Annotated in this window: 40 protein-coding genes and 1 pseudogene; 31 read left to right on the forward strand and 10 right to left on the reverse strand. The window is 63.3% G+C overall.

Annotation, left to right across the window (positions count from 1 at the left end; genetic code table 11):
- Window positions 1-68: 68 nt before the first annotated feature.
- Window positions 69-389: a hypothetical protein gene (locus tag AAFX91_RS12150; protein ID WP_130583517.1), complete on the reverse strand. Its 321-nt coding sequence runs from the start codon at window positions 387-389 to the stop codon at window positions 69-71.
- A 305-nt stretch (window positions 390-694) separates the two neighbouring features.
- On the opposite strand from AAFX91_RS12150, the gene AAFX91_RS12155 reads away from it, so the two are divergent.
- Window positions 695-1888, forward strand: coding sequence for a serine hydrolase (locus AAFX91_RS12155; RefSeq protein WP_130583514.1), 1194 nt, complete (start codon window positions 695-697; stop codon window positions 1886-1888).
- 129 nt (window positions 1889-2017) lie between these two features.
- Here the strand turns inward: AAFX91_RS12155 and AAFX91_RS12160 are convergent.
- Window positions 2018-2726 (reverse strand): annotated as a pseudogene (locus AAFX91_RS12160) (glutathione S-transferase family protein).
- 163 nt (window positions 2727-2889) lie between these two features.
- Window positions 2890-3528, reverse strand: coding sequence for an HD domain-containing protein (locus AAFX91_RS12165; protein WP_394566603.1), 639 nt, complete (start codon window positions 3526-3528; stop codon window positions 2890-2892).
- Window positions 3529-3965: 437 nt separating this feature from the next.
- Here AAFX91_RS12165 and AAFX91_RS12170 point away from each other — a divergent pair, with 437 nt between their 5' ends.
- Complete coding sequence (locus tag AAFX91_RS12170; protein ID WP_394566633.1) at window positions 3966-4904, forward strand: NADP-dependent oxidoreductase; 939 nt, start codon at window positions 3966-3968, stop codon at window positions 4902-4904.
- Between the two features lie 884 nt (window positions 4905-5788).
- Here AAFX91_RS12170 and AAFX91_RS12175 read toward each other — a convergent pair.
- A complete protein-coding gene (locus AAFX91_RS12175; protein WP_394566605.1) occupies window positions 5789-6790 on the reverse strand; it encodes an adenosine kinase in 1002 nt (333 codons plus the stop codon).
- Window positions 6791-6877: 87 nt separating this feature from the next.
- On the opposite strand from AAFX91_RS12175, the gene murJ reads away from it, so the two are divergent.
- From murJ to AAFX91_RS12255, 16 genes are all read left to right on the forward strand, one after another.
- Window positions 6878-8419, forward strand: a complete 1542-nt coding sequence (murJ, locus tag AAFX91_RS12180) for a murein biosynthesis integral membrane protein MurJ (RefSeq protein ID WP_394566607.1) — start codon at window positions 6878-6880, stop codon at window positions 8417-8419.
- A 66-nt stretch (window positions 8420-8485) separates the two neighbouring features.
- Window positions 8486-9538, forward strand: a complete 1053-nt coding sequence (trpS, locus tag AAFX91_RS12185) for a tryptophan--tRNA ligase (protein WP_130580830.1) — start codon at window positions 8486-8488, stop codon at window positions 9536-9538.
- Between the two features lie 92 nt (window positions 9539-9630).
- Window positions 9631-10125, forward strand: coding sequence for a universal stress protein (locus tag AAFX91_RS12190; protein ID WP_028168417.1), 495 nt, complete (start codon window positions 9631-9633; stop codon window positions 10123-10125).
- Window positions 10126-10241: 116 nt separating this feature from the next.
- Complete coding sequence (locus tag AAFX91_RS12195; protein ID WP_394566609.1) at window positions 10242-10811, forward strand: NifU family protein; 570 nt, start codon at window positions 10242-10244, stop codon at window positions 10809-10811.
- Between the two features lie 83 nt (window positions 10812-10894).
- The gene (tsaB, locus tag AAFX91_RS12200; RefSeq protein WP_394566611.1) at window positions 10895-11593 is read left to right on the forward strand and encodes a tRNA (adenosine(37)-N6)-threonylcarbamoyltransferase complex dimerization subunit type 1 TsaB; all 699 of its coding nucleotides are present in this window, start codon (window positions 10895-10897) and stop codon (window positions 11591-11593) included.
- Complete coding sequence (gene rimI / locus AAFX91_RS12205; RefSeq protein ID WP_394566613.1) at window positions 11590-12075, forward strand: ribosomal protein S18-alanine N-acetyltransferase; 486 nt, start codon at window positions 11590-11592, stop codon at window positions 12073-12075. The genes tsaB and rimI overlap by 4 nt, the downstream gene beginning before the upstream one ends.
- Before the next feature lie 52 nt (window positions 12076-12127).
- Complete coding sequence (locus AAFX91_RS12210; RefSeq protein ID WP_028168421.1) at window positions 12128-12577, forward strand: Fur family transcriptional regulator; 450 nt, start codon at window positions 12128-12130, stop codon at window positions 12575-12577.
- A 35-nt stretch (window positions 12578-12612) separates the two neighbouring features.
- A complete protein-coding gene (locus tag AAFX91_RS12215; RefSeq protein ID WP_394566615.1) occupies window positions 12613-13311 on the forward strand; it encodes an HAD family hydrolase in 699 nt (232 codons plus the stop codon).
- Between the two features lie 169 nt (window positions 13312-13480).
- Window positions 13481-14881: a tRNA (N6-isopentenyl adenosine(37)-C2)-methylthiotransferase MiaB gene (gene miaB / locus AAFX91_RS12220; protein WP_394566616.1), complete on the forward strand. Its 1401-nt coding sequence runs from the start codon at window positions 13481-13483 to the stop codon at window positions 14879-14881.
- 4 nt (window positions 14882-14885) lie between these two features.
- Complete coding sequence (locus AAFX91_RS12225; RefSeq protein WP_394566617.1) at window positions 14886-15941, forward strand: PhoH family protein; 1056 nt, start codon at window positions 14886-14888, stop codon at window positions 15939-15941.
- 85 nt (window positions 15942-16026) lie between these two features.
- On the forward strand, window positions 16027-16533 hold the full coding sequence (gene ybeY / locus AAFX91_RS12230) for an rRNA maturation RNase YbeY (RefSeq protein WP_282528690.1): 507 nt from the start codon (window positions 16027-16029) through the stop codon (window positions 16531-16533).
- A 1-nt stretch (window position 16534) separates the two neighbouring features.
- Window positions 16535-17668: a hemolysin family protein gene (locus AAFX91_RS12235; protein WP_394566618.1), complete on the forward strand. Its 1134-nt coding sequence runs from the start codon at window positions 16535-16537 to the stop codon at window positions 17666-17668.
- Entirely contained in the window at window positions 17665-19278 is a 1614-nt protein-coding gene (gene lnt, locus AAFX91_RS12240; RefSeq protein ID WP_394566619.1) for an apolipoprotein N-acyltransferase, read from the forward strand. The genes AAFX91_RS12235 and lnt overlap by 4 nt, the downstream gene beginning before the upstream one ends.
- A gap of 256 nt (window positions 19279-19534) precedes the next feature.
- The gene (locus tag AAFX91_RS12245; protein ID WP_130580839.1) at window positions 19535-19951 is read left to right on the forward strand and encodes a helix-turn-helix domain-containing protein; all 417 of its coding nucleotides are present in this window, start codon (window positions 19535-19537) and stop codon (window positions 19949-19951) included.
- Window positions 19952-20170: 219 nt separating this feature from the next.
- On the forward strand, window positions 20171-21295 hold the full coding sequence (locus tag AAFX91_RS12250) for a M20 family metallopeptidase (RefSeq protein WP_394566620.1): 1125 nt from the start codon (window positions 20171-20173) through the stop codon (window positions 21293-21295).
- Window positions 21292-22005 carry a tRNA (guanine(46)-N(7))-methyltransferase TrmB gene (locus AAFX91_RS12255; RefSeq protein ID WP_394566621.1) on the forward strand — a complete coding sequence of 238 codons (714 nt, stop codon included), beginning with the start codon at window positions 21292-21294 and terminating at the stop codon, window positions 22003-22005. The genes AAFX91_RS12250 and AAFX91_RS12255 overlap by 4 nt, the downstream gene beginning before the upstream one ends.
- A 200-nt stretch (window positions 22006-22205) precedes the next feature.
- Here the strand turns inward: AAFX91_RS12255 and AAFX91_RS12260 are convergent, their stop codons facing one another.
- The gene (locus AAFX91_RS12260; RefSeq protein WP_394566622.1) at window positions 22206-23282 is read right to left on the reverse strand and encodes a DUF2336 domain-containing protein; all 1077 of its coding nucleotides are present in this window, start codon (window positions 23280-23282) and stop codon (window positions 22206-22208) included.
- Window positions 23283-23723: 441 nt separating this feature from the next.
- On the opposite strand from AAFX91_RS12260, the gene rimP reads away from it, so the two are divergent.
- From rimP to infB, 4 genes are all read left to right on the forward strand, one after another.
- Complete coding sequence (gene rimP, locus AAFX91_RS12265; RefSeq protein ID WP_394566623.1) at window positions 23724-24509, forward strand: ribosome maturation factor RimP; 786 nt, start codon at window positions 23724-23726, stop codon at window positions 24507-24509.
- 2 nt (window positions 24510-24511) lie between these two features.
- Window positions 24512-26122, forward strand: coding sequence for a transcription termination factor NusA (gene nusA / locus AAFX91_RS12270; protein WP_394566624.1), 1611 nt, complete (start codon window positions 24512-24514; stop codon window positions 26120-26122).
- Between the two features lie 15 nt (window positions 26123-26137).
- Complete coding sequence (locus AAFX91_RS12275) at window positions 26138-26824, forward strand: RNA-binding protein (protein ID WP_282528695.1); 687 nt, start codon at window positions 26138-26140, stop codon at window positions 26822-26824.
- 161 nt (window positions 26825-26985) lie between these two features.
- Window positions 26986-29709 (forward strand): translation initiation factor IF-2, encoded by a 2724-nt coding sequence (gene infB, locus AAFX91_RS12280; RefSeq protein ID WP_394566626.1) that lies wholly within the window; start codon window positions 26986-26988, stop codon window positions 29707-29709.
- A 101-nt stretch (window positions 29710-29810) separates the two neighbouring features.
- Here infB and AAFX91_RS12285 read toward each other — a convergent pair whose 3' ends face one another.
- Window positions 29811-29984: a hypothetical protein gene (locus AAFX91_RS12285; RefSeq protein WP_245476645.1), complete on the reverse strand. Its 174-nt coding sequence runs from the start codon at window positions 29982-29984 to the stop codon at window positions 29811-29813.
- On the opposite strand from AAFX91_RS12285, the gene rbfA reads away from it, so the two are divergent.
- The 6 genes from rbfA to AAFX91_RS12315 all read left to right on the forward strand — a co-directional run bounded on the left by rbfA (window position 29907) and on the right by AAFX91_RS12315 (window position 35893).
- Entirely contained in the window at window positions 29907-30269 is a 363-nt protein-coding gene (gene rbfA / locus AAFX91_RS12290; protein ID WP_245476643.1) for a 30S ribosome-binding factor RbfA, read from the forward strand. The genes AAFX91_RS12285 and rbfA overlap by 78 nt on opposite strands.
- A gap of 1 nt (window position 30270) precedes the next feature.
- Window positions 30271-31380, forward strand: coding sequence for a tRNA pseudouridine(55) synthase TruB (gene truB / locus AAFX91_RS12295; RefSeq protein WP_130582126.1), 1110 nt, complete (start codon window positions 30271-30273; stop codon window positions 31378-31380).
- A gap of 2 nt (window positions 31381-31382) precedes the next feature.
- A complete protein-coding gene (rpsO, locus tag AAFX91_RS12300; protein WP_028168438.1) occupies window positions 31383-31652 on the forward strand; it encodes a 30S ribosomal protein S15 in 270 nt (89 codons plus the stop codon).
- 380 nt (window positions 31653-32032) lie between these two features.
- The gene (pnp, locus tag AAFX91_RS12305) at window positions 32033-34189 is read left to right on the forward strand and encodes a polyribonucleotide nucleotidyltransferase (RefSeq protein WP_282528698.1); all 2157 of its coding nucleotides are present in this window, start codon (window positions 32033-32035) and stop codon (window positions 34187-34189) included.
- Window positions 34190-34387: 198 nt separating this feature from the next.
- Window positions 34388-35122 carry a superoxide dismutase gene (locus AAFX91_RS12310; RefSeq protein ID WP_130582127.1) on the forward strand — a complete coding sequence of 245 codons (735 nt, stop codon included), beginning with the start codon at window positions 34388-34390 and terminating at the stop codon, window positions 35120-35122.
- A gap of 174 nt (window positions 35123-35296) precedes the next feature.
- Entirely contained in the window at window positions 35297-35893 is a 597-nt protein-coding gene (locus AAFX91_RS12315) for a glutathione S-transferase family protein (protein ID WP_130582128.1), read from the forward strand.
- A 94-nt stretch (window positions 35894-35987) separates the two neighbouring features.
- On the opposite strand, the gene fabI is transcribed toward AAFX91_RS12315, so the two are convergent.
- From fabI to fabA, 3 genes are all read right to left on the reverse strand, one after another.
- Window positions 35988-36788, reverse strand: coding sequence for an enoyl-ACP reductase FabI (fabI, locus tag AAFX91_RS12320; protein WP_130582129.1), 801 nt, complete (start codon window positions 36786-36788; stop codon window positions 35988-35990).
- Window positions 36789-36927: 139 nt separating this feature from the next.
- Complete coding sequence (gene fabB, locus AAFX91_RS12325; protein WP_394566629.1) at window positions 36928-38151, reverse strand: beta-ketoacyl-ACP synthase I; 1224 nt, start codon at window positions 38149-38151, stop codon at window positions 36928-36930.
- A 43-nt stretch (window positions 38152-38194) separates the two neighbouring features.
- On the reverse strand, window positions 38195-38716 hold the full coding sequence (gene fabA, locus AAFX91_RS12330; RefSeq protein WP_130582131.1) for a 3-hydroxyacyl-[acyl-carrier-protein] dehydratase FabA: 522 nt from the start codon (window positions 38714-38716) through the stop codon (window positions 38195-38197).
- A 320-nt stretch (window positions 38717-39036) separates the two neighbouring features.
- Here fabA and irrA point away from each other — a divergent pair, with 320 nt between their 5' ends.
- Complete coding sequence (gene irrA / locus AAFX91_RS12335; RefSeq protein ID WP_130582132.1) at window positions 39037-39525, forward strand: iron response transcriptional regulator IrrA; 489 nt, start codon at window positions 39037-39039, stop codon at window positions 39523-39525.
- Window positions 39526-39665: 140 nt separating this feature from the next.
- On the opposite strand, the gene AAFX91_RS12340 is transcribed toward irrA, so the two are convergent.
- On the reverse strand, window positions 39666-40193 hold the full coding sequence (locus AAFX91_RS12340) for an SH3 domain-containing protein (protein WP_130582133.1): 528 nt from the start codon (window positions 40191-40193) through the stop codon (window positions 39666-39668).
- Window positions 40194-40522: 329 nt separating this feature from the next.
- Between AAFX91_RS12340 and AAFX91_RS12345 the strand changes: the two genes are divergently transcribed.
- The gene (locus AAFX91_RS12345; protein ID WP_130582134.1) at window positions 40523-41524 is read left to right on the forward strand and encodes a D-glycerate dehydrogenase; all 1002 of its coding nucleotides are present in this window, start codon (window positions 40523-40525) and stop codon (window positions 41522-41524) included.
- A gap of 122 nt (window positions 41525-41646) precedes the next feature.
- Window positions 41647-42054 carry a transposase gene (locus AAFX91_RS12350; protein ID WP_394566631.1) on the forward strand — a complete coding sequence of 136 codons (408 nt, stop codon included), beginning with the start codon at window positions 41647-41649 and terminating at the stop codon, window positions 42052-42054.
- The last annotated feature ends 4 nt before the right edge of the window (window positions 42055-42058 follow it).

Here is a 42058-nt window from a genome sequence, read left to right on the forward strand (position 1 = left end):
GCGAAACTACTTCGCCGTCGTCGCCATTGCCGCCACTCTGCTCTGGATAAGGTAACTGTCCACACGGCCTAGGCCGCGCCGTGCAGATAGGTTTCGCGACGCCCGATCATGCGCTCCGCCGCCGCCTTGGCATCGGCCTTCGACGACGTCGCGCAGGTGCGGTATTCGAGATCCGGCAACTTGGCCGGGTCACGGCGACCGAACCACGACCTGGGCGCGACCTGCAGCAGCGCCAGCGCCTGCGCGACATTGTCAACCGCCTCGAAGGAATGCAACGCGCCGGTTCCGGCGTAGCGGACCTCGTAAAGGCCGGGGCTGATCGGGGCTTCGATGTTCTCGCTACGTCCGGGCCGGGGATATCGTTTCCACTCACTCCACGTCGAGATCATCGCCACATCCTTAAGCCAATTCAAAAGCAACCATTTGCTTCAAAACATTCAGTCCAGAAGCATGGTTTGCCTTGGGATTAGAATGCGTTAGATCACGAAATCATCGACGGGAAGCAATACCAAATCACGTTATCGTGGATGGCTCCCACAAGCGGCGGGATCGGCAGCCGTTCACGGTTAAATCTGTGTGACATGCCACCGTCGCGGTGTTGCCCTTAGCCGCATCCCCTGAGGAGGCCGCTTGCGGGACGCGGCGCGCGGGAGGAAGATCATCGTCTTCACAACAACAATCAGGAGGCGCCCCCATGCAGAGCAAAGCTCAGATCGATCAGCTTCTCCGTCAGAAATGCGACGCGAAGGAAATCCCCGGCGTGGTCGCGATTGCCGCGACCGGCAACGAGATCATCTACGAGAACGCGTTCGGCAAGCGCGACCTCGGCAAAGACGATGCGATGACGACGGACAGCGTGTTCTGGATCGCCTCGATGACCAAGGCGGTGACGGGCGCGGGCGCGATGCAATTGGTCGAGCAGGGCAAGCTCTCGCTGGACGAGCCGATCGGCAAGGTGCTGCCTGATCTCGCTTCACCGCAAGTGCTGGAAGGCTTCGGCGCCGATGGCGAGCCCAAGCTGCGGCCGGCCAGGACGCCGATCACGCTGCGCCATCTGATGACGCACACCGCGGGCTTCTGCTACCACATGTGGAACGGTGACATGGGGAAGTATGTCGCGAAAACCGAGATGCCGACCATCACCACCTGCAAGAACGACGCGCTGAAAGTGCCGCTGGTGTCCGATCCCGGCACGCGCTGGGAGTACGGCATCAATATCGATTTCATCGGCAAGGCCGTTGAAGCTGCGAGCGGCAAGCGGCTCGACGCTTACTTGCGCGATCACCTGTTCGCGCCGCTCGGCATGAACGACACCGGATTCAAGATCAGCGATGCCATGCGCCAGCGCCTGGTCGGCATGCATGCGAGAGCCCCCGACGGATCGCTCGCGCCGATCCCGTTCGAGCTCGAGCAGGAGCCGGAATTCCACATGGGCGGCGGCGGCCTCTACGCGACCGCGGGCGACTACATCAAGTTCACGCGGATGATCCTCAACAAGGGCCGCGGCAACGGCAACCAGGTGCTGAAGCCCGAAACCGTGGCGCTGATGGGCCAGAACCACATGGGCGATCTCAACGTCACCAAGATGGTCTCGGCCGATCTCACTCTGTCCAACGACGTCGATCTCTATCCGGACATGGACAAGAAGTGGGGCCTGAGCTTCCTCATCAACACCGCGAAAACGGCGGAGGGACGCAGCGCCGGCAGCCTCGCCTGGGCGGGCCTGGCCAACACCTATTACTGGATCGATCCGACGCGCGACGTCGCCGGCGTGATCCTGATGCAGCTATTGCCGTTCGGCGACGGCAAATGCCTGGAAGCTTTTGCGGGCTTCGAACGTGGCATCTATGCCGGCCTCGATGCCGGCAGCGGCCAGAAGGCGGCGTGATGGCGTAGGGCGGATTAGCTTTTCGCCTTCGCCAAGCGCGAAGGCGAAAAGCATAATTTCCCGCCCGCTCGCCACATGTGCCTTAAAGCGAACTACGCGTCTGGCGGGGCAAGAAGACCGGCTGCCGTCTCACGGCCTTTGCGGGATACTCAATCCACGCTGCACTGCGGGCCGTGCTAGTCCCCGTTCGAGCCAAGCGGGCACTTCTTTCTTGAAGACTGTCGAAGTCAACGAGTTCGCGCGCCTCATAGAACCCGATCAGGTTGCGCACCCAGCCAAGCATCGAAATGTCGGCGATGGTATATTCATCGTCCATGATCCACTCCCGCGCGGCGAGATGCGTTTCCATGACGCCCAGCAGGCGTTTTGACTCATTGACGTACCGCTGAAGTGGGCGCTTGTCCTCGTATTCGCGGCCTGCGAATTTGTTGAAGAAGCCGAGCTGGCCAAACATCGGTCCGATCCCACCCATCTGGAAATGCACCCACTGGATAGTCTTGTATCGGCGAGCCGCGTTGGCCGGCAAAAGCTTGCCCGTCTTCTCCGCGAGATATTGCAGGATGGCACCGGATTCGAACAAGGGCAGTGGCTGACCCTCCGGGCCGTTCGGATCGAGAATCGCGGGAATCTTGCCGTTGGGGTTGAGCGAAAGAAATTCGGGCGTGTGCTGGTCGTCCTTGTTGAAGTCGACCAGATGCACCTCGTAAGGTAGCCCGATCTCCTCCAGCATAATCGAGACCTTTACGCCGTTGGGTGTCGGCAGTGAGTAGAGTTGCAAGCGATCTGGGTATTTCGCAGGCCAGCGCTGTATGATCGGGAAATCAGCAAATTTTGGCATCTCTCAACTCGCTCTTACGGCTCGATTACGCTTTTAGAGGGGTAAACATCACGGCGGGTGAACGTCTGTGGCTACGTGTGTTTGCCAAAGCGGTACACCTTCGTGGCAGCTACGGCTGTATGGATACGCAACTATTGATCGTCCGAATTCATGGCATGACGGTTCAGCTTAGCCACGGAGTATTGCGTATCCGAACGCACGCGTTTGGCCTACGAAATGTGGGATCGTGATCTTCGATATAATCGACATTGACTGTGCCGAACGTGGTCTGGGGCTTCTTCAAGGCGGAGCACGTCTGAACCTGGATGAACTCATTCTTGAAATCACCACGAGGAAACGCGGCAATGACCTGGTCGCGCTGCTCTCGCGTATAGTCGTCATATCCAATGCCGACGACGTCCACTAGAACACCTGCATTCGTGAGAGCTATTTCTGGCCGCATGTATTGGGGAATGCCTGGCGTGGTATGTAAGGCGATTGCTTCCCACACCAGATCCGCTTTCGGATCCGGGATGCCATGGCTCTTGAGGAATTCGCGGGCTGCATCGGCGCCGTCGACTTCAAACCGCTTCGTATCGGTATGGTAAGGGTGGACAAGACCCAGATCGTGAAACAGCGCCGCGACGTAAAGCAGTTCAGAATCGAATTTTAGGTTCTGACGGATTCCCTTCATCGCACCGAACACAAACACGCGAACCGAGTGGTTGAACAACAACTCGGTTTCATGTTGCCGCACGAGTTCGGCGGCTTCGCGTGCGATCTTGCTATCGGGGATCTTAACGCCAGAAATAACGTCGGCCATTGTCGAACTCCCGTCTCCGTATCTGTGCCGCTGGTTACAAGAAATAGATCGGTCCGCACGGATCATAAAACAGTACCAAGATTGCCAATTTTGACTGTACCATCGCGCGGTGGCCGTCCTCCCCATCCGACTTGATCGTGCCAGAAGGACACCACTGGCTGCCCAGATCTATTGCGCGATCCGAGAGAGCATCGAGAACGGGCGGCTCGCCTCCGGCCCACGGTTGAACTATCGATGGTGCATTGCGAGTTGCCAATCTTGGTACTGTTCCCGATCAGACGGCCCCCTACCTCTGATCAGTATCACCGGTTGACGCAAGCCGGCTGTTGGGTCAATGGCCGACGCTCGTTTTTCAAGCTGACCCGCGTCTTAGTAGGGAGTCCAGAATGGCAAGCACCCCCGTCGACGATGCGTCCCAAGGTCCTGCTCGCTGCCCCATGTTGGCATGGCGAGTACACGAATTCGGATCGCCGGAAGTGATAATTTTGGATCGGGTTCCGCGGCCAGTTCCTGGTCCGGGCGAGGTCCTCGTCGATGTTCACGCAGCAGGAGTCGGTCCCTGGGACGGCTGGATCAGGGCCGGCAAAAGCGCCTTGCCGCAGCCTCTTCCTCTTACGCTCGGCTCTGATCTGTCCGGAACAGTCGCGGCCGTGGGACCGGGCACTTCCGGCATCGCTGTCGGAGATCAGGTTTTCGGAGTGACCAACAGCCAGTTCCTTGGTGCTTACGCAGAATACGCCGTGGCCTCTGCTGGGATGCTCGCGAAGAAACCAAGCTCGCTGAGCTATGCCGAAGCGGCCTCCGTTCCCGTCGTTGCGGTCACGGCGTGGCAAGGTCTGTTCGACCACGCTCGCCTCGAAGCCGGGCAGACGGTCGTCATCCACGGAGCGGCGGGAAATGTCGGAGCCTACGCGGTTCAGCTCGCTCGTCGCGCTCGCCTGCGTTCAATCGCCACCGCGGGGACCAAAGACATCGAGTACGTGCAGTCCCTCGGTGCCGACAGAGTATTGGACTATCATACGCGACACTTCGAGGAAGAGGTGAAGGATGCGGACGCGATACTGGATCTCGTCGGAGGCGAAACGCAAATACGTTCTTTTCAGGTTCTTCGCCCGGGCGGCAGGCTGATCTCCGCTGTGTCCCAGCCTGATCAAGACCGCGCAAAGCACCACGGGGTCACCGCGGCCTTCTTCTTGGTGGAGGTGACCACCGAGCGTCTTCGCGAAATTGCCGATCTCATTGATCGCGGTGAACTGAAAACCCGCGTCGGCGCAGTTCTTCCTTTTGCCGCTGCGCGAGAAGCCCATATGATGTTGGAAGGCCAACGGCCGCCGCCGAAAGGGAAGATCATTCTCGATGTGGGGGGCTCGGGCTAAGTCACCGCGCCCGCTTGAATTGGGGCTAACCATGGGTGTGGCGGCGAGCAGCTGTGAAGGCCGACGGCTCCCGCGCGAGTCGGAACACACGGCGATGCCTTGGAATGAAGGAGGAGAAAAATTCGCGAGCAATTCCAATGTGATTTGCTCTGTCCAGCCGTCGCGCGAAAAACATTCCGCTTCCGCCGTCGGGCAAATCAGTGATTTAACTCCGCGCGTCTCACGGCGGATGAGGGGCGGCTCGCGATCGTCACGAACGTTGCGGTGAGATGCGGTGGACGCGATGCGTGCGACTGACGAGCGCATGTAACGCGGACGGCGAAGTCGTGTGGTCCTGGCGCCCCGACGCTGGCGCTAAGTTCTGTGGATCAACTATCTGCAGAGTGACGGTGGCAAAAGAGCCCGGTCACCGGGGAGAGCACGAAGTAAGCCGTAACACCATCGCGCAGGGAAAGCCGGAATGCTTCGGTTGAACCTGTGGTCCTACCCCCGTGCTTTTTGTTGCACGGGACCCACGGGTGCAACCAGCACCCGGCTTTCCCTGCGCCCTCTGTTCAATAAGAGGGTGGAAAGTGACGCAAAGCTCGGACGCAACGCGCCGCGAGAATGCGGACGTACATCCCTTACCATTCACCGTCATGCCCCGCGCAGGCGGGGCATCCAGCATCCGGCGGCCTCTCGGCTCAAACACGACTGCCTCTGGAATACTGGATCGTCCGGTCAAGCCGGACGATGACAGCGGAGAAGCTGTTTGACATTTGAGTGAGAACTCACCCCGTCATTGCGAGCGTAGCGAAGCAATCCATCTCGCCACGTGCGGAGGCGTGGATTGCTTCGCTCCGCTCGCAATGACGATGGAGAGAGCAGTGGCCCGCAATGCGGAGCTACACCGGCAATCGGTTCTGCTGCGCCAGTTCCTTCAACGACGCCTGGGGGCGCGCGCCGATATGCTGGATCACCTCCGCAGCCGCGAGCGCGCCAAGCCGACCAGCATTCTCATAGCCGGCATCGCGGACAAGGCCGAACATGAAGCCGGCGGCGAAGAGGTCGCCGGCGCCGGTCGTATCCACCAACTGCTCGATCGGGAACGCCGGCACGGCGGTGACGCCGTCCTTCGCTGCCACCACGCAGCCTTTCTCGCTGCGGGTGACGACGCCAAGTTTTGCATCGACGCGGAACTGCTTCAGCGCGCTGTCGAAATCGGCGATCTGGTACAACGAGCGCAACTCGGCTTCATTGGCGAAAACCAGATCGACCGTGCCTTTGCGCATCAATTCGAGAAATTCGTCGCGATAGCGATCGACGCAAAACGAATCGGACAAGGTCAGCGCAACCTGGCGGCCCGCGCCATGCGCGATTCCTGCCGCCTTGACGAAGGCCTCCTTGGCGCTCGCGGGATCCCAGAGATAGCCTTCGAGATAGACGATGCGGGACGCCGCGATCTGCGCTTCATCGATATCGGCCGGCGTCAGATCCTGCGCGGCGCCGAGATAGGTGTTCATGGTGCGCTCGCCGTCCGGCGTCACCAGGATATAGGAGCAGCCGGTGGCGGGACCATCGGCGGCGGGCCTGGTCTCGAACGCGACGCCCGCGGCGCGGATGTCATGGGCATAGAGGCGACCGATCTGATCGTCCTTGATCTTGCCGACATAGGCCGCGCGGGCACCGAAATTGGCGACGCCGACGATGGTATTGGCTGCGGAGCCCCCGGACATCTCGGTCGCGGGCCCCATGTCCTGGTAGATCGCGCCGGCGCGGGCCTCGTCGATCAGGGCCATGCTGCCCTTGGCCATGCCGTGACGGCTGAGAAACGCCTCGTCGGTCCTCACCAAAACGTCGAAAATCGCGTTGCCGATCCCGAGAACGTCATATTTTGCGGCGGCCATTATCCATCCTTCGAGCGATTGCGAAGGCTGCGCCCTACCAGATCAACATGGCGCCAGCAAGCCAGGTGGCTGTTATATAGAAGTCATATGATCCGCTCCTTCCTCACCGTCTCCTCGGGAACGCTGGCGTCACGGCTGCTCGGCTTTGCCCGCGATTCGATCATCGCTGCGCTGCTCGGCGCCGGCGCGGTCGCCGACGCGTTCCTGGTTGCCTTTCAAATGGTCAATGTGGTCAGGCGGCTCCTGACCGAAGGCGCGCTGAATGCCGCGCTGATACCGGCCTGGTTGCGCTTGCGCGAGACCGAAGGCGCTGCGGCCGCCGCGGCCTTCGCCGGCCGCGTGCTCGGCACCCTCGGCGCCGCGCTGATCGTGGCTTCCGTCTTGATCGGCTTCCTGATGCCGCTGGTGATCGCGGCGCTCGCGCCGGGATTTGTCGGCCGCGAAACGCTGGAGCTCGCCGTCAACAATGCGCGGCTGATGCTGCCTTATCTTGCCTTCGCAGGACCAGTCACGGTCATGATGGGGCTAATGAACGCGCAAGCACGTTTTGCGCTCACCGCATTCTCGCCGCTCCTGTTCAACATCGCGCTGATCGCGGTGATGGCGATGCTGCTGGTATGCCGGGGGGACGCGGCGCATGCCGCGATGGTCGTAGCTGCGACCGTTGGCATTGCGGGACTTCTGCAATTGTCGATCCTCGTGCTGCGCGGCGGCCGCGCGGCGACCCCGCTCCGCATCTCCTTCGACAAGGACATGCGCGGCTTTCTCGGCAAGGCCGTCCCCGGCATGATCGCAAGCAGCGCGCCGCAATGGCTGATGGTGGCGGGCGCCGTGATCGCTTCCGAATCGCCATCGGCGGTCTCCTGGCTATATTTCGCCAATCGCCTGATCGAACTGCCGCTCGGCATCGGCGGCGTCGCCATGGGCACGGTGCTGATCCCGGAAATGACCCGCGCGCTGCACAGCGATGACCGAAGCGCCATCGCGCGAGTGGAATCGCGCGGCCTAGAATTGGCGGTCGGACTCGCCTTGCCGGCGACGCTTGGCCTCATCGTCTTGAGCGAGCCGGTCGTGCGGATCCTGTTCGAGCACGGCGCGTTTGCCGCGCACGATGCCACGGCCACCGCGCACGCGCTGACCTGGCTTGCGCTCGGCCTGCCCGCGCATGTGCTGGTGAAAGCGCTGTCGCCGGCCTTCTTCGCCCGCGAGGATACCCGCACGCCGCTTTTCGGGGCGCTGACCGCCATCGTGGTGGCGATCGTCGCAGCGTTCCTGCTTCGCCACTCTTTCGGCACGCGCGGCATCGCCGCCGGCATCACGCTCGGAGCCTGGAGCAACGCGTTCTATTTGATCCGGAAGGGGGGCGCGACGTTCGGCTTCTCGATCGATCCCGAGGCCCGCGATCGGCTGCCGCGCATCTGCCTGGCGGCGCTCGCCATGGGCGCGCTGCTGTGGCTTGTCGAGGAGCTGGCGCCGCTGGCCGCCGGATCGCGCGGACTGGGGCAGGCCGTGCTGCTGTTCGCGGTGATTTTAGCTGCGATGGCGAGCTACGGCCTGTTCCTGAAGCTGTTCGGCGTGTTCGGCTGGTGCCAGGCGGTCGCCGCGATCAGGCAAAACCGTGCCGCCTGACTTGCGCGGATAGCCCCAAAATGGCAAACGACCCCGCCAAAGCGGCATTTTCCGGGAATTGAGACCATGGCGTTCGTGGAACGGGTTTTTTCAGGCGTCCAGCCGACGGGCAATCTGCACCTCGGCAATTACCTCGGCGCCATCGTCAACTTCGTCAAGCTGCAGGAGACGCACAACTGCATCTACTGTGTCGTCGACATGCACGCGATCACGCAGGGCGTGGACGTCTGGGGCGGCCCGGCGGAGCTGACGCGCAACACCCGCGAGGTGACCGCGGCGTTCATCGCCAGCGGCATCGACCCGAAAAAGCACATCGTCTTCAACCAAAGCCAGATCGCAGAGCATGCCGAGCTTGCCTGGATCTTCAATTGCATCGCGCGCATCGGCTGGCTGAACCGGATGACGCAGTTCAAGGAGAAGGCCGGCAAGGACCGCGAGAACGCGTCGGTCGGTCTCTACGACTATCCGGTGCTGATGGCCGCCGACATCCTGCTCTATCGCGCGACCCATGTGCCTGTGGGCGAGGACCAGAAGCAGCATCTGGAACTGTCACGCGACATCGCGCAGAAGTTCAACAACGACTTCGGCGACTCGATCCGCGGCCACGGCTTTGCCGACGGCCTGTTCTTCCCGCTGCCCGAGCCGCTGATCACCGGCCCGGCAACGCGCGTGATGAGCCTGCGCGACGGCACCAAGAAGATGTCGAAGTCGGAGCCCTCGGACAATTCGCGCATCAACCTCACCGACGATGCCGATACCATCGCGCAGAAGATCCGCAAGGCAAAGACCGATCCGGAGCCGTTGCCATCAGAGGAAAAGGGACTGGAGGCGCGGCCCGAAGCGGACAATCTCGTCGGCATCTACGCCGCGCTCGCCGGCGTCAGCAAGCAGGCCGTGCTGAAGGATTTCGGCGGCGGCCAGTTCTCCAGCTTCAAGAACGCACTGGTGGACGTTTGCGTTGCGAAACTGTCGCCAATCGCGGCCGAAATGAAGCGGCTGGTCGCCGATCCCGGCCATGTCGATCAGATCCTGGTCGACGGCGCCAACCGGGCCCGCGCGATCGCCGATGAAACCATGCGCGCCGCGAAAGACGTCGTCGGCTTCATCCGGCAGCGATAGGCGATCAACATCGATTGCTCTCACACCCTCTCCCAAAAGCAGAGGGGGTGTGGCAGCATGGGTCTGCTTGGCAATAATGCACCGGGACATGCATGACCACCCAGCGACGAAGCTACGAATCTGGTCACAAGCCAAAATGCCTTGTCATCGTTGACGACAGCGCCGAATGGGACCGCGCCGTCTACTACGCCAGCCGCTGGGCGATCCGGGTCGGCGGCGGCGTCGTGATGCTGCGCGTCATCGAGACCGAGGACCAGAACCAGCAATGGCTCGGGGTTGCCGACATCATGCGTGCCGAGGCCGAGGAAGCGGCGAACGAGGCGCTCGACCGCGCCGCCGGGCGGGCCAACGGCATTGCCGCGATCACACCCGAGCGGGTGATTCGCGAGGGCGACCCCACCGAGCAGGTCCTCGACGTCATCGACAAGGACGAGGACATCTCGATCCTGGTGCTGGCAGCCAATCCGGGGCCGGAGGGCCCGGGTCCGATCATCACCACCATGGCCAAGATCATGGGCGAGTTCCCGATCCCCGTCACCATCGTGCCCGGCGGCCTGACCGACGAAGAGATCGATTCGCTATCGTAACCCCTTGATTACTCGCCGGAGCCGGCGGTTCCTGCCTTGATCCGTGCGTTCGCCGTCGCCATCTGCTAAGGGAACCCCACGCGCCGGCCTTGAACCGGCGACGCCGGAGAAAACAAATGTTCATCCAGACCGAAGCTACCCCCAATCCCGCCACCCTCAAGTTCATTCCAGGCCGCACCGTGCTCGCGAGCGGCACCATGGAATTTGCGACACCTGAAGCTGCCACCCGCTCCCCGCTCGCCGAACGACTGTTCGCCGTGCCCGGCGTCACCGGCGTGTTCTATGGCTCCGACTTCGTCACAGTGACCAAGGTCGACGGCGACTGGCAGCATCTGAAGCCCGCGATCCTCGGCGCGATCATGGAGCACTACATGTCCGGCGCGCCGCTACTCGCCGACGGCAGTGTCGATGGCGACGATTCGCTCGATGAGGAAGACGAATTCTTCAATGACGAAGACGCCGACACCGTCGCGCAGATCAAGGACCTGATCGAGACGCGGGTGCGGCCGGCGGTCGCCAATGACGGCGGCGACATCACCTTCCGCGGCTTCAAGGATGGCGTCGTCTATCTCAACATGAAGGGCGCCTGCTCCGGCTGCCCGTCATCGACGGCTACGCTGCAGCACGGCATCCAGAACCTGCTGCGGCACTTCGTCCCCGATGTGGTCGAAGTCCGCCCGATGTAAGGAGAGCGAATCGTGAGTGGCGAATGGCGAATAGGGATCGCGCCTGACCATCCATTCGCCATTCGCCATTTGCCATTCGCTCCATGATCATTCTCGCCATCGATACGGCGCTCGACGCCTGCTCCGCCGCCGTGCTCGACACTGCCGCGAGCAAGACGATTGCGCTGGAATCGCAACCGATGAAGCGGGGGCATGCCGAAGCGCTGATGCCGCTGATCGTGCGGGTGATGAAGGAGAGCGGCATCGCCTTCACCGCGCTTGATCGCATCGCCGTCACCACCGGTCCCGGCAGCTTCACCGGACTGCGCGTCGGCCTGTCGGCGGCGCGCGGCATCGCGTTGGCGGCCAACAAGCCCGTCGTCGGCGTCACCACGCTGACCGCTTATGCCGCGCCTATCGTCGCCGAGAACGGCGAGCATCCAATCATCTCCGCGATCGATGCGCGGCATGACCATGTCTATTTCCAGGTGGTGAGCGGCGACGGCAGCCCGCTGGTCAAGCCGAAGGTGGCGCCGATCGCCGAGGCGATCGAGGCGGCGCAGCTTGGCACACCGCATCTGGTCGGCAACGCCGCAAAAATCCTCGCCGACCGCTGGCCGGCGGAGACGGCGCCACCGTTCAAGGCCGATACCCAGGCCTCGCCTGACATCACCTGGGTCGCCTGGGTCGGCGCGGCCGTCAGCCCCGAAGCGGCGCCGGCACGGCCGTTCTATCTGCGCGCGCCGGACGCAAAGCCGCCGGCCAATCCGCTGCTCGACGTCGCGCAACCGACAGCGTCATGATGGCCTGGCTTTCCGAATGGTTTGGCCGCGGCACGCCGGCGGTCGAAGCCGCGACTGTGCGCGACGCACCGCGTCTGGCGCAGTTGCATGGCGCCTCGTTTCGTCGCGGCTGGGGCGAAGGCGAATTCGAGGCGATGCTCGCCGAGCGCAATACGCTGGTGCATCGGCTGCGGCTCGGGCACAAGATCATCGGCTTTGCGGTGTCGCGGATGGGAGCAGATGAAGCGGAGATCCTGTCGATCGCGATCGATTCCAGCCAGCGCGGCCGCGGCCTGTCGCGCAATTTGTTGCTGACGCATCTAGGCCATCTTGCCGGCCGCGGCGTGCGCACCGTTTTCCTCGAGGTGGAGGAAAATAACCAGCCGGCGCGACGGCTCTATGAACGGGCCGGATTTGCCGTCGTCGGTCGCCGTGAACGCTATTACAAGCAGCCCGGTGGGGAACATTTGAATGCGCTTCTGATGCGCCGTGACTTGTCGTAACATGCGGGCAGTGGCAGAACAGTCCTGCCCTGCCCCTCCAGGCTGAAGAAACATGGCTCCGCTGAAAACCTCGTCTGCGATGAAGAACACTGGAATCGAGGCGCGCTGCGCCGCGACCGGCATGCGCATGACCGAGCAGCGCCGCGTCATCGCGCGCGTGCTGGCCGAATCCGTGGATCATCCTGACGTCGAGGAACTCTACCGGCGCTGCGTCGCGGTCGACGACAAGATCTCGATCTCGACCGTCTACCGCACCGTAAAACTGTTCGAGGACGCCGGCATCATCGAGCGCCACGACTTTCGCGAGGGCCGCGCGCGCTATGAGCAGATGCCCGACAGCCATCACGACCACCTGATCAATTTGCGCGACGGCAAGGTGATCGAATTCACGTCCGAAGAGATCGAGAAACTGCAGGCGGAGATCGCCCGCAAGCTCGGCTACAAGCTGGTCGACCACCGGCTCGAACTGTATTGCGTCCCGCTGGACGAAGATAAGTCCTGACATAGCGTTTTCGAGCGAAGTGGATACCGGTTCGCGTGAAGCAAACGCGTCAACAAGAGATTCCCGATCTCATCATCTTCGACTGCGACCGCGTGCTGGTCGACAGCGAAGTCATTTCATGCCGCGCGCATGCCGAGGTCCTGACGCGTCACGGCTATCCGATCACGTCGGAACAGGTGTTCGATCGTTTCCTCGGTCGCTCGACACGACAGGCGAATCTCGAAATCGAGGCCGAACTCGGCCGCAGCCTTCCAGATGATTTTCATACGCAATTGCAGGACGAGCTGTTCCGTTCCTTTGAGGCCGATCTGCAAGCGGTGCCGCACATTCACACCGCGCTCGACCGGATCGCGCAGCCCGTTTGCGTGGCGTCCAGCGGCTCACCGCAACGCATGCGCGTCAGCCTTGGCCGCACTGCCCTCCACGAACGATTTGCGCCGAACATCTTTTCGGCCCTGCAGGTCAAGAACGGCAAGCCGGCGCCCGATCTCTTCCTGTTCGCGGCTGGGCAGATGAAGGTGGCGCCCGAACGCTGTCTCGTGGTCGAGGACAGCCTCCCCGGCATCACAGCCGCCCGCGCCGCCGGAATGACGGTGCTCGGCTTCTGCGGCGGCAGCCATTGCGGACCCGGCCATGCCGAGACGCTACGCGCCGCCGGCGCCACGATGACGTTTGCCGACATGCGGGAACTGCCCGGGCTGATTGAAAACGGCGCAATTGTCGCAACAACCTGAGCCGTCATTCCGGGATGGTCCGAAGGACCAGACCCGGAATCTCGAGATTCCGGGTTCGATGCTGACGCATCGCCCCGGAATGACGCCCTCCAACGCTGGATTTTGCTCCCTTTAGGCTATATTTGAGCCCTGCGCCTTGAAGGCGCTCCTTTCCACCCAAGCAGGTTCCATGACGCCGCCGCGCAAGCTGCACATCAAATCCTATGGCTGCCAGATGAATGTCTATGATGCGCAGCGCATGGTGGATACGCTGGCCGGCGAGGGCTTTGTCGAGACGGCAAACGCCGATGAAGCGGATCTGGTGATCCTCAACACCTGCCATATCCGCGAGAAGGCCTCGGAAAAGGTCTATTCCGAGCTCGGGCGGCTGCGCGTAATGAAGGACGACGCCGCGCGGCAGGGGCGCGACGTGAAAATTGCGGTCGCAGGCTGCGTTGCGCAAGCCGAAGGCGAGGAGATCATTCGCCGCGCGCCGACTGTCGGCGTTGTGGTCGGTCCGCAGAGCTACCACCATCTGCCGCAACTGCTGAAGCAGGCGAAAGCGGAAGGCCGCGCACTGGAAACCGAATTCCCCATCGAGGACAAGTTCGGATTCTTAGCCCCGCCGAAGCCCGATGCGATCCGCTCGCGCGGCATTTCCGCCTTTGTCACCGTGCAGGAAGGCTGCGACAAGTTCTGCACCTTCTGCGTCGTGCCTTACACGCGTGGCGCGGAAGTCTCGCGTCCCGTGACAAGGATCATCGAGGATGTGACGCGGCTTGCCGACAACGGCGTGCGCGAGATCACCCTGATCGGGCAGAACGTCAACGCCTATCACGGCGAAGGGCCGGATGGACGGAACTGGCCGCTCGGCAAATTGCTTGAGCGGCTCGCCGCAATCCCCGGCGTGCTACGTCTGCGCTATTCGACCAGCCATCCCCGCGACTTCGAGGACAGCCTGATCGAGGCGCATCGGGACCTGCCGGCGCTGATGCCGTTCGTGCACCTGCCGGTGCAGTCCGGTTCGGACCGAATCTTGGCAGCCATGAACCGCAAACATACCGCCGGTGATTACCGCCGCGTCATCGACCGATTTCGCACGGCGCGCCAAGACATTGCTTTTTCTTCGGATTTCATTGTCGGCTTCCCCGGCGAAACAGAGGAAGATTTTTCTGCGACCCTCGCGCTTGTCACGCAAATAGGGTACGCTGCAGCTTATTCGTTCAAATATTCGCCGCGGCCCGGCACGCCGGCGGCGGACATGCGGGAGATGGTGCCAGCGGTAGCGATGGACGAGCGATTGGAGCGCCTCCAGAACTTGATCGACAGCCAGCAATCGGCCTTCAATAAGGCTATGATCGGCACCACGGTCGATGTGCTGTTCGAACGCGCCGGGCGCAATCCCGGCCAGATCGTCGGCCGCACTGCCTATCTGCAGCCCGCGCATGTGATGGCATCATTGGACATCGTCGGAAAAGTCCTGCCGGTCAGGATCGACAGCCTCGAGCGCTACAGCCTGCTCGGCGAGCTGGCCCCGCGTCATGCGCGGCCTCAGTCATCAGCTCTTTCGCAGACGACCATTGGAGCCTGAACCCTTGCCAAAAAGCGCATCGGATTCACCATCGCTTGCTCCCAGCCGCAAACCTGACCGCGACATGCAGATACCGCCAGAGACCCAGGTCGTCATCGACTTCGACGACAACCGCGCCGCTTCCGCGCTGGTAGGCCCTTATGGGCAGAATCTGGCGCAGGTCGAACGCCGGCTCGGCGTCGTTGTCGATTCCCGCGGCAACCAGATCACCATCGCCGGCTCCCGCGACGGCTGCGACGCCGCACGACGCGTGCTGGAGACGCTTTATGGCCAGGCAACGCAGGGACATGACCTTTCACAGGGCGACGTCGAAGGCGCGATCCGCGCCGTGATCGCGCAGGGCTCGCTGTTCGAGTTCGACGCCAAGACCGCAAAGCCCTCGTTCGAGACCATCAATCTGCGCAAGCGCCCGGTGCGGGCACGCACCGCCGCGCAGGATTCCTACATCCGCGCGCTGAAGCGGCACGAGTTGGTGTTCGGCATCGGGCCTGCCGGTACCGGCAAGACCTGGCTTGCGGTCGCCTATGCCGCGCAATTGTTCGAGCGCAAGGAAGTCGATCGCATCATCCTGTCGCGGCCCGCGGTGGAGGCCGGCGAACGGCTCGGCTTTCTGCCCGGCGATCTCCGCGAGAAGGTCGACCCCTATCTGCGGCCGATCTATGACGCGCTCTATGACCTGATGGATGCGCGCGTCGTGGAGCGCGCACTGCAGGGCGGCGAGATCGAGATCGCGCCGCTTGCCTTCATGCGCGGCCGCACGCTGACCAATGCCGTTGTCATCCTGGATGAAGCGCAAAACACCACCTCGATGCAGATGAAGATGTTCCTGACGCGGCTCGGCGAGAACAGCCGCATGATCGTCACCGGCGACCCCTCGCAGGTCGACTTGCCACACGGCCAGACCTCCGGGCTGGCAGAGGCAGTGAGCCTGCTGGAAGGCGTCGAGGGCATCGCGCAGGTGCGCTTCACCGCGGAGGACGTGATCCGTCACGAATTGGTGGCACGGATCGTCGCGGCCTATGAGGGATTGCCACAACGGCAAGTCGCCGCCAAATCTTGATGTCATCAGCCGGCCTCACGGACCTGCCGCAAGCGGGTTCCGGCCGCAACCCGAACGCCTAGAAACAACAACTTTTGGAACGACAGTGTCTTCCGCTCTCCCCGCTACCGAGGTTCTGGTCACAGCCGATTGCTGGCAGACCGAGCCTGATGCTGAAGCGGCGATCCATCGCGCCATCGAGGCCGCCGCCGAGATCACTGAGGCCGATGTCGGCGAGGCCGAACTGGCAGTGATGCTGACGGATGATTCCGGAATCCGGACGCTGAACAACAATTGGCGCGGCATCGACAAGCCGACCAACGTGCTGTCGTTTCCGGCGTTGCAGCCAAAGGGCGCTCAGGAGCCGGACGACGCCCCGCGCATGCTCGGCGATATCGCGATCGCCTATGAGACGACGCGCAGGGAGGCGGACGAGGAGCAGAAGCCGTTCGACCATCATTTAAGCCACCTCGCGGTGCACGGTTTCCTGCATCTGATCGGCTACGACCACGAAAACGACGACGACGCCGAGCAAATGGAAAATCTCGAGCGCGAAATCCTCGCGCAACTCGGCATTCCCGATCCGTATGCGGACCGGGAGCGGATGGACTGAAATGGCGGACTCCGAACCTACCCACGACAATCCGCGCGATGTGCGTAACCTGCCGGCCGTGGTGCCGGAGGAGGCACAGCGTCCCGCGGCGGAGAGCTGGCTGCTGCGCGCGATCCGCACCTTGTTCGGCTGGAAGGCAGGATCGGTTCGCGACGACCTGCAGGTGGTGCTCGATGCGTCGACGCCCGATGACGTGAACTTTTCCGCCGTCGAGCGCACCATGCTGCGCAACATCCTCAATCTGCATGAGCGGCGTATCGCCGACGTGATGGTGCATCGCGCCGACATCGTCGCCGTAAAACGCGACATCCCGCTCGGCGAATTGATGAGCCAGTTCGAAAGCGCCGCGCATTCGCGCCTCGTGGTCTACGACGAAACCCTCGATGATCCCGAGGGCATGGTTCACATCCGCGACCTGCTCGCCTTCATGACCGCAAGGGCGCGCGTCAGCGACACCGGCAAGACGCGGCGCAAGAAGCCGCTGCCCGCCGGCCTCGACCTGCGCGCGGTCGATCTCGCGCTGCCGCTTCACGAAGCGAGCATCATCCGAAAACTTCTTTATGTGCCGCCGTCGATGCGCGCGATCGACCTGCTGGTGCAGATGCAGACCACCCGTATTCACCTTGCGCTGGTGGTCGACGAATATGGCGGCACCGACGGGCTGGTGACGATCGAGGACCTCGTCGAGGAAATCGTCGGCGAGATCGACGACGAGCACGATAGCGACGAGCCGCCGTCGATCGTTCGCCAGCCGGATAACTCGTTCATCGCCGACGCGCGGGCGAGCCTCGATGATGTCCGCTCGGTGATCGGCGAAGACTTCGTCACGGGCGAAGCTGGCGAGGAAGTCGAGACGCTCGGCGGCTATCTGGTGTCGTTTGTCGGCCGCGTGCCGGTGCGCGGCGAGTTGATTTCCGGACCCGGCAATTTCGAGGTCGAAGTGCTCGACGCCGATCCGCGGCGGGTGAAGCGCGTGCGGATCGCGACGCGCAAGGAACGCAACGTCCCGCGCAAGGAGCGCGAGAGCCGTCGCCGCAGCGAGGCCGCGCCCGATGCCAGCCCTCAGGCCGATGACAGCCCGCAGGCCAACGACACCGCGCCTCCGCCCTCCGGCGACGGAGCCGCTCCGCAGTGAGGGTTTCCGATCAACTCCGCACGGTCGGGCTTTCGATCATCCTGACCTGGGGATGGAAGCGCGCCGTCATCGCACTCGTCGCCGGCGCCCTGTCCTCGCTCGCGATGGCACCGTTCAACGCCTGGCCGATCCTGTTCCTGACCTTCCCGGTCGCGGTCTGGCTGATCGACGGCGCAGGCGCCGGAAAGTGGCGCGGCATCCCGGCGGCGGCAATCTCCGGCTATTGGTTCGGGCTCGGCTACTTCGTGCCGGGGCTTTATTGGATCGGCTATGCCTTTCTGGTCGATGCGCAGACCTTCGCCTGGCTGTTGCCGTTTGCGATACTCGGCCTGCCCGCCTATCTGGCACTGTTTCCCGCGCTCGGCTTTGCGCTGGCGCGCCTGCTCTGGACTCCCGACGGCTTCCGCGTGCTGGCGCTGGCAGCGAGCTTGACCATCGCCGAATGGCTGCGCGGCCATGTGCTATCAGGATTTCCCTGGAACGCGTTCGGCTATGCGCTGTCAGAACCACTGGCGCTGGCGCAGACCGCATCGCTGATCGGGCTCTGGGGCATGACGTTCCTTGCCGTCGCAATCTTCGCAAGTCCGGCCGTCCTGATCGATGGCAAATCGTCCAACCGAAAGCTGTGGCGGATGCCGGCCATAGCGCTGGTCGTTCTCGCGGCCATGCTGGTTTTCGGCGCGGTGAGGCTGTCGCGGCTGCCGACCACCATGGTCGCCAACGTCAAGCTGCGCATCATGCAGCCCAACCTGCAGCAGGACGTCAAATTCAACTACGCCGCCAAAGCGGAAGTGATGAGGAAATATCTGACGCTCTCCGATCGCGCTTCCGGCCCGCACTCCACGGGCGTGCGCGACGCCAGCATCCTGATCTGGCCGGAATCGGCGTTTCCGTTTTTCCTGACGCGCGAGGCCGACGCGATGGCGCAGATCGCCGAGCTCCTGCCTCAAGGCACCGTGCTGATCACCGGCTCGGTGCGCGCCCCAGATCTGCCGCCGGGCGTCCGTATCACACGCGCCTACAATTCGATCTATGTCATCGACCATGACGGCAGCGTGCTGTCGGTTTATGACAAGCTGCACCTGGTGCCGTTCGGCGAGTATCTGCCATTTCAGGAACTGATGGAAAAGCTCGGCTTCGTGCAGCTCACCAAGGTCCATGGCGGATTCATCGCCGGCCAGCGGCGTCATGCGCTTGACATCCCGAATGCGCCGCGCGCACTGCCGCTGATCTGCTACGAGGCGATTTTCCCTGGTGACATTGACATTCACGACGACCGGCCAAGCTGGATCATCAACGTCACCAATGACGGGTGGTTTGGAATCTCGACCGGCCCCTACCAGCATCTGCAGCAGGCGCGGCTGCGCGCGATCGAGGAGGGCCTGCCCGTTGTTCGCGCAGCGAACACCGGCATCTCCGCGGTCATCGATCCGGCGGGACGGATTGTCGCAGAACTCGGCCTCGGCATCGAAGGCGTGCTCGATGCCAGGTTGCCGGCTGCCATCCCGCCGACGCTATATGCACGTTTCAATGACATCCCGGCGGCGATCATTCTGTTCGTCGCCTTGTTGCTTGTGGTCGGACGGCGTGTTGCCCGGCGCAATTCTTGACGCCTGCGCGCCCTCGATGGTTGCCCGCGCAAGGAAAAATTCCGCTGGTGTGATTCCACCAGTTGACAGAACGACCGCGTCATTCGCATTCTACAATTCCAAGCCGAACTGAAATCCTGCCAGCACAGTAGCTCAAATTGTCCGCATTCGTCCTCGATCCTCCCGCAGGATTTTGACGATACCGGCGCCTGGGGCATACTCCATACCCGTTTTGCCTCATTCGCCGGGCGCGTAGTCCTTCCAGGAGAGTCCGAAGATGTCTACCAAAGCGCCCAATCCTGTTGACAAATATGTCGGCAGCCGTGTCCGCATGCGGCGGATCATGTTGGGCATGAGCCAGGAAAAGCTGGGAGAAAAGCTTGGCCTCACCTTCCAGCAGATTCAGAAATACGAGAAGGGCACCAACCGCGTCGGCGCCAGCCGGCTGCAGCAGATTTCCGAGATCCTGCAGGTGCCGGTCTCGTTCCTGTTCGACGGCGGACCGAGCGGCTCGACAACCGCAGAAGGCTTCAGCGAAGGCGCCTCGCCCAGTTACGTTTCCGATTTTCTCGCAACCTCGGAAGGGTTGGCGCTGACGCGCGCCTTCACGCGCATCGCCGACGCCAAACTCCGCCGCAGCATCGTCGAACTGGTCGAGCAGATCGCCGCCCGCGAAGGCCCCGACAAGCGCTGATCGGCGTCGTCATTCCTGCGACATGGCGATTGACGCACCCGCCGGTGCGGGCGCATGACGTTGGTTCAATCGTTCTGAGATCATGATCCGATTAGACGGAATCGGATCATGATCTCACCTCTTTGTTTGAGCATGATCTCCGCGCAAACGCTTCGCGTTTGTCGCGAGGGAAAACCGGTTTCCACTTTTCCGGATCATGCTCCAGATGCCGGCGCACCAATGACAACGACATCCTTTAATTCTGCGGAGATTCTCGACGGCATCCGCCGCTGGGTGGAGATCGAGACACCGACAGAAGCGCCCGAACAGGTCAACAAGCTCGCCGATCTCGTCGCCGAAGGCTATCGCAGCCTGCCGGCCACCCTGGAGCGGATCGCCAGCCAGAACGGATGCGGCGATCATCTCGTCGCGCGGTCGGCCTGGGGCCAGGACGCACCGGGAATCCTGGTGCTGAGCCATCTCGACACCGTGCACCCCCTCGGATTCATCCAACGCCTGCCATTCAGTATCGACGGCGACAGCGCCTTCGGTCCCGGCATCTACGACATGAAGGGCGGCGCCTATCTCGCCTACCACGCCTTCAGGGAAATTTGCGCCAATGGCGCGCGGGCGCCGCTCGGCGTGACCCAGCTCTACGTTTCCGATGAGGAGATCGGCAGCCCGACCTCGCGGGCGCTGATCGAAGCCGAGGGCCGCAAAGCCAAATATGTGCTGGTGACCGAGCCGGCGCGCGACGGCGGCAAAATCGTCACCGGGCGCAAGGGCGTCGCCCGCTTCGAGATCTACATCAAAGGCGTGCCCTCGCATGCCGGCACGCGGCCCGAGGACGGCCGCAGCGCGATCCGCGAGCTCGGCAACATCATCCAGACGCTGGAAGCAATGAACGATCTGGCGCGCGGCGTCACCGTCAATGTCGGCGTGGTCAAAGGCGGAACCAAGCCGAACGTGATCGCGGAAGAGGCCTATGCCGAGGTCGACATGCGCGTGCCGACCACCGCCGACGCCGAAGAGCTGGTACCGAAAATACTCAATCTGAAATCGCGGACCGACGGCGTCAGCGTGCGTGTGGTCGGCGAATTGAACCGGCCGCCTTATGAGAAGACCAACGCCGGCGCGGCGCTCTACGAACACGCCAAGGGGCTAGCAACCGAGATCGGCTTCGACCTCGTGGACACCTCGACCGGCGGCGGCTCCGATGGCAATTTCACGGCGCTGCATACGGCGACGCTCGACGGTCTCGGCGTCGACGGCAAGGGCGCACATACCCATTATGAGCAGATGTATATCTCGTCGATCGAGCCGCGCGCGCGGTTGCTCCATCGGCTGTATCAGACGCTGCGATGATGACGCCTTCCCGCGATCAGGAGCGCGACGCCCATGCGCATGGCTCATTCTTCGGACGGCGCAAGGGCCACAAGCTGCGCGCGCATCAGGCCGACCTGATCGAGCATCTGCTACCGCATCTCGCGCTCGACACCGCAAGCCCCGCGCCGGCCAGCCTCATCGAACTGTTCGATGACAACATTGAGGATGTCAGGCTCGAGATCGGGTTTGGCGGCGGCGAGCATCTCGCCGCCGAGGCCCGCGCCTTTCCGAATATCGGCTTCATCGGCTGCGAGCCCTATGTCAACGGGATGGCCAAGATCCTGACCCAGATCGAGGCACACAATATCAGCAACATCCGCCTGTTCGCAGGCGACGCCGCCGAGCTGCTCGCCTGGGCGCCGTCGCAATCGATGCGGCGCATCGACCTGATCCATCCCGATCCCTGGCCGAAGCGACGGCACTGGAAGCGCCGCTTTGTCCAAGATGCCACCGTTGCCGCAATGGCGCGCATTCTCAAAGCGGGTGGCGAATTCCGCTTCGTCAGCGACATCGACGATTACTGCGCCTGGACTCTATGGCACCTGATGCGCTCGTCCGATTTCACCTGGCTGGCCGAGCGCGCCTCCGACTGGCAGGCTCCCTGGCCCGACTACACGATGACGCGCTACGGCGCCAAAGCCGAGCGCGAGGGACGCAGGGCGACGTATCTGCGGTTTCGCAGAATTTGACGCTTGTCATTCCGGGGCGCGCGTAGCGCGAGCCCGGAATCCATCGGGCCACACACACGCGGCGAAATGGATTCCGGGCTCACGCTACGCGTGCCCCGGAATGACGGCGTGGTTTGCACCTGGCATTCAAATCTGAGCGTCCGTCATTGCGAGCGCAGCGAAGCCACGGCACCACAAGCGCAATGACGATGAGAGAGAGACTACCGCGTCTTCCAGAAGTCCACGACGCGCTGGGCGGTGGAAGGCATCAGGCGCGTGAAGTTCAGCCGCGCGTTCTCGATGTCGGCGGGTGACGGCACGCGGTTGGGGCCGAGCCGAAGCAGGATCAGCGCGCGTACGGTGGCCCATTCGAGGCCGATGGTCTTGCCGGCGATCAGAATGGGATCGTAGCGCTCGCCGGTGATCAGGCGATCGAGCGTCGCGATCTTGACACCGGTCATCGCGGCCAGCGCGCACACCGATTCCTCGTATTTGAACGACTTGGCGAAATCGAGCAGCGCGATTTCGTTCAATTGATTGGCGTGATGCAACGCGAGGATCGTGCGCTGGGCCGGCGCGAAATCGCGCGCGCTGTCGACCTTCTCTCCCATGCCGTTGATCTCGCGGATCGCCTGCTTGATCGCGGCCTGCCGCTCCGGCTTGACCACGTCGAACAGGCGGCGGCGGACGATCTCGACGGAGCCTGCCACCAGCGTCTTCAACTGTTCGGGCGACAGATCCGCGCGCTGACCGACGGCGAGCGTCAGCACGCTGTCCTGGCTGGCGCGCCGAATCAGCGTCGAATAGCCGCTCGTCGAGAATTCGGCACCGGCATTGCCGGCTGCGCGCCTGACTACGTCGCGATCGCCGCGGCGGACGATGACGTCGGTCAGATCGGCCGAGAGCTTCGGCCGTTCCGCCATCGCAAGCAGATGTTCCTGCCCCTTCGCGCGCGCGATTTCGACCAGGACTTGCTCGTCGATGACAGGAGACCGGCGCAGCAGCGGCCCCGCGACCGCGATCTCGTCCTCGCGCGCAAGCTGCCCGATCAGGCTACGCGGCGCATTCGATAGCAGCGACAGGCGTTCGGCGAGCTCCGCCCGCGCAGCACGCTCGGCGTGGGGGACCAGGCTCGTCAGGACGCCGTCGAACAGATCGACATGGTCGGTACTGAAACTGGCCGCCCCCTGCAGGAACAATTCGCCGATCCGGCGCGCGGCCTCGGCGCGGCGCCCGGGGTCACCGATACGGACGATCTCGTCGAGTTCAGGGATCAGCGCAGTCGCTGTCGTCGTCATAAGCCTACCCAAACCGGCCCGCAGTGCCGGTTTTTGCGGCGCAATCTAGGTGGCGTTCGTGAACGAAGCGTTAGACATTCGCACCCAACTTTCCGATAGCGCAAATTTGCTCGGCCGTGGCCTCCGCCCCTTGCCGGACCAGGGAAAAAGCGCTATATCGGCCGCGACTTAAAGTTCTCATACGATCCGTATTGAGAGTGGGCCCCTCCGGACCCGCTCTTTTTTATTACCCGAACGAACCGGGCCGAGCCTGGTCCGGTTTGGGTAGTACAACCAGAGCATGAACCCGAACAGCGGAAGCCTGTTGTCCGCAAGGATCATGCTCAAACACGAGAAATAAGATCATGGCCCGATCAGCGTGATCGTATCATGATCGAACGCCGGTCTAGGGCCGGCTAACCCACAGAACCGACAGCTCAAGACGTATCTTTGACCCTGGATATGACCGATCCAACCGCTGGTTCCGTCAATGCCGAATTGCTCGCCGAGCCGCGGCTCGTCGTCGAGCCCGGCGCTGCGGCCCGCGTGTCGGCAGTCGCCACCCCGGTCCTGCAGGGACTGGGCTACCGTCTGGTGCGGATCAAGATCACCGGCGAGGCCGGCTGCACCGTCCAGATCATGGCGGAACGGCCGGACGGCTCGATGCAGATCGAGGATTGCGAGGCGATCTCGCGCGCGCTGTCACCGGTGCTCGACATCGCCGATCCCATCGACCGGGCCTATCGGCTGGAAATCTCGTCGCCGGGCATCGACCGGCCGCTGGTGCGACGTTCGGACTTCGAGCGCTATGCCGGCCACCTCGTCAAGATCGAGATGGCGGTGGCGCATCAGGGCCGCAAGCGGTTCCGCGGCACCCTGAACGGTGTCGAGGGTAACGCGGCGCGCCTACATCGGGATGACACACGCGAGGGTGAAGATGCGGACGTCTTGCTGGCGATGGAAGACATCGCCGAAGCAAGGCTGGTGCTGACCGACGAGCTGATCGCCGAATCGATGCGGCGCGGCAAGGCTCAGGAGCGCGAGCTGCGCCGCGAATTGGGGCTGGCCTCGCCACAACCCGCGCATGCGAAGGCGCAGCGCGAGCATGCGAAGAACAGCGATCCGAGCAAGAGCCATAAGCCGAAGCAAGGGACCGGCAAGAAACCGGCTCCGAAGAACACGAAACAACACCGCCTCGCCGCCGAACGGCTGCGCCGGGGCGAGACCGAGCCTGACGAAGGAGACTAGCCATGGCAGTCAGCGCCAATCGACTTGAACTGCTGCAGATCGCCGACGCCGTCGCGCGCGAAAAATCGATCGATCGCGGCATCGTGATTGCCGCGATGGAGGACGCCATTGCGAAAGCGGCGCGCGCCCGATACGGCAGCGAGACCGACGTCCACGCCGAGATCGACCCCAAGAAGGGCGAGCTCCGCCTGTCGCGCCACATGCTGGTGGTCGACGTGGTCGAGAATGCTTCCAACCAGATTTCGCTGGCCGATGCCCAGCGCGCCAATCCCGGCGCCCGTGTCGGCGACACCATCGCCGACACGCTGCCGCCGCTCGAATACGGCCGCATCGCCGCGCAATCGGCCAAACAGGTGATCGTGCAAAAGGTGCGCGAGGCCGAGCGCGACCGGCAATACCAGGAGTTCAAGGACCGCATCGGCGACATCGTCAACGGCGTCGTCAAGCGCGTCGAATATGGCAGCGTGATCGTCGACCTCGGACGTGGCGAGGCCATCATCCGCCGCGACGAGATGCTGCCGCGCGAGGTGTTCCGCAACGGCGACCGCGTCCGCGCCTATATCTTCGACGTCCGCCGCGAGACGCGGGGCCCGCAGATCTTCCTGTCGCGCACCCATCCGCAATTCATGGCGAAGCTGTTCGCGCAGGAAGTGCCGGAGATCTATGACGGTATCGTCGAGATCAAGGCAGTGGCCCGCGATCCCGGCTCGCGCGCCAAGATCGGCGTGATCTCGCGGGATTCGTCCGTCGATCCGGTCGGCGCCTGCGTCGGCATGCGCGGCTCGCGCGTGCAGGCCGTGGTCAACGAATTGCAGGGCGAGAAGATCGACATCATCCCGTGGTCGCCCGACATCGCGACCTTCGTCGTCAACGCGCTGGCGCCGGCCGAAGTTGCCAAGGTCGTGATCGACGAGGACCGCGAGCGCATCGAGGTCGTGGTGCCCGACACCAACAACCAGCTTTCGCTGGCGATCGGCCGCCGCGGCCAGAACGTCCGCCTCGCCTCGCAGCTCACCGGCTGGGATATCGACATCCTGACCGAGCAGGAAGAGTCCGAGCGCCGTCAGGCCGACTTCGAGAATTCGACCCGCGTCTTCATGGAGGCGCTCAATGTCGACGAAGTCGTCGGCCAGCTCCTGGCGTCGGAAGGCTTCACCTCGGTCGAGGAACTGGCGCTGGTGGATGTGAAGGAACTCGCCGGCATCGAAGGCTTCGACGAGGAAACCGCAACGGAGCTGCAGAACCGCGCCAAGGAATATCTGGAGCAGCTCGAGGCCGAGCTGGAAGCCAAGCGCAAGGAACTCGGCGTCGAGGATGCCGTGAAGACCGTCCCGGGCATAACCGCGAAGATGCTGGTCAAGCTCGGCGAGAACGACATCAAGACCGTCGAGGATCTCGCCGGCTGCGCCACCGACGATCTGGTCGGCTGGACCGAGCGCAAGGACGGTGGCGAGCAGACCAAGCATACCGGGTTCCTCGACGGGATCGATATCTCCCGCGAGGACGCCGAGGCGATGATCATGCAGGCCCGCGTAAAGGCCGGCTGGATCACCGAGGCTGATCTCGCCAAGCAGAATGCCGAGGCGGAAGCCGCCGAAGAACCGACGGCCTAAGGAGATGGCCCGCGCATGCTCGCAATGGCTGACCCCGATCTGGATCATGGGCCGCGGACCGAAAAGTCCGCGACCATGCGGATGTGCGCGGTCAGCCGCGAGGTGCGCCCGATCGACCAGCTGATCCGCTTCGTCGTCGCCCCCACCGGCGAGGTGATCGCCGATGTGAAACGCAAGCTGCCGGGGCGCGGCCTCTGGCTTTCAGCCTCGCGCCGCACGGTTGCGGAAGCGGTCCGGCGTCACCAGTTTAGCCGGGGATTCAAGCGCGACGTCCGCGTCGCGGCAACTCTGCCCGATGATACCGAAGTGCTGCTGGTTCGCAGTAGCCTCGAGGCGCTGGCCATGGCCGCCAAGGCCGGCCGGGTCGTTTCCGGCTTCGGCAAGGTGGAGGACGCGTTGTCGCAGCGGGAAAGACCCCTAAGCCTGATCCATGCTTCCGATGCGGCCCCCGACGGAGTCCGCAAATTGGACGCGATCCTGCGGCAAAGGGGCGGAAAAGACGAAGATTCGTTGAAAATATCTGTCGTCACCGCGCTGACATCGGCAGAATTGGATTTGGCACTGGGCCGGTCAAATGTGATACATGCTGCCCTGCTCGCGGGCCCGGCGAGCAAGACGTTCCTGTCGCGCTGCCAGCTTCTGGTCCGATACCGGATGGCCGACGACGACAAGACCGCCGATGCGGCCAGAAATTCTAGCTAGAGCATGATCGGGAAGAGGGGAAACCGGCTTTCCGAAAAGATCATGTTCAAACAACAAGATGGAGCGGGATGACGGGTCCGAGGACAGTCATTTCGGTCTTTTGGAACTGCGACGACGACGCGTGCGAAACGGCACAACGCTAACGAGATTAGGACTGCTGAATGGTTGATACCAAAACCCCTGGCGACAAGACTTTGAGTGTCCCGAGCAAGACCTTGACGCTGAAGCCACGCGTCGAGACGAGCACCGTGCGCCAGAGCTTCAGCCATGGCCGCAGCAAGCAGGTTGTGGTCGAAAAGCGCGGCAAGCGCCGCGTCGGTGGTGACGGCCCCGGAACCGAGCCGCACGCGCCCGAACCGGTGGCGGCCAAGCCCGCGCCGGCGCCCGCCAGGCCGCTCGGTCGTCCCGGCGGGTCTTCCCCATCGCAGCGCAACGCCGGCGGATCGGGCGTGGTGCTGCGCAGCCTGACCGAGGACGAGCGCTCGGCCCGCGCCAGCGCACTCGCCGACGCCCGGCAGCGTGAGGTCGAAGAGCGCCGGCAGGCCGAAGAGGAAGCCAAGCGCCGCGCCAGCCGCGAAATCGCCGAGCGCGCCGAGCGTGAAGCCGCCGAAGCCCGTCGGCTGGCCGAAGAGGAACGTCATCGCCAGGAAGAGGAAGCCAAGCGCAAGGCCGAGATCGAGGCCAAGCGGCGCTTTGGCGAGGGCGAAGCGAAGCCAGCCGCAGCAGCCAAGCCAGCGGCCGCAGCAGCCCCTGCACCGGCGCCGGCGGCTCCAGCCCGTACCCCATCGACCCCGGGACGCCCATCTGCGACCCCGGGACGCACGTCGGCGACCCCGGCACGCACACCAGCATCGGCTCCAGCGACGAAGGCGCCGGGCGTCGCCGCAGAGCCCGATGAAGACGAGGGTCCGCGCCAGGTTCGCCGTGGCCCGGGTGGTGCGATGCGCCCCGTGGCTGCTCCGAAGACCACGCACAAGCCAGGCCCCCAGAAGCAGCGCGGCCGCTTGACGGTTGTCACCGCGCTCGATGCCGACGATGTGCGCGAGCGTTCGATCGCATCATTCCGCCGGCGTACCCAGCGCCTGAAGGGCCATGCGTCGAATGAACCGAAGGAAAAGCTGATCCGCGAAGTCACGATCCCGGAAGCCATCACCATCCAGGAACTCGCCAACCGCATGTCCGAGCGCGCGGTTGACGTCATCCGGTTGTTGATGAAGCAGGGCACGATGTACAAGATCACCGACGTGATCGATGCCGACACCGCGCAACTGATCGCCGAGGAACTAGGGCACACGGTGAAGCGCGTGGCCGCCTCCGACGTCGAGGAAGGCCTGTTCGACGTCGTCGACGACTCCACCGACACCGAGCCGCGTTCGCCCGTCGTCACGGTCATGGGCCATGTCGACCACGGCAAGACTTCGCTGCTCGACGCACTTCGTCATGCCAACGTGGTCTCCGGCGAAGCCGGCGGCATCACGCAGCATATCGGCGCCTACCAGGTGTTGTCGCCGGAAAGCGGCACGAAGATCACCTTCATCGACACGCCCGGTCACGCCGCGTTCACCGCGATGCGCGCGCGCGGCGCCAAGGTCACCGACATCGTGGTGCTGGTGGTCGCAGCCGATGACGGCGTGATGCCGCAGACGGTCGAAGCGATCAATCACGCCAAGGCCGCCAGGGTTCCGATCATCGTCGCGATCAACAAGATCGACAAGCCGGACGCGCGGCCCGAGCGCGTGCGCACGGAACTGCTGCAGCACGAGGTGCAGGTCGAATCGCTCGGCGGCGAAGTCGTCGATGTCGAGGTCTCGGCCAAGAACAAGACCAATCTCGACCGGCTGCTCGAGATGATCGCATTGCAGGCCGAACTTCTCGACCTCAAGACCAACTCGCAGCGTCCGGCCGAAGGCACAGTGATCGAGGCCAAGCTCGACCGCGGCCGTGGTCCGGTCGCAACCGTGCTGGTGCAGCGCGGCACGCTCAGGGTCGGCGACATCATCGTCGCCGGCGCCGAGATGGGCCGCGTCCGCGCGCTGATCTCGGACCAGGGCGAGAATCTCGACGAAGCCGGTCCGTCCGTGCCGGTCGAAGTGCTCGGTTTCAACGGTCCGCCGGAAGCCGGCGATCGGCTTGCGGTGGTGGAGAACGAAGCTCGCGCCCGCCAGGTCACGAGCTATCGCGCGCACCAGAAGCGCGAGAACGCCGCCGCCTCGATCTCGGGCATGCGCGGCTCGCTCGAGCAGATGATGTCGCAGCTCAAGACCGCGGGCCGCAAGGAATTCCCGCTGATCGTGAAGGCCGACGTGCAGGGCTCGCTCGAAGCGATCCTGGGCTCGCTGGAAAAGCTCGGCACCGAGGAAGTCGCCGCCCGCATCCTGCATGCCGGCGTCGGCGGCATCTCGGAATCGGACGTCACGCTGGCGGAAGGCTTCAACGCCGCGATCATCGGCTTCTCGGTGCGCGCCAACAAGGAGGCGGCCGCCGCCGCCAAGCGCAACGGCATCGAGATCCGCTACTACAACATCATCTACGATCTCGTGGATGACATCAAAAAGGCGATGTCCGGCCTGCTCGCGCCGACCCTGCGCGAGACCATGCTCGGCAACGCCCAGATCCTGGAGGTGTTCAACATCTCCAAGGTCGGCAAGGTCGCCGGCTGCCGCGTCACCGATGGTACGGTCGAACGCGGTGCCAATGTCCGCCTGATCCGCGACAACGTCGTCGTGCATGAAGGCAAGCTGTCGACGCTGAAGCGCTTCAAGGACGAAGTGAAGGAAGTCGTCGCCGGTCAGGAATGCGGCATGGCGTTCGAGAACTACGGCGACATGCGTGTCGGCGACGTGATCGAATGCTACCGTGTCGAAACGATCCAGCGCTCTCTGTAAGTCCAAGTCTTACGAAGCGCGGGAATTTCGAGCTGAACCGTCGTGCCCCGCGAAGGCGGGGCATCCAGTATCGCAATTGATTCTAGGCACAAAATACTGGATCACCCGCTTTCGCGGGTGATGGCGATAATTTGGGATTTTAGATAATGCCCCGTCATCAGAAGAAGAGTTCCGCCGCTGGCGGCTCGCAACGTCAGTTGCGCGTCGGCGAGACGGTACGCCATGCGGTTGCCGAGATTCTCTCGCACGGTGACGTCCACGATCCGGATCTTCAAGGCCACATCATCACCGTTCCCGAGGTGCGAATGTCGCCGGACCTGAAGCTCGCGACCATCTACGTGATGCCGCTCGGCGGACGCGACACCGAGACCGTGATTGCTGCGCTCGACCGCAACAAGAAATTTCTCCGCGGCGAGATCGCACACCGCGTTAACCTGAAATTTGCACCTGACATCCGCTTCCGCGTCGACGACCGATTCGACGAAGCGGAACGTATCGAGAAATTACTGAGAACACCTGCGGTGCAACGTGATCTTGCACCCGATTCGGACGACGAGTGAGATGACCGTGACGACCGCAAACCCCGTGATCGAATCGCAGGACGTCGATTCGCATGCGGATGAAGAAAAAATTTCGGCGCCCGCGCGCGGCAACGAGACGCGTCGCGTCAACAACGATCCGCGCCAGAAACAGAAGCAGCAGGGTAACCAGCCGCGGCGCGACAAGCGCGACGTCCATGGCTGGGTCGTGCTCGACAAGCCGATCGGCATGACGTCGACGCATGCCGTCGCGGTGCTGAAGCGCCTGTTCCAGGCCAAGCGCGCCGGACACGCCGGCACGCTCGATCCGCTCGCCTCGGGCGGGCTGCCGATTGCGCTCGGCGAAGCCACCAAGACGGTTCCGTTCGTCATGGAAGGCCGCAAGCGCTACCGCTTCACGGTGGCCTGGGGCGAGGAACGCGACACCGACGACATCGAGGGCCGCGTGGTCAGGACCAGCGAGCTCCGCCCCTCGGCCGGTTCGATCCAGGAACTGCTGCCGCGCTTCACCGGCGTGATCGAGCAGGTTCCCCCGCAATATTCCGCGATCAAGGTCCAGGGCGAGCGGGCCTATGACCTGGCGCGGGACGGCGAAACGGTCGAATTGCAGCCCCGGCCGGTCGAGATTCACGAATTAACCCTGGTGGAACATGGGGATGGGGGCCAGTCCGTGTTCGAGGCCGAGTGCGGCAAGGGAACCTATGTCCGCGCTTTGGCCCGGGATATGGGGCGGATTCTCGGCTGTTTCGGCCATATCTGCGCGCTCAGGCGGACCGTTGTCGGTCCGTTTACCGAACGGGACATGATTCCGCTGGAAGAATTGGAGGCTTTGTGCAATAGAGCCGCGTCTGGCGAGGGCAGCCTCGCCGACGCGCTTTTGCCCGTTGAGACCGCGCTGGACGACATCCCGGCACTGGCCGTCACACGGGCGGATGCGGCAAGGCTCCATCGGGGCCAAGCCGTTTTGTTGCGCGGACGGGATGCGCCCAATTGTAGCGGCACAGTCTATGTCACGGTGGCAGGCCGGCTTCTCGCGCTTGCCGAGATTGGCAATGGCGAAATCATCCCCAAGCGCGTGTTCAACCTGACCGGACTGACTGCCAGTTCGGCTCGCAACCATGGAAGTATTTGACGATGTCGATAACCGCCGAACGCAAAGCGGAAGTCATCAAGACGAATGCCCTCAAAGCCGGCGACACCGGCTCGCCCGAGGTTCAGGTCGCGATCCTGTCGGAACGCATCAGCAACCTTACCGAGCACTTCAAGACCCACGGCAAGGACAACCATTCACGCCGCGGCCTGTTGAAGCTCGTGTCGACGCGACGCTCGCTCCTCGACTACATCAAGAAAAAGGACGAGGCGCGTTACAAGGCATTGCTGGAAAAGCATAACATTCGTCGTTGATTTCAAGACTGCGCGCGCAACGTTAGCGCGCGTTTTCGCATGATCTTCCGAGAGACCGGAGTTTCAACCGTTCGGAGACGATCATGCACAAGAGCATGAACGTGACGACCGCATGTCGCACGCACTCATGTTCAAGCCTGGAGCATGACCCGGTTTTCCGGAAAGACCATGCTCAAACCTAAAGTGCCCAGCAGCAATCCGGCCGCTGGGCGGGGCAAGATGCCCATATGAACGAAAGGATGGACGCCATCCGGAACTTGAGAACCATGGCAGGATCGCCGGATACTGATCACGGCTTGCGATCAGTGTCCCGCCATCTTGCGCATGGTTTTTGCGTTTTGGAGGCCCGCTCTTTCGTGAAACCATGAAAGAAGACCAAAATGTTTACGACCCATTCCGTGGAGATTGACTGGGGCGGACGCCCCCTCAAGCTTGAGACCGGAAAGATCGCCCGACAGGCCGACGGCGCCGTGGTGGCGACCTATGGCGAGACCGTGGTGCTTGCCACCGTCGTCGCCGCCAAGACGCCCCGCGAAGGCGTCGACTTCCTGCCGCTGACGGTCGACTACCAGGAGAAGGCCTATGCCGCGGGCCGCATCCCCGGCGGCTACTTCAAACGCGAGGGCCGGCCGACCGAAAAGGAGACGCTGGTCTCCCGCCTGATCGACCGCCCGATCCGCCCGCTGTTCGTCGACGGCTGGCGCAACGAAACGCAAGTGATCATCACCACCCTGTCGCATGACATGGAGAACGATCCGGACATTCTGGCGATGGTTGCCGCTTCCGCGGCGCTGACGCTGTCCGGCGTGCCGTTCAAGGGCCCGATTGGAGCGGCCCGCGTCGGCTTCGCCAACGACGAATATGTGCTGAACCCGACGCTGGACGAGATGAACGAGACCCAGCTCGACCTCGTCGTCGCCGGCACCGCCGATGCCGTGCTGATGGTGGAATCGGAAGCCAAGGAGCTGAACGAAGACGTCATGCTCGGCGCCGTGATGTTCGGCCACCGGCACTTCCAGCCCGTCATCAACGCGATCATCGAGCTCGCCGAGAAGGCCGCGAAGGAGCCGCGCGAGATCACCGCGATCGACAACTCGGCGATCGAGAAGGACATGCTCGGCCTGATCGAGCAGGAACTCCGCACCGCCTATGCGATCCCGATCAAGCAGGAGCGCTATGCCGCAGTCGGCGCCGCCAAGGAAAAGGTGATAGCGCACTTCTTCCCGGAAGGGCAGGAGCCAAAATATGACAAGCTGCGCGTCGCCGACGTGTTCAAGGAGCTGGAAGCGAAGATCGTCCGCTGGAACATCCTCGACACCGGCAAGCGCATCGACGGCCGCGACGTCAAGACGGTGCGCAACATCGTCGCCGAAGTCGGCGTGCTGCCGCGCGCCCACGGCTCGGCGCTGTTCACCCGCGGCGAGACCCAGGCGATGGTCGTGACCACGCTCGGCACCGGCGAGGATGAGCAGTACATCGACGCGCTGTCCGGAACGTACAAGGAGACGTTCCTGCTGCACTACAACTTCCCGCCCTACTCGGTCGGCGAGACCGGCCGCCTGGGCGGCACCAAGCGTCGCGAGATCGGCCACGGCAAGCTCGCCTGGCGCGCGATCCATCCCGTGCTGCCGCCGCACCACGAATTCCCCTACACGGTGCGCGTGGTGTCTGAAATCACAGAGTCCAACGGCTCGTCGTCGATGGCCTCGGTCTGCGGCGCCTCGCTGGCGCTGATGGATGCCGGCGTGCCTCTGAAGCGGCCGACCGCCGGTATCGCGATGGGCTTGATCCTCGAAGATCAGCGCTTCGCGGTGCTCTCGGACATCCTCGGCGACGAGGACCATCTCGGCGACATGGATTTCAAGGTCGCCGGCACCGACCAGGGCATCACCTCGCTGCAGATGGATATCAAGATCGAGGGCATCACCGAGGAGATCATGCGCGTCGCGCTTGGCCAGGCCAAGGAAGGGCGCATCCACATCCTCGGCGAAATGGCGAAGGCCCTGACGGCGGCGCGCGCCGAGCTCGGCGAATACGCGCCGCGCATCGAGACCTTCAAGATCCCGACCGACAAGATCCGCGAAGTGATCGGTACCGGCGGCAAGGTGATCCGCGAGATCGTCGAGAAGACCGGCGCCAAGATCAACATCGAGGACGACGGCACCGTGAAGGTCGCCTCCAACGACGGCGAGGCGATGAAGGCTGCGATCAAGTGGATCAAGTCGATCACCTCCGAGCCGGAGATCGGCCAGATCTACGAGGGCACCGTGGTCAAGGTGATGGAGTTCGGCGCCTTCGTGAACTTCTTCGGCGCCAAGGACGGCCTCGTCCATATCAGCCAGCTCGCATCCAACCGCGTGCAGAAGACCTCCGACGTCGTCAAGGAAGGCGACAAGGTCAAGGTCAAGCTGCTCGGCTTCGACGACCGCGGCAAGACGCGGCTGTCGATGAAGGCGGTCGACCAGGAGACCGGCGAGGATCTGGAGGCCAAGCAGAAGCCCGACGCGTCGGCGCCGCGCGAGGCCGCCGGCGAGTGAGCGCCCGGACGACAATAGAATAACTAAAAAAGGGCGGCCTCAATGGCCGCCCTAAGTTTATGTGGGGCTTTGCAAATCAACCGTGGCCGATGGCCATGTGCGGTTTGGCCGCGATATCGTGATCGTACTTTGTCGGAACCGCTTCACGTCTTGCGCCTACAATAAGACAGCATGCTTTCCTTAAGCCCGGAGGTCACGATGTCATTCCTGTCCCGCCGCCGCCTGATGATGGCCGCAACCGGTCTCGTCGCCGCAGCCACTTCGCCGCGAATGGCGTTCGCGCAAGGCTCGGCCCAGCCGCCTGCCGGTCCGTTCAAGGTGGACCCGCTGCCATATCCCGCCAATGCGCTGGAGCCGCATATCGATGCGCTGACGATGCAGATCCATCATGACAAGCATCACCAGGCCTATGTGAACAACGTCAACGCGATCGCCAAAGATCATCCGCAGATCGCCGAAAAGCCGGTCGCGGATGTGCTCGCCAATCTGAACAACGTGCCGGAAGCCGTCCGTACCGGCGTCCGCAACAACCTCGGCGGCCACGCCAACCACACCATGTTCTGGCAGATCATGGGACCGAATGGCGGCAAGCCGGAAGGCGAAGTGCTCGCCGCGATCGACCGCGACCTCGGCGGCATGGAGAAACTGCGGACCGACTTCAACGCGGCCGGCGGACGCGTATTCGGTTCGGGCTGGGTGTTCGTCACGGTGACCAAGGACGGCAAGCTCGCGCTCGAGACCCGCCCGAACCAGGACAGCCCGCTGATGGACGGCAAACGCACGCTGTTCGGCAACGACGTCTGGGAGCACGCCTATTATCTGCATTACCAGAATCGCCGCCCTGACTATCTGCAGGCCTGGTGGAACACGGTGAACTGGAAGGCGGTCGGCGACCGCTACGCGGCCGCAAAGGCAGGCACGCTCGGCGTGTAGTCCACACGCGACAGCAGTATCACACGGCCGGGGGCGCGATATCGTCTCCGGCCGCTTCGCTGCACCGCCGAACTTCATGAGCAAGCTTCCCTTCACGGCGCCCCAGAATTGGCCGTTGCCAATGCAAGCGTTCGGAGCGATGAACGCGTCTTCGCCCGTGAAAGGTTCAGCATCATGATCCAGCTCTATTGGTCGCCTCGTTCGCGCTCGTTCACCTGCCTGTGGTTGATGGAAGAATCCGGACTGCCGTATGAGCGCGTGCTGACGGACATTTCGACAGGCGCACAGAAGGCGCCGGAGTTCCTGAAGATCAATCCGATGGGCAAGGTTCCGGCGCTGAAGGACGGCGACGTCGCACTCGGCGAGGCGGCTGCGATCTGCGCGTATATTGGAGATCGCTATACTGAAACGAAGTTGGCGCCGCCGATCATTGATCCGAAGCGGGCAAGATTTCTGCAGTGGCTGTTCTTCGCGCCGAGCTGCATCGAGCCGGCGCTGATCCAGATCTTCACCAAGCTCGAGGTGCCCACCAGCACCGCCGCATGGGGCAGCGCGACACAGGTGTTCGACGTGCTCGACACCGAACTGCAGAAGGGACCGTGGATCCTCGGCGAGGATTTTTCCGCCGCCGACATCGTGGTCGGCTCGGGCCTGAATTATGCGGTGCGGCTGTTCAAGATGGTGCCGTCACGGCCGTCCTTCGAGGACTATATCGCGCGCTGCGCCGCGCGCCCGGCGTTCCAGCGCGCGGAGAAGATTGCCGCAGGTTAATACTTGTAGGCTGGGCAAAGCGCAGCGTGCCCACCATCCGCATTCCGCTCGTGACGGTGGGCACGCTGTGCTTTGCCCACCCTACGATTTCGAGCTACTCCGCCTTCAGGTCTTCCGGGCGCGGCATCGAGATCACGTTGTAGCCGGAATCGACGTAGTGGACTTCACCGGTGACGCCACCGGAGAGATCGGACAGCAGATAGAGTGCGGACCCGCCGAGCTCATCGAGCGTCACGCCGCGGCCGAGCGGTGAATGCTTCTGCTGAAACGCGAACATCGCGCGTGCATCGCCGATGCCCGAACCGGCAAGCGTGCGCACCGGACCCGCTGAAATCGCGTTGATGCGGATGGCGCGCGGGCCGAAATCGGCGGCGAGATAGCGCACGGAGGCTTCCAGCGCCGCCTTCGCAACCCCCATCACGTTGTAATTGGGCATCACGCGCATCGATCCGCCGAACGTCAGTGTGATCATGGCGCCGCCGGTTTCCGGCATCAGCTCGGCTGCGCGCTTGGCGAGCTCGGTGAAGGAGAAGCAGGAGATCAGCATGGTGCGCGAGAAATTCTCGCGCGTGGTGTCCGCATAGCGGCCCTTCAGCTCGTTCTTGTCGGAGAAGGCGACAGCATGGACGAGAAAATCGAGCTGACCCCATTTCTCGCGCAAGGCTGCGAACACCGCATCGACGCTGGCGAGATCCTCGACATCGCAGGGCAGCACGGTGTCGACGCCGAGCGACTGCGCCAGCGGCTTGACGCGCTTGCCGAGCGCCTCGCCCTGATAGGTGAAGGCGAGCTCGGCGCCCTGCGCATGGAGCGTCCTGGCGATGCCCCATGCGATCGAGTGATCATTGGCAACGCCCATGATCAGTCCGCGCTTGCCTTTCATCAGGTCCTGCATTGCCCGTCCGCTCCATTTATTCGCGATGTCATCACCCGCGAAAGCGGGTGATCCAGTATTCCAGAGGCGCTAGCAATCAGTCTGAAAGGCCGCGGCATACTGGATGCCCCGCCTTCGCGGGGCATGACGGATAAATAGATTACGCATCCAGCCGCTTGAACACCAGCGTCGCGTTGGTGCCGCCGAAGCCGAAGGAATTCGACAACACGGTGCCGAGCTTCGCATGATCGATGCGCTTGCGCACGATCGGCATGTCGGCGAAGACGGGATCGAGCTCGGTGATATGCGCGCTCTCGCAGATGAAGCCGTTGTTCATCATCAAGAGCGAATAGATCGCCTCCTGCACGCCGGTGGCGCCAAGCGAGTGGCCGGTCAGCGCCTTGGTCGCCGAGATCGGCGGACATTTCTCTCCGGTGCCGAACACTTTGCGGATCGCCTCGATCTCCGGCGGATCGCCGGCCGGCGTCGAGGTCGCGTGCGGATTGATGTAGTCGACCGGCGTCGTCACCGTCGACAGCGCCATGCGCATGCAGCGCTCGGCGCCTTCACCGGAGGGCGCCACCATGTCGTAGCCGTCGGAGGTGGCGCCATAGCCGACGATCTCGGCATAGATTCGCGCGCCGCGCGCCTTGGCATGTTCAAGCTCTTCCAGCACCACGACGCCGGCGCCGCCGGCGATGACGAAACCGTCGCGGTTGATGTCGTAGGGGCGCGAGGCGGTGGCCGGCGTGTCGTTATATTTCGACGACATGGCGCCCATGGCGTCGAACAGCACCGACAGCGTCCAGTCCAGCTCTTCGCAGCCGCCGGCGAAGATCATGTCCTGCTTGCCCATCTGGATGATCTCGGAGGCATTGCCGATGCAATGGTTCGACGTCGCGCAGGCCGAGGAGATCGAATAGTTCACGCCCTTGATCTTGAACCAGGTCGCAAGCGTCGCGGAAGCGGTCGACGACATGCCCTTGGGAACGGCGAACGGACCGACCCGCTTCGGGCCCTTGGTGCGCGCGATGTCGGCGGCCTCCACCAGCGTGCGCGTCGACGGGCCGCCCGAACCCATGATGATTCCGGTGCGCTCGTTGGAGACTTCGTCCGCCTCGAGCCCGGCATCGCGGATCGCCTGCTCCATCGCCACGTGATTCCATGCCGCACCATCGGCCAGAAACCGCATCGCGCGGCGATCGATCACCTCGGCCGGCTTGAGCGTCGGCGCGCCTTGCACCTGCGAACGGAAGCCGAGCTCGGCATATTTCTCCGCGCGGGTAATCCCGGACTTCGCCTCGTGAAGGCTCGCAAGCACTTCCTGGGTGTTGTTTCCGATGGACGAGACAATGCCCATCCCGGTGATGACAACCCGCCTCATGATCGCCTCGCCCTGCCGTTAGTTTTCTGTGCGATGGTTTCGGTCACGCCGGGGCCGTGCCCTGCTTGAACAGCCCAACCTTCAAATCCTTCGCGCGATAAATAATCTCGCCGTCCATGGAAAGCCAGCCATCGGCAATGCCGAGCACCAGCTTCGAGCGCATCACGCGCTTAATATCTACGTTGTACACAACCTTGCGCACATTCGGCAGAACCTGACCGGCGAGCTTCAGCTCGCCAAGCCCGAGCGCCCGCCCGCGTCCCTCGCCGCCGATCCAGCCGAGGTAAAAGCCAACCATCTGCCACATCGCATCCAGGCCGAGGCAGCCGGGCATGACGGGATCGTTCTTGAAGTGGCAGCCGAAGAACCAGAGATCCGGCTTCACATCGAGCTCGGCGCGCACCAATCCCTTGCCGAACTCGCCACCGGTCTCGGAGATATCGCTGATGCGGTCGAACATCAGCATCGGCGGCAACGGCAACTGGGCATTACCGGGACCGAACATCTCGCCCCTGCCGCACGCCAGCAAATCCTCGTACTCGTAACCGCTGCGCCGCTCCAGCATCCTCTTTCCACTCTCCTCAATGTCCCGGTGAAGCGCTCTCGAACGAACCGGACCGTTTCCCCGGCGGGACAAGATTTCCCGCAACGCGGCGCTACCTTGGGCGCGAACGGCGTCTCTACCGAATTCGCATATGTGGTCCGCGCGCTCTGTAACATAGGCATGAAGGTGCGGCAAAGTGCCGGAATGGGTTAAATTGCTGCATCCCCAGAGGGTTCCGGTCGGGCCGCCTGCGTCGGCCCTAGTTGCGAGGAACTTGCATCTGAAGGATTTCCTTCTTATAGTGTTTGGAATATTGCCCGAGTTAGGTGTCTAGAGTGCATATGAGCGACGAAGTTCCGCATGTGAGCGATGACGCTGGTCAGATCGCCCGCAGCCCCGGTCATCAGCCGGCGCTGACCGGTTGTCCATGGCATGACGTCAATGAAATGCTGCAGGCGGCAGGCCTTCGGCCGACCCGTCAGCGCATGGCGCTGGGCTGGCTCCTGTTCGGCAAGGGCGCCCGCCATCTGACCGCAGAAATGCTTTACGAGGAGGCGACGCTCGCGAAGGTTCCGGTGTCGCTGGCCACCGTCTACAACACGCTGAACCAGCTCACCGATGCCGGCCTGCTGCGTCAGGTCAGCGTCGACGGCACCAAGACCTATTTCGACACCAACGTCACCGCGCACCACCATTTCTATCTCGAGAACAACCACGAGCTGGTCGACATTCCCGACCCGCATCTGGTGCTCTCCAAGATGCCGGATATCCCGGAAGGCTACGAGATCGCGCGCATCGACATGGTGGTGCGGCTGCGCAAGAAGCGCTGAGCTTCGGTACCTCAACACAAGCGGAAATTCCGTAGGGTGGGCAAAGGCGCGTTTGCGCCGTGCCCGCCGTTAACGTCTGTGCTCTCGATGGTGGGCGCGCTTCGCTTTGCCCACCCTACAGCATCATCGCCGGAATTCGGCTAATCCACCTTCTCGTCGGCGTAGACGCCCCACAGGCGCTGCTGCTCGATCCAGCCATCGAAGCCGTTGCCGGTGACGCGGCACCAGCTATTGGCGCATTTCCTCACCTGCGCGATGACGCCGGCCTGCAGCCGCGCCGCCACCGCACTCTTCGCGTCCGGGCGATCGTAGAGCGAGGCCAGATCGTCCTTGTGCTTCATCGTGACGACCGCGGTGCGGCGACCCGATAGCAGCGAATGATAGACCCAGCCTTCGGCGCCTTCGGAATCGCGCACCCGGCGCCAGTTCTCGAACTCGGCGGTGATTTCGACCGGCAGGCCGGAGCGGGTGTAGACCCAGGCGACGTCATTGTCCTTGGTCGGGCCGGCGCGGACGTTCACATGATCGGACTTGAGGCTGACGTAACGGGGTATCGGCAGGCCGCTGGTGGTCGGGCTTGCATCCTTGGCCGAATGTCCTGGGGATACCGAGGTGCCGAGCATGCACCCGACCAGCATCGCCAACCAACTCAACCGCCCCAACGCCATCAACTCGTCTCCTGCCGAGAACGCCAACTCAAATTCTGCGAGTTGAACCCGTGAACGCCCAGAACCCCAGACCCTTGCGCCGCGCGTCAATGCCCCGGCCCGTCTTGCCGAGGGGTTCTTGTGTTGGCCCGGTCTTCTGCTAGAGAGGACGGAACGTTTAGAACCAGAACGCCCGACTTTTCCTTGGAAACCCGAGGCAAGCATCGGGGAACCCAGGGAAACGTGAAGGAAACGCCGGGACCGCGCAGCAACCGCAGTTTCGAACAACCGGGTTAATGAGGCCTGAACGGCGAAGCCTTTGACGGGCCGAAGCCTCATGAGAGCAGGACATGTCGGTTAAGAAGAAGCCTCTCGTCGTCGTCACCCGCAAGCTGCCGGATTCGATCGAGACCCGGATGCGCGAATTGTTCGACGCCAGGCTCAATCTCGACGACACGCCGATGACATCGGAGCAGCTCGCAGAAGCCGTGCGCACCGCTGACGTGCTGGTGCCGACCGTCACCGACCTGATCCGCGAGGACGTCCTCAATCAGCCCGAGTCCAAGGTCCGGCTGATCGCCAATTTCGGCAACGGCGTCGACAATATCGACGTCGCGGCGGCGCATGCGCGCGGCATCACCGTGACCAACACGCCGAAGGTGCTGACCGAAGATACCGCCGACATGACCATGGCGCTGATCCTCGCGGTGCCGCGACGGATGATCGAAGGCGCCTCGATCCTGACCGAGGGCAAGCACTGGCCGGGCTGGTCGCCGACCTGGATGCTCGGCCATCGCATCGGAGGAAAAAGGCTCGGCATCATCGGCATGGGCCGCATCGGCCAGGCGGTCGCGCGCCGTGCCCGCGCCTTCGGCCTGCAGATCCATTATCACAACCGACGCCCGGTGGCCCCGCGCATCGCCGACGAGCTTGGCGCCACCTATTGGGAAAGCCTCGACCAGATGCTGGCGCGGATGGATATCCTTTCGGTGAACTGTCCGCACACGCCTGCGACCTTCCACCTGCTTTCCGCGCGGCGGCTGAAGTTGATCCGAAAAGATGCCTATATCGTCAACACTGCGCGCGGCGAGGTGATCGACGAGGACACGCTGATCAAGCTGATCGAAGCCGGAGAGATCGGCGGCGCCGGCCTCGACGTCTATGAGCACGAACCGGCGGTCAACCCGAAGCTGGTGCGGCTCGCCAAGGCAGGCAAGGTGGCGTTGCTGCCGCATATGGGCTCGGCCACCATCGAGGGCCGCGTCGAGATGGGCGAGAAGGTGATCATCAACATCCGAACCTTCCTCGACAACCACAAGCCGCCGGACCGCGTGCTGCCGAGCATGTTGTGAGCGTGGTGCACCCGTAGCACCTGTAGCCCGGATGGAGCGCAGCGCAATCCGGGATAGGTCTTTGGAGTGCCCCCCAAAAGTGAGACACGGGAAATTAGGGACAGTTCTCTAACGGAGAACGTATGCCCAACAAATCCCCCCGTGTTTTCAGCCGAGAGTTCAAGCTTGAGGCGGTCCGCCGCATTCTGGCGGGCGAGCGGATCAAGGCGCTTTCAGAAGAGCTGAAGGTGCTGCGCAAGGATCTCTACGCATGGCGCGATCTATTTCGCGCCGGCGGGGCGGAGGCGCTGCGGCCGCTGGGGCGTCCGCGCAAGAGCGATGCGGTTGCACCGAGCGTGAGGGCGCGGGCGCGCGATGTTGCGGCGGCCGACCGTGGCGCGCCCGAGCGCATTGCGGAACTTGAGCGCAAGATCGGCCAGCAGCAGATTGAACTGGATTTTTTTCGGCAAGCCTTGCGGCGGGTCAAGGAAGCACGCCGGCCGAGCAGCGGGCCTGGCGTGAGGGGGTCTACGCGGTCATCCAAGCGATGACGAC

The organism is Bradyrhizobium sp. 31Argb (assembly GCF_043638955.1).
Lineage (GTDB): Bacteria > Pseudomonadota > Alphaproteobacteria > Rhizobiales > Xanthobacteraceae > Bradyrhizobium.

What these genes read in the sequence shown, in the direction of transcription:
- AAFX91_RS12150 (WP_130583517.1), bottom strand. Translation starts at nt 389, where the DNA reads ATGATCTCGACGTGGAGTGAGTGGAAACGATATCCCCGGCCCGGACGT.
- AAFX91_RS12155 (WP_130583514.1), top strand. Translation starts at nt 695, where the DNA reads ATGCAGAGCAAAGCTCAGATCGATCAGCTTCTCCGTCAGAAATGCGAC.
- AAFX91_RS12165 (WP_394566603.1), bottom strand. Translation starts at nt 3,528, where the DNA reads ATGGCCGACGTTATTTCTGGCGTTAAGATCCCCGATAGCAAGATCGCA.
- AAFX91_RS12170 (WP_394566633.1), top strand. Translation starts at nt 3,966, where the DNA reads ATGTTGGCATGGCGAGTACACGAATTCGGATCGCCGGAAGTGATAATT.
- AAFX91_RS12175 (WP_394566605.1), bottom strand. Translation starts at nt 6,790, where the DNA reads ATGGCCGCCGCAAAATATGACGTTCTCGGGATCGGCAACGCGATTTTC.
- murJ (WP_394566607.1), top strand. Translation starts at nt 6,878, where the DNA reads ATGATCCGCTCCTTCCTCACCGTCTCCTCGGGAACGCTGGCGTCACGG.
- trpS (WP_130580830.1), top strand. Translation starts at nt 8,486, where the DNA reads ATGGCGTTCGTGGAACGGGTTTTTTCAGGCGTCCAGCCGACGGGCAAT.
- AAFX91_RS12190 (WP_028168417.1), top strand. Translation starts at nt 9,631, where the DNA reads ATGACCACCCAGCGACGAAGCTACGAATCTGGTCACAAGCCAAAATGC.
- AAFX91_RS12195 (WP_394566609.1), top strand. Translation starts at nt 10,242, where the DNA reads ATGTTCATCCAGACCGAAGCTACCCCCAATCCCGCCACCCTCAAGTTC.
- tsaB (WP_394566611.1), top strand. Translation starts at nt 10,895, where the DNA reads ATGATCATTCTCGCCATCGATACGGCGCTCGACGCCTGCTCCGCCGCC.
- rimI (WP_394566613.1), top strand. Translation starts at nt 11,590, where the DNA reads ATGATGGCCTGGCTTTCCGAATGGTTTGGCCGCGGCACGCCGGCGGTC.
- AAFX91_RS12210 (WP_028168421.1), top strand. Translation starts at nt 12,128, where the DNA reads ATGGCTCCGCTGAAAACCTCGTCTGCGATGAAGAACACTGGAATCGAG.
- miaB (WP_394566616.1), top strand. Translation starts at nt 13,481, where the DNA reads ATGACGCCGCCGCGCAAGCTGCACATCAAATCCTATGGCTGCCAGATG.
- AAFX91_RS12235 (WP_394566618.1), top strand. Translation starts at nt 16,535, where the DNA reads ATGGCGGACTCCGAACCTACCCACGACAATCCGCGCGATGTGCGTAAC.
- AAFX91_RS12245 (WP_130580839.1), top strand. Translation starts at nt 19,535, where the DNA reads ATGTCTACCAAAGCGCCCAATCCTGTTGACAAATATGTCGGCAGCCGT.
- AAFX91_RS12250 (WP_394566620.1), top strand. Translation starts at nt 20,171, where the DNA reads ATGACAACGACATCCTTTAATTCTGCGGAGATTCTCGACGGCATCCGC.
- AAFX91_RS12255 (WP_394566621.1), top strand. Translation starts at nt 21,292, where the DNA reads ATGATGACGCCTTCCCGCGATCAGGAGCGCGACGCCCATGCGCATGGC.
- AAFX91_RS12260 (WP_394566622.1), bottom strand. Translation starts at nt 23,282, where the DNA reads ATGACGACGACAGCGACTGCGCTGATCCCTGAACTCGACGAGATCGTC.
- rimP (WP_394566623.1), top strand. Translation starts at nt 23,724, where the DNA reads ATGACCGATCCAACCGCTGGTTCCGTCAATGCCGAATTGCTCGCCGAG.
- nusA (WP_394566624.1), top strand. Translation starts at nt 24,512, where the DNA reads ATGGCAGTCAGCGCCAATCGACTTGAACTGCTGCAGATCGCCGACGCC.
- AAFX91_RS12275 (WP_282528695.1), top strand. Translation starts at nt 26,138, where the DNA reads ATGCTCGCAATGGCTGACCCCGATCTGGATCATGGGCCGCGGACCGAA.
- infB (WP_394566626.1), top strand. Translation starts at nt 26,986, where the DNA reads ATGGTTGATACCAAAACCCCTGGCGACAAGACTTTGAGTGTCCCGAGC.
- truB (WP_130582126.1), top strand. Translation starts at nt 30,271, where the DNA reads ATGACCGTGACGACCGCAAACCCCGTGATCGAATCGCAGGACGTCGAT.
- rpsO (WP_028168438.1), top strand. Translation starts at nt 31,383, where the DNA reads ATGTCGATAACCGCCGAACGCAAAGCGGAAGTCATCAAGACGAATGCC.
- pnp (WP_282528698.1), top strand. Translation starts at nt 32,033, where the DNA reads ATGTTTACGACCCATTCCGTGGAGATTGACTGGGGCGGACGCCCCCTC.
- AAFX91_RS12310 (WP_130582127.1), top strand. Translation starts at nt 34,388, where the DNA reads ATGTCATTCCTGTCCCGCCGCCGCCTGATGATGGCCGCAACCGGTCTC.
- AAFX91_RS12315 (WP_130582128.1), top strand. Translation starts at nt 35,297, where the DNA reads ATGATCCAGCTCTATTGGTCGCCTCGTTCGCGCTCGTTCACCTGCCTG.
- fabI (WP_130582129.1), bottom strand. Translation starts at nt 36,788, where the DNA reads ATGCAGGACCTGATGAAAGGCAAGCGCGGACTGATCATGGGCGTTGCC.
- fabB (WP_394566629.1), bottom strand. Translation starts at nt 38,151, where the DNA reads ATGAGGCGGGTTGTCATCACCGGGATGGGCATTGTCTCGTCCATCGGA.
- fabA (WP_130582131.1), bottom strand. Translation starts at nt 38,716, where the DNA reads ATGCTGGAGCGGCGCAGCGGTTACGAGTACGAGGATTTGCTGGCGTGC.
- irrA (WP_130582132.1), top strand. Translation starts at nt 39,037, where the DNA reads ATGAGCGACGAAGTTCCGCATGTGAGCGATGACGCTGGTCAGATCGCC.
- AAFX91_RS12340 (WP_130582133.1), bottom strand. Translation starts at nt 40,193, where the DNA reads ATGGCGTTGGGGCGGTTGAGTTGGTTGGCGATGCTGGTCGGGTGCATG.
- AAFX91_RS12345 (WP_130582134.1), top strand. Translation starts at nt 40,523, where the DNA reads ATGTCGGTTAAGAAGAAGCCTCTCGTCGTCGTCACCCGCAAGCTGCCG.
- AAFX91_RS12350 (WP_394566631.1), top strand. Translation starts at nt 41,647, where the DNA reads ATGCCCAACAAATCCCCCCGTGTTTTCAGCCGAGAGTTCAAGCTTGAG.